This is a genomic window from Cupriavidus sp. 96C5-1 (genome assembly GCF_057798855.1).
Map to the genome: position 1 here is coordinate 1 of NZ_JBYOJU010000022.1, position 56,553 is coordinate 56,553.

The 56,553-nt window shown below is 67.4% G+C and carries 52 protein-coding genes; 33 read left to right on the top strand and 19 right to left on the bottom strand.

All coding sequences use genetic code 11. The features are described 5' to 3' along the window. The coding region (locus AC3FOF_RS22605; protein WP_488727849.1) for an NADP-dependent malic enzyme at positions 1-2,306 on the bottom strand (2,306 nt) is incomplete at its 3' end. 343 nt (positions 2,307-2,649) lie between these two features. Between AC3FOF_RS22605 and thiL the strand changes: the two genes are divergently transcribed. From thiL to AC3FOF_RS22620, 3 genes are all read left to right on the top strand, one after another. After that, positions 2,650-3,630: a thiamine-phosphate kinase gene (thiL, locus tag AC3FOF_RS22610; protein WP_276267615.1), complete on the top strand. Its 981-nt coding sequence runs from the start codon at positions 2,650-2,652 to the stop codon at positions 3,628-3,630. 106 nt (positions 3,631-3,736) lie between these two features. Next, positions 3,737-4,303 carry a phosphatidylglycerophosphatase A family protein gene (locus AC3FOF_RS22615; RefSeq protein WP_017226477.1) on the top strand — a complete coding sequence of 189 codons (567 nt, stop codon included), beginning with the start codon at positions 3,737-3,739 and terminating at the stop codon, positions 4,301-4,303. A 38-nt stretch (positions 4,304-4,341) separates the two neighbouring features. Further along, the gene (locus tag AC3FOF_RS22620) at positions 4,342-4,839 is read left to right on the top strand and encodes a CinA family protein (protein WP_017226478.1); all 498 of its coding nucleotides are present in this window, start codon (positions 4,342-4,344) and stop codon (positions 4,837-4,839) included. Between the two features lie 139 nt (positions 4,840-4,978). On the opposite strand, the gene pyrF is transcribed toward AC3FOF_RS22620, so the two are convergent. Further along, the gene (pyrF, locus tag AC3FOF_RS22625; RefSeq protein ID WP_017226479.1) at positions 4,979-5,797 is read right to left on the bottom strand and encodes an orotidine-5'-phosphate decarboxylase; all 819 of its coding nucleotides are present in this window, start codon (positions 5,795-5,797) and stop codon (positions 4,979-4,981) included. A gap of 823 nt (positions 5,798-6,620) precedes the next feature. Between pyrF and corA the strand changes: the two genes are divergently transcribed. Further along, a complete protein-coding gene (gene corA, locus AC3FOF_RS22630; protein WP_017226480.1) occupies positions 6,621-7,583 on the top strand; it encodes a magnesium/cobalt transporter CorA in 963 nt (320 codons plus the stop codon). A 28-nt stretch (positions 7,584-7,611) separates the two neighbouring features. On the opposite strand, the gene mtgA is transcribed toward corA, so the two are convergent. The 8 genes from mtgA to mpl form a co-directional block, all read right to left on the bottom strand. Then, positions 7,612-8,313 (bottom strand): monofunctional biosynthetic peptidoglycan transglycosylase, encoded by a 702-nt coding sequence (gene mtgA / locus AC3FOF_RS22635; protein WP_035811016.1) that lies wholly within the window; start codon positions 8,311-8,313, stop codon positions 7,612-7,614. A gap of 92 nt (positions 8,314-8,405) precedes the next feature. Beyond that, positions 8,406-9,287, bottom strand: a complete 882-nt coding sequence (gene aroE, locus AC3FOF_RS22640) for a shikimate dehydrogenase (protein ID WP_488727850.1) — start codon at positions 9,285-9,287, stop codon at positions 8,406-8,408. 17 nt (positions 9,288-9,304) lie between these two features. Further along, positions 9,305-10,174 (bottom strand): energy transducer TonB, encoded by an 870-nt coding sequence (locus AC3FOF_RS22645; RefSeq protein ID WP_276265101.1) that lies wholly within the window; start codon positions 10,172-10,174, stop codon positions 9,305-9,307. A gap of 160 nt (positions 10,175-10,334) precedes the next feature. Further along, positions 10,335-12,467, bottom strand: coding sequence for an RNB domain-containing ribonuclease (locus tag AC3FOF_RS22650; protein ID WP_276265095.1), 2,133 nt, complete (start codon positions 12,465-12,467; stop codon positions 10,335-10,337). A gap of 181 nt (positions 12,468-12,648) precedes the next feature. Further along, positions 12,649-13,389: a 3-oxoacyl-ACP reductase FabG gene (gene fabG / locus AC3FOF_RS22655; RefSeq protein ID WP_488727851.1), complete on the bottom strand. Its 741-nt coding sequence runs from the start codon at positions 13,387-13,389 to the stop codon at positions 12,649-12,651. A gap of 58 nt (positions 13,390-13,447) precedes the next feature. Then, on the bottom strand, positions 13,448-14,104 hold the full coding sequence (locus AC3FOF_RS22660) for a chorismate--pyruvate lyase family protein (protein ID WP_276265097.1): 657 nt from the start codon (positions 14,102-14,104) through the stop codon (positions 13,448-13,450). A gap of 7 nt (positions 14,105-14,111) precedes the next feature. Further along, positions 14,112-14,705 carry a YqiA/YcfP family alpha/beta fold hydrolase gene (locus AC3FOF_RS22665; protein WP_017230010.1) on the bottom strand — a complete coding sequence of 198 codons (594 nt, stop codon included), beginning with the start codon at positions 14,703-14,705 and terminating at the stop codon, positions 14,112-14,114. Positions 14,706-14,715: 10 nt separating this feature from the next. Then, the gene (mpl, locus tag AC3FOF_RS22670) at positions 14,716-16,107 is read right to left on the bottom strand and encodes a UDP-N-acetylmuramate:L-alanyl-gamma-D-glutamyl-meso-diaminopimelate ligase (protein WP_488727852.1); all 1,392 of its coding nucleotides are present in this window, start codon (positions 16,105-16,107) and stop codon (positions 14,716-14,718) included. A gap of 287 nt (positions 16,108-16,394) precedes the next feature. On the opposite strand from mpl, the gene AC3FOF_RS22675 reads away from it, so the two are divergent. The 10 genes from AC3FOF_RS22675 to AC3FOF_RS22720 all read left to right on the top strand — a co-directional run bounded on the left by AC3FOF_RS22675 (position 16,395) and on the right by AC3FOF_RS22720 (position 25,330). Beyond that, complete coding sequence (locus tag AC3FOF_RS22675; RefSeq protein ID WP_017230011.1) at positions 16,395-17,108, top strand: hypothetical protein; 714 nt, start codon at positions 16,395-16,397, stop codon at positions 17,106-17,108. A gap of 137 nt (positions 17,109-17,245) precedes the next feature. Continuing rightward, entirely contained in the window at positions 17,246-17,794 is a 549-nt protein-coding gene (locus AC3FOF_RS22680) for a TlpA family protein disulfide reductase (protein ID WP_035816452.1), read from the top strand. Positions 17,795-18,000: 206 nt separating this feature from the next. Then, complete coding sequence (gene aroQ, locus AC3FOF_RS22685) at positions 18,001-18,495, top strand: type II 3-dehydroquinate dehydratase (RefSeq protein WP_017230013.1); 495 nt, start codon at positions 18,001-18,003, stop codon at positions 18,493-18,495. Positions 18,496-18,663: 168 nt separating this feature from the next. Continuing rightward, the gene (gene accB / locus AC3FOF_RS22690) at positions 18,664-19,122 is read left to right on the top strand and encodes an acetyl-CoA carboxylase biotin carboxyl carrier protein (RefSeq protein WP_276266311.1); all 459 of its coding nucleotides are present in this window, start codon (positions 18,664-18,666) and stop codon (positions 19,120-19,122) included. Positions 19,123-19,304: 182 nt separating this feature from the next. Next, positions 19,305-20,672 (top strand): acetyl-CoA carboxylase biotin carboxylase subunit, encoded by a 1,368-nt coding sequence (gene accC / locus AC3FOF_RS22695; RefSeq protein ID WP_017226128.1) that lies wholly within the window; start codon positions 19,305-19,307, stop codon positions 20,670-20,672. 41 nt (positions 20,673-20,713) lie between these two features. Next, positions 20,714-21,628, top strand: coding sequence for a 50S ribosomal protein L11 methyltransferase (gene prmA / locus AC3FOF_RS22700; RefSeq protein ID WP_276266312.1), 915 nt, complete (start codon positions 20,714-20,716; stop codon positions 21,626-21,628). Positions 21,629-21,637: 9 nt separating this feature from the next. Next, on the top strand, positions 21,638-23,179 hold the full coding sequence (locus tag AC3FOF_RS22705; RefSeq protein ID WP_488727853.1) for a DUF3426 domain-containing protein: 1,542 nt from the start codon (positions 21,638-21,640) through the stop codon (positions 23,177-23,179). 69 nt (positions 23,180-23,248) lie between these two features. Then, positions 23,249-23,749 carry a thiol peroxidase gene (gene tpx, locus AC3FOF_RS22710; RefSeq protein ID WP_017227421.1) on the top strand — a complete coding sequence of 167 codons (501 nt, stop codon included), beginning with the start codon at positions 23,249-23,251 and terminating at the stop codon, positions 23,747-23,749. Positions 23,750-23,880: 131 nt separating this feature from the next. Further along, complete coding sequence (locus AC3FOF_RS22715) at positions 23,881-24,828, top strand: carbohydrate kinase family protein (RefSeq protein ID WP_017227420.1); 948 nt, start codon at positions 23,881-23,883, stop codon at positions 24,826-24,828. A 34-nt stretch (positions 24,829-24,862) separates the two neighbouring features. After that, positions 24,863-25,330, top strand: coding sequence for an outer membrane lipoprotein (locus tag AC3FOF_RS22720; RefSeq protein ID WP_017227419.1), 468 nt, complete (start codon positions 24,863-24,865; stop codon positions 25,328-25,330). Between the two features lie 263 nt (positions 25,331-25,593). Here AC3FOF_RS22720 and AC3FOF_RS22725 read toward each other — a convergent pair whose 3' ends face one another. Continuing rightward, on the bottom strand, positions 25,594-25,911 hold the full coding sequence (locus AC3FOF_RS22725; protein WP_017227418.1) for a DUF167 domain-containing protein: 318 nt from the start codon (positions 25,909-25,911) through the stop codon (positions 25,594-25,596). Positions 25,912-26,083: 172 nt separating this feature from the next. Continuing rightward, positions 26,084-26,674: a histone H1-like DNA-binding protein gene (locus tag AC3FOF_RS22730; RefSeq protein ID WP_017227417.1), complete on the bottom strand. Its 591-nt coding sequence runs from the start codon at positions 26,672-26,674 to the stop codon at positions 26,084-26,086. Between the two features lie 1,861 nt (positions 26,675-28,535). On the opposite strand from AC3FOF_RS22730, the gene AC3FOF_RS22735 reads away from it, so the two are divergent. From AC3FOF_RS22735 to AC3FOF_RS22765, 7 genes are all read left to right on the top strand, one after another. Continuing rightward, the gene (locus AC3FOF_RS22735) at positions 28,536-28,976 is read left to right on the top strand and encodes a DUF2147 domain-containing protein (RefSeq protein ID WP_430869591.1); all 441 of its coding nucleotides are present in this window, start codon (positions 28,536-28,538) and stop codon (positions 28,974-28,976) included. A 384-nt stretch (positions 28,977-29,360) separates the two neighbouring features. Beyond that, entirely contained in the window at positions 29,361-30,686 is a 1,326-nt protein-coding gene (locus tag AC3FOF_RS22740) for an MFS transporter (RefSeq protein ID WP_488727854.1), read from the top strand. A gap of 23 nt (positions 30,687-30,709) precedes the next feature. Next, positions 30,710-31,942, top strand: coding sequence for a metal-dependent hydrolase family protein (locus tag AC3FOF_RS22745; protein ID WP_488727855.1), 1,233 nt, complete (start codon positions 30,710-30,712; stop codon positions 31,940-31,942). An 82-nt stretch (positions 31,943-32,024) separates the two neighbouring features. Beyond that, positions 32,025-32,927, top strand: coding sequence for a LysR substrate-binding domain-containing protein (locus AC3FOF_RS22750; RefSeq protein WP_488727856.1), 903 nt, complete (start codon positions 32,025-32,027; stop codon positions 32,925-32,927). Positions 32,928-33,058: 131 nt separating this feature from the next. Next, complete coding sequence (locus tag AC3FOF_RS22755) at positions 33,059-34,039, top strand: Bug family tripartite tricarboxylate transporter substrate binding protein (protein WP_488727857.1); 981 nt, start codon at positions 33,059-33,061, stop codon at positions 34,037-34,039. Between the two features lie 349 nt (positions 34,040-34,388). Beyond that, positions 34,389-36,629, top strand: coding sequence for a TonB-dependent receptor (locus AC3FOF_RS22760; protein ID WP_488727858.1), 2,241 nt, complete (start codon positions 34,389-34,391; stop codon positions 36,627-36,629). 90 nt (positions 36,630-36,719) lie between these two features. Continuing rightward, positions 36,720-37,406 carry a Fe2+-dependent dioxygenase gene (locus AC3FOF_RS22765; RefSeq protein WP_488727859.1) on the top strand — a complete coding sequence of 229 codons (687 nt, stop codon included), beginning with the start codon at positions 36,720-36,722 and terminating at the stop codon, positions 37,404-37,406. Positions 37,407-37,536: 130 nt separating this feature from the next. Here AC3FOF_RS22765 and AC3FOF_RS22770 read toward each other — a convergent pair whose 3' ends face one another. Beyond that, the gene (locus AC3FOF_RS22770; RefSeq protein WP_276267270.1) at positions 37,537-38,415 is read right to left on the bottom strand and encodes a LysR family transcriptional regulator; all 879 of its coding nucleotides are present in this window, start codon (positions 38,413-38,415) and stop codon (positions 37,537-37,539) included. 146 nt (positions 38,416-38,561) lie between these two features. On the opposite strand from AC3FOF_RS22770, the gene AC3FOF_RS22775 reads away from it, so the two are divergent. From AC3FOF_RS22775 to AC3FOF_RS22790, 4 genes are all read left to right on the top strand, one after another. Beyond that, on the top strand, positions 38,562-38,954 hold the full coding sequence (locus tag AC3FOF_RS22775; protein ID WP_276267269.1) for a tautomerase family protein: 393 nt from the start codon (positions 38,562-38,564) through the stop codon (positions 38,952-38,954). A gap of 169 nt (positions 38,955-39,123) precedes the next feature. Further along, positions 39,124-40,515 carry a GntP family permease gene (locus AC3FOF_RS22780; protein WP_276267268.1) on the top strand — a complete coding sequence of 464 codons (1,392 nt, stop codon included), beginning with the start codon at positions 39,124-39,126 and terminating at the stop codon, positions 40,513-40,515. Between the two features lie 130 nt (positions 40,516-40,645). Further along, positions 40,646-41,479, top strand: a complete 834-nt coding sequence (locus tag AC3FOF_RS22785) for an aldo/keto reductase (RefSeq protein ID WP_017230970.1) — start codon at positions 40,646-40,648, stop codon at positions 41,477-41,479. 73 nt (positions 41,480-41,552) lie between these two features. Beyond that, positions 41,553-42,968, top strand: a complete 1,416-nt coding sequence (locus AC3FOF_RS22790; protein WP_488727860.1) for an FAD-containing oxidoreductase — start codon at positions 41,553-41,555, stop codon at positions 42,966-42,968. A gap of 34 nt (positions 42,969-43,002) precedes the next feature. On the opposite strand, the gene AC3FOF_RS22795 is transcribed toward AC3FOF_RS22790, so the two are convergent. Continuing rightward, entirely contained in the window at positions 43,003-43,251 is a 249-nt protein-coding gene (locus tag AC3FOF_RS22795; RefSeq protein ID WP_017228751.1) for a DUF6388 family protein, read from the bottom strand. A 120-nt stretch (positions 43,252-43,371) separates the two neighbouring features. Continuing rightward, positions 43,372-43,770: a hypothetical protein gene (locus AC3FOF_RS22800; RefSeq protein WP_276267266.1), complete on the bottom strand. Its 399-nt coding sequence runs from the start codon at positions 43,768-43,770 to the stop codon at positions 43,372-43,374. 330 nt (positions 43,771-44,100) lie between these two features. On the opposite strand from AC3FOF_RS22800, the gene AC3FOF_RS22805 reads away from it, so the two are divergent. Next, a complete protein-coding gene (locus AC3FOF_RS22805; protein ID WP_488727861.1) occupies positions 44,101-44,679 on the top strand; it encodes a BPSL1445 family SYLF domain-containing lipoprotein in 579 nt (192 codons plus the stop codon). 181 nt (positions 44,680-44,860) lie between these two features. After that, on the top strand, positions 44,861-45,760 hold the full coding sequence (locus tag AC3FOF_RS22810) for a recombination-associated protein RdgC (RefSeq protein ID WP_276267265.1): 900 nt from the start codon (positions 44,861-44,863) through the stop codon (positions 45,758-45,760). Positions 45,761-46,077: 317 nt separating this feature from the next. On the opposite strand, the gene AC3FOF_RS22815 is transcribed toward AC3FOF_RS22810, so the two are convergent. After that, complete coding sequence (locus AC3FOF_RS22815; protein WP_276265124.1) at positions 46,078-46,935, bottom strand: IclR family transcriptional regulator; 858 nt, start codon at positions 46,933-46,935, stop codon at positions 46,078-46,080. Between the two features lie 200 nt (positions 46,936-47,135). Between AC3FOF_RS22815 and AC3FOF_RS22820 the strand changes: the two genes are divergently transcribed. Together AC3FOF_RS22820 and AC3FOF_RS22825 are read left to right on the top strand one after the other, a co-directional pair. Continuing rightward, positions 47,136-48,119, top strand: a complete 984-nt coding sequence (locus AC3FOF_RS22820) for a Bug family tripartite tricarboxylate transporter substrate binding protein (protein ID WP_488727862.1) — start codon at positions 47,136-47,138, stop codon at positions 48,117-48,119. Positions 48,120-48,181: 62 nt separating this feature from the next. Continuing rightward, on the top strand, positions 48,182-50,530 hold the full coding sequence (locus AC3FOF_RS22825; RefSeq protein ID WP_488727863.1) for a cytochrome P450/oxidoreductase: 2,349 nt from the start codon (positions 48,182-48,184) through the stop codon (positions 50,528-50,530). Between the two features lie 37 nt (positions 50,531-50,567). Here the strand turns inward: AC3FOF_RS22825 and AC3FOF_RS22830 are convergent, their stop codons facing one another. Both AC3FOF_RS22830 and AC3FOF_RS22835 read right to left on the bottom strand, forming a co-directional pair. Then, the gene (locus AC3FOF_RS22830; protein WP_488727864.1) at positions 50,568-51,305 is read right to left on the bottom strand and encodes a tetratricopeptide repeat protein; all 738 of its coding nucleotides are present in this window, start codon (positions 51,303-51,305) and stop codon (positions 50,568-50,570) included. A 240-nt stretch (positions 51,306-51,545) separates the two neighbouring features. Further along, the gene (locus AC3FOF_RS22835) at positions 51,546-52,172 is read right to left on the bottom strand and encodes a glutathione S-transferase family protein (protein WP_017228759.1); all 627 of its coding nucleotides are present in this window, start codon (positions 52,170-52,172) and stop codon (positions 51,546-51,548) included. Between the two features lie 224 nt (positions 52,173-52,396). Between AC3FOF_RS22835 and AC3FOF_RS22840 the strand changes: the two genes are divergently transcribed. Next, on the top strand, positions 52,397-53,224 hold the full coding sequence (locus AC3FOF_RS22840) for an AraC family transcriptional regulator (protein WP_488727865.1): 828 nt from the start codon (positions 52,397-52,399) through the stop codon (positions 53,222-53,224). A 21-nt stretch (positions 53,225-53,245) separates the two neighbouring features. Here AC3FOF_RS22840 and AC3FOF_RS22845 read toward each other — a convergent pair whose 3' ends face one another. Then, positions 53,246-54,184: a LysR family transcriptional regulator gene (locus AC3FOF_RS22845; RefSeq protein WP_488727866.1), complete on the bottom strand. Its 939-nt coding sequence runs from the start codon at positions 54,182-54,184 to the stop codon at positions 53,246-53,248. Between the two features lie 124 nt (positions 54,185-54,308). Here AC3FOF_RS22845 and AC3FOF_RS22850 point away from each other — a divergent pair, with 124 nt between their 5' ends. From AC3FOF_RS22850 to AC3FOF_RS22860, 3 genes are all read left to right on the top strand, one after another. Then, positions 54,309-55,232, top strand: coding sequence for a DMT family transporter (locus AC3FOF_RS22850; RefSeq protein WP_276265130.1), 924 nt, complete (start codon positions 54,309-54,311; stop codon positions 55,230-55,232). Between the two features lie 135 nt (positions 55,233-55,367). After that, entirely contained in the window at positions 55,368-55,736 is a 369-nt protein-coding gene (locus tag AC3FOF_RS22855; RefSeq protein WP_276265131.1) for a VOC family protein, read from the top strand. 507 nt (positions 55,737-56,243) lie between these two features. Then, entirely contained in the window at positions 56,244-56,519 is a 276-nt protein-coding gene (locus tag AC3FOF_RS22860) for a hypothetical protein (protein WP_488727867.1), read from the top strand. Positions 56,520-56,553: the final 34 nt, after the last annotated feature.

Below are 56,553 nucleotides of genomic sequence, written 5' to 3' on the forward strand. Positions count from 1 at the left end.
TCCACCACCACCAGCGACGTCATATTGACGATGCGGCGCACCGTGGCCGACGGCGTCAGGATGTGGACCGGCGCCTTGACGCCCAGCAGGATCGGGCCGATCGCCACATTGTTGCCCGCCGCGACCTTGAGCAGGTTGTAGGCAATGTTGGCGGCGTCGATATTCGGGCACACCAGCAGGTTGGCCTCGCCCTTGAGCGCGCCATCCGGCACGAGCTGGTCGCGCAGCTTCGGGTCGAGCGCGCAATCGCCGTGCATCTCGCCATCCACCTCGAGTTCCGGCGCGCGTTCGCGCAGGATCGCCAGCGTTTCGCGCATCTTCTGCGCCGACGGCGCTTCCGACGAACCGAAGTTCGAGTGCGACACCAGCGCCACCTTGGGCTCGATGCCGAAGCGCTTGAGCTCTTCGGCGGCCATCAGGGTGATCTCGGCCAGCTGGCAGGCGGTCGGGTCCACGTTGACGTGGGTGTCGACCAGGAAGATCTGGCGGCCCGGCAGGACCAGCCCGTTCATCGCGGCGTAGACCTCGTTGGTGCCGCCCAGGATCTGGTCGATATAGCGCAGGTGCGCGGCGGTGTTGCTGACCGTGCCGCAGATCATGCCGTCGGCCTCGCCCTTCTTGACCAGCATGGCGCCGATCAGCGTGGTGCGGCGGCGCATTTCCAGCTTGGCGTACTGCTGGGTGACGCCCTGGCGGGCCATCATCTTGAAGTAGGCCTCGGAATAGTCGCGGAAACGCGCGTCGTGCTCCGGGTTGACCACGGTGAAGTCGATGCCGCCGCGCAGGCGCAGGCCAAAGCGTTCGATGCGGTGGGCGATCACGGCCGGCCGGCCGATCAGGATCGGGTTGGCCAGCTTCTCGTCGACGATCACCTGCACCGCGCGCAGCACGCGCTCTTCCTCGCCCTCGGCGAAGACGATGCGCTTCTTCTCCATGTCGACCTGGCGGGCGGCCGCGTAGATCGGCTTCATCAGCGTGCCGGAGTGGTACACGAACTGCTGCAGCTGCAGGCGGTACGCGTCCATGTCCTTGATCGGGCGCGCGGCCACGCCGGACTTCATGGCGGCCTCGGCCACCGCCGGCGCGATCTTGACGATCAGGCGCGGATCGAAGGGCTTGGGAATCAGGTACTCGGGACCGAAGGACAGGTCCTGGATGCCGTAGGCGGTGGCGACGATGTCGCTCTGCTCCTGGCGCGCCAGTTCGGCGATGGCATGCGCCGCCGCGACTTCCATCTCACGCGTGATGGTGGTGGCGCCCACGTCGAGCGCGCCGCGGAAGATGAAGGGAAAGCACAGGACGTTGTTGACCTGGTTCGGGTAGTCGGTGCGGCCGGTGGCGATCACCGCGTCGGGACGCACTTCCTTGACCAGTTCCGGCAGGATTTCCGGGTTGGGATTGGCCAGTGCCAGCACCAGCGGCTTGTCGGCCATGCGCTGGACCATGTCCTGCTTGAGCACGCCGGCGGCAGACAGGCCCAGGAAGATGTCGGCGCCGTCGATCACCTCGGCCAGCTTGCGCTTGTCGGTCTTCTGCGCGAAACGGGCCTTTTCCGGGTCCATCAGCTCGGTACGGCCTTCGTAGACCACGCCGGCCAGGTCCGTCACCCAGATGTTCTCGAGCTTCATGCCGAGGTCGAGCAGCAGGTCCAGGCAGGCCAGTGCCGCGGCGCCCGCGCCGGAAGCCACCAGCTTGACCTTGCCGATGTCCTTACCCACCACGGTCAGGCCGTTGACCACGGCCGCGCCGACCACGATGGCGGTGCCATGCTGGTCATCGTGGAAGACGGGAATCTTCATGCGCTCGCGCAGCTTGCGCTCGACGTAGAAGCACTCGGGCGCCTTGATGTCTTCGAGGTTGATGCCGCCGAAGGTAGGCTCGAGCGCGGCAATGATCTCCACCAGCTTCTCGGGGTCCTTCTCATCGAGTTCGATGTCGAACACGTCGATGCCGGCGAACTTCTTGAACAGGCCCGCCTTGCCCTCCATCACCGGCTTGGAAGCCGCCGGGCCGATATCGCCCAGGCCCAGCACCGCGGTACCGTTGGTGATCACGCCAACCAGGTTGCCCCGCGCGGTGTAGCGGAAGGAATTGGCCGGATCGGCCACGATTTCCTCGCACGCGGCGGCCACGCCCGGCGAGTAGGCCAGCGCCAGGTCGCGCTGGTTGGACAACGGCTTGGTCGGCGTGACCGAGATCTTGCCCGGGGTCGGAAACTCGTGATATTCCAGGGCAGCTTTGCGCAGCGCCTCACGCTGCTGCTGCTTCAGGTCGTCTTGGGGCGTGGGCTGCTGAGGACTGGTCATCGGCGCATCTTCCGGTCGGTGGAGCCGTTATCGACGTTATCTGGAAACGAAATGGCGGGCCGGCTCCACATACCCGCAGTCTCTTCCTTTGGAACCTCGCATTTTATATTGTGAAATATTATTTCACAATAAGCGTTTTGCGCGAGGCACCTTTGCGTTTCGGTACAATATGCCGTAAGCCGCCAGCGCTGACCAGCAGGGCGAAACCCGCCCCGGCGGGGTGCGGACCGGATGCAATCCAGGGCCGGCACGCTGCCGCCCGCCTAACGCCGGATTGCCGCCGCACGCCAGCCGGGCGACGGCATTACACAGGCCCCGCGCAATCTCCCCGCCCCAATCCTCCATGCCCGCATCCTCCAGCGCCCAGCTCTCCGAATTCGACCTGATCCGCCGCTTCTTTACCCGGCCCGCACACAAGGCCGTGCTTGGCGTGGGCGACGACTGCGCGCTGATCGAAGGGCGGCCCGGCCACCACCTGGCCATCAGCACCGACATGCTGGTAAGCGGGCGTCACTTCTTCCCGGACGTAGCACCGCGCGCGCTGGGCCACAAGGCCCTGGCCGTGAACCTGTCCGACCTGGCTGCCATGGGTGCCGAGCCGCGCGCCTTCACGCTGGCGCTGGCTTTGCCCGAGGCGGAACCCGGCTGGCTGGCCGAACTGGCCGCCGGCATGCTGGCGCTGGCCGATGCCCACGGCTGCGAGCTGATCGGCGGCGACACCACGCGCGGCCCGCTCACGCTGAGCCTGACAGTATTTGGCGACGTGCCCGCGCGCATGGCCCTGCGCCGGGATGCCGCGCGCGCCGGGGACGATATCTGGATCTCCGGCACGCTCGGCGATGCCCGCCTGGCGCTGGGCGACTGCCGCGGCGAATGGCTGCTGCCCGAGCCCGATTTCAGCCAGGTGCGCCCGCGCATGGATACGCCGACGCCGCGCGTCGCGCTTGGCATGGCGTTGCGCGGCGTGGCGCATGCGGCACTCGATATCTCCGACGGCCTGGTCGGCGATCTCGGCCATATCCTGGAACGCTCGCAGGTGGGTGCCCTGCTCGACGTCGACGCACTGCCGCGCTCGGAGGTCATGGCCAGCCAGCCCGAAGCGCGCCAGCTGGAGTGCACGCTGGCCGGCGGCGACGACTACGAACTCTGCTTCACGGCGCCCGCCGGCAGCCGCGATACCGTCGCCGCCATCGGCGCGCGGCTTCGGCTGCCGCTGACGCGCGTCGGCGCCATCACACCCGAACCAGGCCTGCGCCTGGTCAATCGGGAAGGCAATCCCTGCGCTTACACAGGCAGCGGCTTCGACCACTTTGCCTCCCCCTGACAAGCCGGCGCCCGCCGTGTCATGATGCAGCCATGCGGGACGCCAGATCCCGTCCGGGCAAGCCGCCCGGGATAATCCCATCCAAAACCAGACGAGCCAACCCTTGATGTCCGCCAACCCGCCCGGGCCTTCCACGCACGATCCCGTCCTGACCTTGGAAGCCGGCCAGACCGCCAAGGTCCTGCGCCCGACTGCGCGCTTCATGCTGTCGCACCCCGCTCACCTGATCGCGCTTGGCTTCGGCTCCGGCCTGTCGCCGGCCGGCCCCGGCACGGTCGGCACGCTGTACGCCTGGCTGTCCTACCTGGTGATCTCGATGTGGGTGCAGCCGGAGACCTGGCTGTGGATCATCGTGGGAGGCTTCCTGCTGGGGCTGTGGGCCTGCGCCCGCACCGCGCGCGACATGGGCGTGCACGACCACGGCAGCATGGTGTGGGACGAGATCGTGGCCTTCTGGCTGGTCATGGCCTTCGTCATGCCGACCGGTTTCTGGGGCCAGCTGGCCGCCTTCCTGTGGTTCCGCCTGTTCGACATCGCCAAGCCGGCGCCGATCGGGCATCTCGACCGCACGCTCAAGGGCCCCGGCCTGCGTGGCGGCTTCGGCGTGATGTTCGACGACATCATGGCCGCCTTCTACACGCTGCTGGTGTTCGCCCTGTGGCGTTCGCTGTGATCCGCCCCTCCCCCAACCCTACCATCTGAACCGCCATCATGTCCGTCAGCCGCTTGCTCGACCAACTCGCCATCCAGGTCGGAATCTCCCTGAACGAGAAGTCGCTGTTGCTCGCCACGGCGGAATCCTGCACCGGCGGCCTGGTGGCCGCGGCCGTTACGGATGTGTCAGGTTCGTCGGGCTGGTTCGAGCGTGGCTTCGTGACCTATTCGAACGAGGCCAAGTCGACCATGCTGGGGGTACCGGCCAAGCTGATCCGCGATCACGGCGCGGTCAGCGAGGAAGTGGCGCGCGCCATGGCCGAAGGTGCCCTGCTCAACAGCCGCGCCCAGGTGGCGCTGTCGATCACCGGCGTGGCTGGCCCGAACGGCGGCACGCCGGAAAAGCCGGTCGGCATGGTGTGCTTCGGCTGGAGCAACCGCATCACCACCAAGGTGGAAACGCAGCGATTCCGCGGCGATCGCCAGCAGATCCGCCGCCAGGCCGCCGAGCACGCCATCCGCGGCCTGCTCGAACTGGTCCGCAACGAGGCCTGAGAGGCCGCTGCGGAATGATTCTGGCGTCGTTGCGCGGCCTTGCCGTACCCGCTGTACCGTCTGCGGCCGCGCGCCTGGCCAGAACCGCTTCGCTGCATTCTGAAACAGCCGCCAAGACAGGCGCGGGCAGCGTGGGGCTTCAGCCCTGGCGGAAGCGGTTGATGGTTTCGCGCGTCTGCAGCGCGACATTGCGCGCGGCGGCGGCGAAATCCTTCTCGCGGCTGGCATAGAGGATGGCGCGCGAGGAGTTGATCATCATGCCGGTGCCAGCCGCGGTGCGCCCGGCCTTTACCGTCGCTTCGATATCGCCCCCCTGAGCGCCGATGCCCGGGATCAGCAGGGGCATGTCACCCACGATCTCGCGCACCTTGGCGATCTCCGCCGGGAAGGTCGCCCCCACCACCAGCGCCATCTGCCCGTTGGTATTCCAGCGCGCGGCGGCGGCTTCGGCCACCACCTGATACACCGGCTTGCCGTCCACCGGCAGGAACTGCACGTCCGAGCCGCCGGGGTTGGAGGTGCGGCACAGCACGATCACGCCGCGATCGGGATAGGCGAGATAGGGCTCCATCGAATCGAGACCCATATACGGATTGACCGTGACCGCGTCGGCCCGGTAGCGCTCGAAGGCTTCGATGGCGTACTGCTGGGCAGTCGAGCCGATATCGCCGCGCTTGGCGTCCAGGATCACGGGAATCCCGGGATGGGCGTCGTGGATGTAGGAGATCAGCTGTTCGAGCTGGTCTTCGGCGCGCTGCGCCGCGAAATAGGCGATCTGCGGCTTGAAGGCACAGACCAGGTCGGCGGTGGCGTCGACGATCTCGCGGCAGAAGGAGAAGATCGCTCCGCCCGCGCCCGTCATGGACAAGGGCAGCTTGCCCGGATCGGGATCGAGTCCGACGCACAGGAGGGAATCGTTGCGCTGCCAGGCTGCAGCCAGCTGCTCGGTGAAGGTCATGGGATGCTCGCTAATCTGGATCGGCCGCGCCGGCTGCGCGCCTGGCCCGTCAAGCCGGGCCGGCGCTCCCCGCGGCAACAGTGGTTCATGCGATTTTACCTTCTGCGTGCGTTGTTCTGCCGTTCTCGGTCGATACAAAGAGCGGCGCCGCACATAGCCGAGCGTCCCGCCATGGCTCTTGACGGTTGCAGCCTGGGGCGGCTCGCCTTTCTCGCCCTCGCCCGGGGCATTGGCTGGTCCATCATCAGGCTTGGCGTGGCGCGCTTTCCTGCCATGGGATTTCGCTTGCTCCATATGCCCAGGAGCCCGGCGCCACTCCGCCTTCAGGCCCTGCAATCCAACACGCCCACTCACCCAAATTTCACTTAACAAGCCCCCCTCGTTGGGCTACACTCGCGCCCATCATAATCCCGGAGAAACTACGTGGGCAGTAGCATCGGGTGTTCGTGTTGCCGCAGCCGGACTGCGATCGCACCGAATACCATGTCACTGCGGGCTGCGTAACGACGACTGCCGGAGCCGGCCTGTCCCGCTCCCCTGCCTCGTCGGACTCGCCCGCAGCACATACTGCGGGTGAGTGTTCTTCCGAGTCCCTGCCGGCCGCAACCAGTGCGCGCCGCATCGTCCCGGATTTTCCCTCCCCCGGCTCGCCAGCCATGAACGGCAAACGCCATCGCCTTGCGCGCCCTCGCGGGTACGCAGCGCGATCACGCTTGCCAGCGGCCCTGCCCCTCGCTCCCCCGCGCGAAGGACGGGCTCGCCCCATGTCCGGCCATGCCAAGCCTGCGCGTTTCTTCGCCAAACGCAACAAGGAAGCCCTGGGATGATCAACCTGTTCGTCCTGCAGAAAGGCCGGCTCGCACAGGAGCAGGTCGACGATCGCAATGAACTTCTGCAGCACAAGCCGATCTGGATCGATGTCATCAGCCCCGATGACGAAGAACTCGCCTGGATCAAGGAAGCCTACGGCGTAGCCCTGCCCGAACTCGAAGACCTGGGCGATCTCGAAGCCTCGGCCCGCTATTTCGAGGGCGAGGACGAGAACATCCATATCCGCACCGACTTCCTCCTCGACGAGGAAGACATCTCGCGCAACGTGCGCGTGGCGTTCGTGCTGACCCGCGACGTGCTGTTCTCCATCCACGACGAAGACCTGCCGGTGTTCCGGCTGGTGCGCCTGCGCGCGCGCATGCGCCCGGGCTCGGTGCGCAATGCCAAGGACGTGCTGATGGACCTGTACGCCACCGATGCCGAATATTCGGCGGATTCCATCGAGGAAGTCTACGAGCGGCTGGAGGAAGCCAGCAGGCGCGTGCTTGCGGAGAACGTGACCGATGCCGCCGCCGCCGACGTGCTGGAAACCATCGCACGGGAGGAAGACCTGAACGGCCGCATCCGCCGCAACGTGATGGATACGCGCCGCGCGGTCTCCTTCCTGATGCGCAGCCAGCTGCTGTCGGCCGAGCAACAGGACGAGGCCCGCCAGATCCTGCGCGATATCGATTCGATCGAGAACCACACCGCCTTCCTGTTCGACAAGATCAACTTCCTGATGGATGCCACCGTCGGCTTCATCAACATCAACCAGAACAAGATCATCAAGCTGTTCTCGGTGGTGTCGGTGGCGCTGATGCCGCCCACGCTGATCGCCAGCGTCTACGGCATGAACTTCAAGGTCATGCCGGAGCTGGACTGGGCCGCGGGCTACCCGTGGGCCATCGCGCTGATGGCGGTATCGGCGGCGGTTCCGCTGGTGTATTTCCGCAGGAAGGGCTGGCTGGGCTGAGCCCTGGCGGGCGCCGCAGGGCGCCTGCTCAATCCGGCAGCGTGGCCGCGCCCATGCGGCGCGCGATGATGTTGGCCTTGACCTTGAAGTTCACGCGCACGTTGGCGCAATACTGCTTCTTGTCGAAGCACTTCGGCGCCGGCAGCGCCGCGGCCAGGCGCGCGGCCTGGCCCACGCTGAGCCTGGCGGCGCTGGTCTTGAAGTAATGCTGGGCGGCGGCCTCGACGCCGAACACGCCCTCGCCCCACTCCACCGAATTCAGATAGATCTCGAAGATGCGCTGCTTGTCCAGCCAGAACTCGAGCATCCAGGTGATGGCCAGCTCCTGGCCCTTGCGCAGGTAGTGCTGCTCGGACGAGAGGAAGAGGTTCTTGGCCAGCTGCTGCGTGATGGTGGAGCCGCCGCGCACGATATGGCCGCGCTTCTTGTTGCGCTCCCAGGCATCGAGCATGGCGTCGAGCTCGTAGCCAGGATGGTTGACGAAGTCGGCGTCCTCGCTGGCGATCACCGCGCGCTTGAGATTGCGCGAGATATCGTCATAGCCGACCCAGCGGTGGTCCACCTGGCAGCTCCAGAAATTGAAGCCGCACAGGCGCCAGCGCTCCGCCCGCATGAATGTGCTGGAGGACGGGTTCACGTATTGCCAGGCAGCGATCTGCAGGAAGAAATAGAGCTGCATCGCCAGCATGCCGGCAATCAGCGTGCCGGCCAGGTAAGCCAGCCAGCGCAGCGGATTGAGGCTGCCGCCGCGCGTGGCCGAACCCTGGCGGGCGGTGCGCTTGCGCTCTGCCATGACGGTGTCCGCGACCCGGTTTGCTGCGCTTAGCCTGCGGCCTTGGCCGACAGTTCTGCGCGCAACTCGGCCAGCACCGGCGCGGTGGCGGGCCGCACGCCGCGCCAGTTGTAGAAGGCTTCGGCGGCCTGCTCGACCAGCATGCCCAGGCCATCGGCGGTGCGTGCCCCGCACTGGGCGGCAAACTTCAGGAATACGGTGGGCTCGGCGCCGTACATCATGTCGTAGGCCAGCACGTCCTTGCCCAACAGTTCCGCCGGCACCGGCGGGAGCTCGCCTTGCAGGCTGCTGCTGGTGGCGTTGATGACCACATCGCAGGCGTCTTCATCGGTCAGGCCCGCCAACGCGTCGAAGCCGCCGCCCCACAGCTCCACGCCGTACTCGTCGGCCTGCTGCGCCACGTTTTCCAGGATGTCGCTGGCGCGCTGGGGCGTGCGGTTGGCCACCACGATGCGCTCGGGCCGGCAGGCGATCAGCGGCAGCATGGCGCCCATGGCGGCGCCGCCCGCGCCCAGCAGCAGGATGCGCTTGCCTTCGAGCAAGGTATCGAGGTTGACTTCGATGTCGCGCGTGAGGCCGATGCCGTCGGTGTTGTCGCCGTGAATCAGGCCATCCTCGATCCACATGGTGTTGACCGCGCCGGCGCTCTCGGCGCGCGGCGTGAGGCGGTCGGCGAGGTCATAGGCTTCGAGCTTGAACGGCACGGTCACGTTCAGGCCATGGCCGCCGCCCTCGAAGAAGGCACGCACGGTGGCCGCGAATCCATCCAGCGGCGCCAGCAGGCGCTCGTACTCGACGGCCTCGCCGGTCTGCCGCGCGAAGGCGGCATGGATGGCGGGCGAGCGGCTGTGCGCGACGGGATTGCCAACCACGACATAGCGGTCGGCCTGGGGCTGGGGCTGGGATTGCATCGTTTCTGTAGTAGACATCATCGGGCCTGTAGGCGGGTTTCGAGGCCGCTGCGGGAAAACTTGAAGGTGGAGATCACTTCGAGAATATCCTGGCGGGCCTGCATCTGCGGTGTGAACGTGCCGAACGGCGCCGCCGCCCGCACGATCGCGACGGCCTGGCGGTCCAGTGCGGGATCACCCGAGCTCTTGACCACATCGATGGCGTCGATGTTGTAGCCGTCGCGGTTATAGCCGAGCTTGCCCTGCCGGTTGACGTTGATCACCAGGATCAGCTGGCCGTACAGCGGTTTGCCGCTGCGCTGGGGGAAATCAAGGGTGCCGCGCGCCTCGATCCTGTGGCGCAGGCGGTCATAGTATTGCGCGTACTCGACTTCCTGGGCGCTGGTGGCGGTGAGCTGGTAGCGCTTTGGGCGCTTGGCGTACTGCTCGATATTGCGGCCGATCTCGGCCTCGAGCTTGGCCATCTCATCGAGCGAGGTGCGCTCGTCCTGTCCGCGCAGCGGGTCGTCGGTGTGTTGCTGGCCCGGTTTGACCGGCTGGCTGCGCACGGCCGGCGCGGCTTCGCGCGCCTGCGTCATCAGGCGCTGCTGCTCCTGCTCCATCAGCTCCACGCGGCGCTGCATCTGGCGTACCAGGTCGCCGTCCTTGGTCGCGGTCTGGGCCGGCAGCGGCGTGGTCGCGCGCTGCTGGTCCTGTTCGCCGCCGCCGTCCAGGTTGGCCTGGGCCAGCACGGTGGGGTTGCGCGGACGCTGCGCCGACTTGGAGTTGACCAGCACCACATCGAGCGCGGCATCGGTGCGCTTGATCTCGAAGGCATCCGGCGCCACCACCCGCACGGTCAGAAGCAAGGCATGCGCCAGCACCGAGACGGCCAGCGCCCTGGCCATCGTGCTGCTGGCGTTCCACCACTGGCGGGGAGAAAAGGCGGCTTTCACGGTGGCGGGGCGTTGGCTTGGGAGCAGCGATGTGGCGTGACCGGGGCCGGGGTCGGACCGACCCCGGATCAGACTGCGATTGTAAGGGAGCGCCTCGCTTTTTCCGAGGACCTCAGCCCGCGCCGGCAACGCCGGTGTCGCGCGCGTCCGACGAAGCGGCGGTTGCGGCACCGTCGGCGCCCGCGGCATCGTCGGCAACGGCTTGCGCCGGCGCCTCCTGTGCGCCCGCGCCTTCCGCAGCCATCTCGGCAGCCTCTTCCGCGGCGGCTTCGGCGGCGGCTTCGGCCGACACCTCGCTGGCTTCGTCGTCGCTTTCCAGCTCCTCTGACGGCAGTTCGCCTTCGCCGGCGAACACCTCCAGGACCCGGCACGACACTTCGAGCGAAATCTCGTCGGTAGCGCCGATTTCCAGCAGCACCTGGGTGCCGCGCTGGGCCTGGGCCAGCTCGGGCACGCGCGTGACCAGCGGGATCTCGGCAAAACGCACCGCGCCCTCCTTGAGCACCGAGGCCATCAGGCGCTCGCGCTTCTCCTGGCCCAGCCAGCGCAGGCACCAGTAGCGCTCCATGGTCGACTGGTGGTCGGCATAAGCGGCGTATGTGCCTTCGAAGTCGGCCACGGCGGCCAGCAGGTCGGCATCCTTGGGCTTGAACGGCGCCACCAGCTTGGCGGTAACGCCATGCTGGGCCACCGCCAGGATCTGCCACTGGTTGACCAGGTCGACATAGCGGCGCAGCGGCGAGGTGCTCCACGCGTATTGCGCCACGCCCAGCCCCTCGTGCGGGGCCGGATAGGTCTGCATGCGGGTGCGGTGCATGCCCCAGGCCTTCTGCGTACGGTAGATGCCCGGCACGCCGTTGTCGGCAAGCAGCTTGCCCCAGGTGCTGTTGGCCAGGATCATCAGCTCCGCGACGATCTTGTCCAGCGGGGAACCGCGCCGGCGCTGCTCGATGCGCACGCGCTCACCGCCGTCGGGCAGCTCGTCGAGGTAGAAGCTGTAGTCCGCGCGATTGTGCGACTCGGGCCGCAGCCCGCTCGCCAGGCGCGCCTTCTGGCGCTCGTCGTACAGCCAGCCGGAGAAATGCCACAAGCGGGTCAGCGCATCGCGGAACGGGTAGTCGCCGGTGCCGGCGGCAAGCGCGGCCTCGGTCACCACATCCTCCAGCAGATTGTGGCGCAGGTTGGCGGCGATCATCACCAGTTCGGCACGGGTCTCGCTGCTGACAATGGCTTGCTGGTCCGGATCGTAGACCACGTACAGCGACAACGCCGGGCATTCGCGCCCTTCCTGCAGCGTGTAGCGTTCCACCACGGCATCGGGCAGCATGGTGATCTTGTCGCCGGGGAAGTACACCGTCGACAGGCGCTGGCGCGCCACGGCGTCGAGTGGCTCGCCGCGGCGGATGCCAAGGCCGGGCGCGGCAATGTGGATGCCGACGCGGATCTTGCCACCGTCGAGCGGCGTCACCGACAGCGCATCGTCGATCTCGGTGGTGGTGACGTCGTCGATCGAGAACGCTTGCACATCCGCGCGCGGCAGGTCGCCGGCGGGTTCCGGCACGGCCACGTCGGGAAAGCCGGTGCCCTTGGGGAAGCATTCGGAGAGGAACTTGGCCTCGTGCAGCGCGCGCGGGCTGGCAATGCCGCCCACCGCCACCATCAGCCGCATCGGCGACATGCCGAGCGCGGTGCAGGCGGCATCCATCGCCTTGTATTCGAGGCTGTTCTTGTCGGGCTTGAACAGCAGTTGCAGCGCCTTGCCGCGGAACGCGTCGGGCAGGGTCAGGGCCTTGAGCTGGGTTTCGTATTCGGCCTGCACCAGCGCCTGCTGCTTCTTGCGCTCGAGCGCGGCCAGAGCCGCCTTGAGCTGGTCTTCCGGCGCGCGCTGGTAATGTCCCCGCCCCTTGCGGCGGAAATAGACCGGATTGCCGTGCAGCGCCTGCGCCAGCGCGGCTTGCTGCACCACGCTCGCACCGGCGCCGTAGTACTCGGCCGCCAGATCGGTGAACACGAATTCGTCATCCGACGCGCATTCCCACAGGAAATCCAGGTCGATCTCGCCCACCAGCCCGGTGGTCTCGCGCACCAGCTCGATCGCCGACGGCTGCGCAAACTGCAACAGCACGTCGCGCGCCTTGACCTTGGTGCGCTTGCCCGCGGGCAACTCCACCTGATAGGACTCGCCCTGCTGGGTCAGCACGGTGCCGGCGCGAATCTCGCCGCCTTCTTCGAACAGCAACTGCATGGATCGGTACTTTCAGAAATGCCGAGAGCCGCTCTTGGACAACAAGCGCCCTGGCGCTATGTGACGCCTGTGGGAACGGCCCGGCGAGAGAAATGGTGCAAGGCCGCCTTCAGGCGAGGCGACGACCGGACCTGAGATGATACCGCACCGCGCCGGACGCAAGCCGGCACGGGACAAGGTGTTACAGCGACATGCCGCCGCTGGCCTCGATCGCCACGCCGTTGACATAGCTGGCGTCGTCGCTGGCCAGGAAGGTGTAGATGCTGGCAATCTCGGCCGGTTCGGCCAGCCGGCGCAGCCAGCAGGACGACTTCATGCCCTCCAGCACCTTCTCCGGCACCGTCTGCAGGATTTCCGTGGCGACGAAGCCCGGGCAGACTGCATTGACGCGCACGCCCTTGGGGCCCAGTTCGCGCGCCCATGTCTTGGTGAAGCCGATCACGCCGAACTTGCTGGCCGCGTAGTTGGTCTGGCCGAAGTTGCCATAGAGGCCGACCACGCTGGATGCATTAAGAATCACACCGCTGCCCTGCTCGGTCATGATCGATGCGACCGCCTGCGCGCAGTTGAAGACGCCCTTGAGGTTGACATCGATCACGGCGTCGAACTGGGCCTCGCTCATCTTGGCCAGGCGTGCATCCTTGGTGATCCCGGCGTTGTTGACGAGGATGTCGATACGGCCGTGCTTGGCGAGCGTGGCCGCCACCATGGTGTCGACCTCGTCGCGACGCGTCACGTCGACCTTGAACGCGGCCACGGTGGCACCCGTCGCGGCGAGGGTATCGGCGGCGGCACGCACACGCGCTTCCTGCACATCGCAAAGCACAACCAGCGCGCCTTCGGCGGCAAAGCGCTGTGCGGTGGCAAAACCGATACCGGCTGCAGCGCCGGTAATGATGGCAACACGTCCCTGCAATTTCATGATGGTCGTCTCTTCTTCTTGGCTAGCGGTCTGGGTATGTTCTTGCTTTTGCTTCGTATTACTCGATTTCTGCTGGCTTTTCGCCGCTTCCCGGCCACCCCGGCTGCGCGGAACCATCGCGGCCGGGCGCTTGAGGGCTCTCCGGCGCGGAGCGCTCCTGCAGGTCGGGCAGGAACACCTCCGTCACCAGCATGACGCCCTCGCCGCGCCGGAATATCGAGCGGCGCGCCGGCAAGGCCTGGGATGGCGGCAATGCGCGCATGGCGGGCACGGCCTGCTGCAAACGCAGCCGCAGCGGGTGATGCGGCTGCAAGCGCGCAAAGGCAAAAGGCTCGCGCCGCACGCGGGGATCGACGAACAGCGCGCCGCCCAGGGGGCGCTCCCCCAGGCCACGCAGGAACGGCCAGTCGCGCCGTGCGTGGTGGGGCTTCACCACCGTATGGGCGAACACCGCCGGCACCTCGTCGCAGACCAAGAGCACCTCGCGGGCCAGCGCCCGGTGGCGCGCAACCAACCCCAGCGCCTGCCATTCGTCGGCCAGGGCAAGCTCCATGCGCTGCGCGAGGCAGCGCACGCGGAACCGGCTGGACGCCGCCACCAGGCGTGCCGTCAGCGAACCCTCCCCGACCACCCACCGCCGCAGGTTGGCGCTGATGGCGGGATCCTCGGGTAGATGGAAATGCCAGCCGCAACGGCGCATTTGCGCCTCGTTCATGCCGCGCTCATGCCTGCGGCTCCGGTCCATAGCCGCAGAAAGCGAGGACTTCGTCGACGTAGTCGGCAAATTCGCTGATGCCGTGGTCGCTGCCCTCGATCACGCGCGTGTGCGCGCCGGGGAACGCCGCCAGCATCTCGCGGTAATCCAGCACTTCGTCGCCGGTGGCGGCCATCAGGAAATAGCGTTCCGGCCGGGTGATCGCCTCGACCCGCAACGCCAGCAGTTCGTCCAGGTGATGCCGCTCCACCCGCACCGAGCCGCCGCCGTGCCAGAGCGGCTGGTCGCCGAGGTAGTGCTCCAGGTCGGTCCAGGGATGCACTGCGGGGTTGAGCAGCACGGCGCGGCAGCCGTGGCGCTCCGCCAGCCAGCGGGCATAGAAGCCACCCAGCGACGAGCCGACGATGGTGAGCGGCTGCGCGCCACCCGCCTGGGATGCCGCAATGGCCGCTTCGGCCTGGGCAATGGCCGCCGCCGGCGATACGGTCAGGACGGGGCAGGCGTAATGGCGCCCGACGCCCCATTCGCGCATGCGCTGCTGGACCAGACGCGCCTTGAACGACTGCGGCGAAGAGCGGAAACCGTGCAGATATAACAGCATGCGCCCGCGCTCAGCCCGCTGCGCGGGCGCCAAAGGCATCCAGCAGCTTCTGGTGGACGCCGCCGAAGCCGCCGTTGCTCATCACCAGCACGTGATCGCCCGGGCGCGCCGCGGCACGCACCGCCTGCACCAGCGCCGGAAGATCGCTGAAAGCGGCGGCCCGCTCGCCCAGCGGCGCCAGCGACTCGGCCAGGTCCCAGCCCAGCGCATCCTTGCCACCGGCCGCGCCGTAGCCGAACACCAGGTCGGCTGCCTCCAGGCTGGCCGGCAACTGCGCCTTCATCACGCCCAGCTTCATGGTGTTCGAGCGCGGCTCGAGCACTGCCAGGATACGTGCCGCGCCCACCCGCTTGCGCAGGCCCAGGAGCGTGGTCTGGATCGCGGTGGGATGGTGGGCGAAGTCGTCATAGACGGTGATGCCGTCCACCACGCCGCGCACTTCCATGCGGCGCTTCACGTTGGCGAAGCGCGACAGGGACTCGATCGCCTGGGCCGGAGGCACGCCCACATGCCGGGCCGCCGCGATCGCCGCCAATGCGTTCATCCGGTTGTGCGTGCCCTGCAAGGCCCAGTTGACCCGGCCTTGCAGCGCGTCCTTGAACCAGATATCGAAACTGTCCTGGGTGTTGCCGCCGGCGCCGGTGTCGGCGGGCTCGCCGGCACGCCAGTCGCCCACGCCGAACTGCTCGGTCTCGCTCCAGCAGCCCCGCTCCAGCACGCGCGCCAGGCTGGCTTCGAGGCCGTTGACGATCAGCCGGCCCTGTTCTGGCACGGTGCGCACCAGATGATGGAACTGCGTCTCGATCGCGGCAAGATCCGGGAAGATGTCGGCATGATCGTATTCCAGGTTATTCAGGATGGCCGTGCGCGGACGGTAGTGGACGAACTTGCTGCGCTTGTCGAAAAACGCGGTGTCGTACTCGTCGGCCTCGATCACGAAGAAGTCGGATTCGGTCACCCGTGCCGACACGCCGAAATTCTGCGGCACGCCACCCACCAGGAAGCCCGGCTGATAACCGGCATCCTCCAGGATCCAGGCCAGCATGGAGGTCGTCGTGGTCTTGCCATGGGTGCCCGCCACCGCCAGCGTCCATTTGCCGCGCAGCACATGCTCGCCCAGCCACTGCGGGCCGGAGACATAAGGCAGGTTGCGGTTGAGAATGGCCTCCATCAGCGGATTGCCGCGCGAAACCACGTTGCCGATCACGAACAGGTCCGGCGCCAGCGCCAGCTGGTTCGGATCGAAACCCTCGATCAGCTCGATGCCCTGCGCCTCGAGCTGGGTGCTCATGGGCGGGTAGACATTGGCATCGCAACCGGTGACACGGTGGCCCGCCTGCTTGGCCAGGACAGCGAGGCCGCCCATGAATGTGCCGCAGATACCGAGGATGTGAATATGCATGGGAGTGGATTGGGCGGGCCAGGCGGCCGGGCCTTCTTTGCTTCGGGTGGGGAAGAATTGTACCTGAGGGGGTAGGGCGGGATTTGCTGCCGGTGATGGGGAGCCAGGCGCCCTGCCGGAAGCCCTGGACCGGGCAACAGCGTCACTGCAACGTCAAATTCAGCTGCTTAACTACAACACCACGCATTGCCAGGCACTCGTCACCGGAATCAAAACCGGCCCGCCCACTCTAAAAACCAGACCCCGCCCAGGCGCGCAGCCGCCAATCCCTCCGGTATCATCCCCCTATGTCCCGCCGCCCCACACTCGACCCCATCCGCCTGCGCGAGGAAATCGCCCAGGCCGCCGCCCGCATGATCGCGGAAGACGGCACCGACTACGCCACGGCCAAGCGCAAGGCCGCGCGCCAGTTGCTGGGCGACGTGCGCGTGACGGGTGACTGGCTTCCAGACAACGAGGCCGTGGAGGCCGAGGTCCGCGCCTACCAGGCGCTGTTCCATTCCGAGAGCCAGCCGCGCATCCTGGCATTGCTGCGCCAGCTTGCCGTGCTCGCCATGCGCGATCTGGCCGAGTTCCGCCCCTATCTGGCCGGCGCCGTGCTCAACGGCACCGCCACCGAGCATTCGGACGTCTACCTGCAGTGCTTCTGCGACAGCCCCAAGGATCTCACCCTGCACTTGCTGAACGCCGGGGTCGATTTCGACACGAGCGAGACCCGGCACTTTGCCGGCCGCGGCGAGGTCGAGACGCTCAGCTTCCTGTGGAAAGGCCAGTGGCCCGCCCGGCGCGAGGCACGGCTGCTGGCCGGCGAGATCCGCGCCGAACTTGGCCAGCCGGTGGGTATCCATATAGCACTGTATGATGCGGATGATGAACGCGGCGCGGTCAGGGCGGATGCCGGCGGCCGGGTTGCCCGCGCCGACCTGGGCGCGGTGCAGGCCCTGGCGGCGGCGGCCGACGCGATCGCGGCGGCTGCACCGGATACGCCCGAGGCAGCCTGAGCATTCCACGGCACTGCGCTTGCCCGGCCCGCATTTTGGCCGGAAAGCCGTGCAAGACGCCGCGAACCACCCGCAACTTCGTTTTTTAGCCCTTCCAGGCCAGCCTGCCTGCCATCAGCCGCCATCCTCCTGCTGACATGACCGCTTCCACTGCCACTCCCGTCCGCCGCAGCCGCCTCTGGCTGTGGCTAGCCGTTGCCGTCGTCGCCACTGTCGCCGGCGCCCTGGCTAGTCACTATGTGTTCTCGCCCAAGCCCGCATCCGACGCAGCCGTGGAAACATTCCTTCGCACCCAGTTGCCGGATCCGGCAGGGTCCACCATCGATCTGGGCCAGTTCCGCGGCAAGACGGTGGTGGTGAACTTCTGGGCGCCTTGGTGCGGCCCCTGCGTGGAGGAAATGCCCGACCTGGCCGCCCTGCACAAGGAATACTCGGGGCGGAAGGTGGAATTTGTCGGCATCGGCATCGATTCAGCCACTAATATCCAGCAGTTCGTCAAAAAAGTACCCGTGAACTATCCGCTGGCGGTGGCGGGTTTTGCTGGCACGGAACTGTCGAGAAATTTTGGCAATGCGGCCGGTGGACTGCCCTATACGGTGATCATTGCACCGGATGGCACCGTCAGCTATCGCAAGATGGGCAGGGTTTCCCCCGAGGAGTTGCGCACCGCGCTGCCTCGCGGCTAGATATAAAATTGTTGATCCGAGTCGATTTTCGCCTAACCTTAACCGATCTTCAGGCAACTCAGCTGGATTGCAGCCCAAGCCAACAAAAGTGCGGAGTCAGCCCCGAAACCCCGCTGGTTTCGGCGCGGCTTATGTCTGGGCCGCTAGACAAATCACTCTAAGCTACGGTAATCTCCGCGCAATTTCGTTGAAATGGTCGAGTCGCCGTGACCGATACGCCTCCCGAACGCCGCTCTGCCCGCTACCGCAAGGTGCTGGTCCTGCACGGTCCCAACCTGAATCTGCTGGGCACCCGCGAACCGGAAACCTATGGGCACACGAAACTGGCCGATATCGACCTGGCCCTTGCGCAAAGCGCGAGGCAGGCCGGCATCGCCCTGGCTACGTTCCAGTCCAACCATGAGGGCGCACTGGTTGATCGTATTCATGCAGCGCGCGACGAGGGGGTCGACTTCATCATCATCAATCCGGCTGCCTACACGCATACCAGCGTGGCGTTGCGCGATGCCCTGGCCGGCGTGGCGATACCGTTCGTCGAGGTTCATTTGTCGAACGTGCATCGGCGCGAGGACTTCCGTCATCACTCCTTTTTCTCCGATGTGGCGGTCGGGGTGATCTGCGGCTTGGGCTGGCGAGGCTATTTGCTGGCACTGGACTATGCCCTCGGGCAGGAGCAGGAGCAGGCGCCGCAAACGGCCTGATCCCGCCCATTTGCTCTCATCAACAACCAACAACGCGCCCCGGCGCCTGCCCTCGCTGTCCGCTGTCCCTGGCGGCAAACGAAGGGGGTACGCCGGACGCATGAGTTTTCCCCGGACGCAGCCGCCAGCGCGGCGGCCGCCGGACAACCCGATTCAGGAGGATAGAAGATGGACCTGCGCAAGCTGAAGACGCTGATCGACCTGGTGGCCGAGTCCGGCATCTCCGAGCTGGAAGTCACCGAGGGTGAAGGCAAGGTACGCATCGTCAAGGCACCGCCGCAGGTGGTCGCCGCGCCGATGGCCATGCAGCCGATGCAGGCACTGCCTCCGGCCGCCGCGCCGGTCGCGATGCCCGCCGCCGGTGCCGAGCCGGCCGCGCCGCAACTGCCGGCTGGCCATGTCGTGACCTCGCCGATGGTCGGCACCTTCTATCGCGCACCGTCGCCGGGCGCCGCCGCCTTCGTCAACGTGGGCGACACCGTCAAGGAAGGCCAGACCGTCTGCATCATCGAAGCGATGAAGCTGCTCAACGAGATCGAATCCGACAAGGCCGGCGTGATCAAGGAAATCCTGGTCGAGAACGGCCAGGCGGTCGAATACGGCCAGCCCCTCTTCATCATCGGCTGATACTGATCGGCATGCCGCGCCGCCCGCAGCCTGCGCCGGATTACCCGGCCAGCCGCGCCGGCGACGGCCAACCGGACGTTTCTCGTCCCGGTGCCAGCTCCCCCGCCCGCACTCCGGCAGCCTCGCCGGGGGCGCCACGATCCGCCGCGGTGGGACCGCCCTTCTCCTCGCAGAGAGTGACTATGTTTGAAAAAATTCTGATCGCGAACCGCGGTGAAATCGCCCTTCGCATCCAGCGCGCCTGCCGCGAACTCGGCATCAAGACAGTGGTGGTGTATTCGGAAGCCGACAAGGAAGCCAAATACGTCAAGCTGGCCGACGAAGCCGTCTGTATCGGCCCGGCACCGTCGCCGCTGTCCTACCTCAACATGCCGGCCATCATTTCGGCCGCCGAGGTGACCGACTCGCAAGCGATCCATCCAGGCTACGGCTTCCTGTCGGAAAACGCCGACTTCGCCGAACGCGTGGAAAAATCCGGCTTCGTCTTCATCGGCCCGACCTCCGAGAGCATTCGCCTGATGGGCGACAAGGTCTCGGCCAAGCAGGCCATGATCAAGTCCGGCGTGCCGTGCGTGCCGGGCTCCGAAGGTGCCCTGCCTGAAGACCCGAAGGAAATCCTGGCCATCGCGCGCACCGTGGGCTATCCGGTCATCATCAAGGCAGCAGGCGGCGGCGGTGGCCGCGGCATGCGCGTGGTGCACACCGAGGCCGCCCTGGTCAACGCGGTCAACATGACGCGCGAGGAAGCCGGCCGTGCCTTCGGCAACCCGGAGGTCTACATGGAGAAATTCCTGGAGAACCCCCGGCACGTCGAGATCCAGATCCTGGCCGACCAGCACCGCCAGGCAATCTGGCTGGGCGAGCGCGACTGCTCGATGCAGCGCCGCCACCAGAAGGTGATCGAGGAAGCGCCCGCACCGCACATCCCGCGCCGCCTGATCGAGCGTATCGGCGATCGCTGCGCCGAAGCGTGCAAGAAGATCGGCTACCGTGGCGCCGGCACCTTCGAGTTCCTGTACGAGAACAACGAGTTCTACTTCATCGAGATGAACACGCGCGTGCAGGTCGAGCATCCGGTCACCGAGATGATCACCGGCATCGACATCGTCCAGGAACAGATCCGCATCGCCTTCGGCGAGAAGCTGCGCTGGCGCCAGAAGGACGTGCAGCTGCGCGGCCACGCCATCGAATGCCGTATCAACGCCGAGGACCCGTTCAAGTTCACGCCGTCGCCCGGCCGCATCACCGCGTGGCACATGCCCGGCGGTCCCGGCGTGCGGGTCGACTCGCACGCGTATGATGGCTACTTCGTGCCGCCCAACTATGATTCGATGATCGGCAAGATCATCACCTACGGCGCGACCCGCGAGCAGGCCATCGCCCGCATGCGGATCGCGCTGTCGGAAATGGTGGTGGACGGCATCCAGACCAACGTACCGCTGCACCGCGAGCTGATGCTCGATGCCAACTTCGTCGAAGGCGGCACCAGCATTCACTATCTCGAGCACCGCCTGGCCCAGAAGACCGTGGCCAAGGGCGGCAAGCTCTGAAGCCGGCGCGGCCAGCAATCACGGACCGACAAGGATCACCTGTGGCATTTCAGGAATGTGTGATCGAAATCGCACAAGACCAGGCAGAAGCCTGGTCCGACGCACTGTTTGACCTCGGCGCGTTGTCGGTCTCGGTGGAAGACGCCGATGCCGATACGCCCGACGAGCAGCCGCTGTTCGGCGAGCCCGGCCTGGAGCCGACCCGCCTCGCATGGAACCGCTCGCGCGTGGTGGCGCTGTTCGACGACAGCGCCGATCCCGTGCTGGTGGTGGCCGCGGCCGCCAATGCGCTGGGTGTCGACCCGGTGCCGGCGTACCAGTTGCGCCCGGTCGAGGACCAGGACTGGGTGCGCCTGACGCAATCCCAGTTCGCGCCGATCCGCATCGGCGAGCGCATCTGGGTGGTGCCATCGTGGCACGAGGCGCCGGAGCCCGACGCGGTGGTGCTGGAGCTGGACCCGGGCCTTGCCTTCGGTACCGGCAGCCATCCGACCACGCGGCTGTGCATGCAGTGGCTGGAACAGAACATCAAGGCGGGCGAATCGGTGCTCGACTACGGCTGCGGCTCGGGCATCCTCGCCATCGTCGCGCGCAAGCTCGGCGCCGGCGACACGCTCGGCATCGATATCGACCCCAACGCGGTGGAAGCCTCGCGCTATAACGCCGAGCGCAATCACGTGGAGGCCACGTTCGCGCTGCCGGAAACCGTGTCCGAATCCAGCTACGACCTCGTTGTCGCCAATATCCTCTCCAACCCGCTGAAGCTGATGGCGGCCATGCTGAGCGCGCGGGTCCGCCCGGGCGGGCGGCTGGTGCTGTCGGGCGTGCTGGAGCGGCAGGCCGATGAAGTGGCCGCCGCCTATGCGCCCTGGCTGCCCCTGTCGGTCTGGCGCAGCGAGGAAGGCTGGGTGTGCCTGCACGGCACCCGCGGTGAAGGCCCCGGCACCCAGCACTGAGCCCAGCCGATGGCCGCAGCCAAGCTCGTCACGCGTTGCCCGGCCTGCCGCACGGCGTTCCGGCTGGTAGCGGATCAGTTGCGGCTGCGCCAGGGCCTGGTCCGCTGCGGCCAGTGCGACACCGTCTTCGACGCACGCGAACACCTGATCGAATTGCCGGCGCCGGCCGGCGGCCCCGAGCCCGCCGCGCAGGCGGCAGCGAGCACGGCTGCCCCTGCCGCGCCGGACGAGAGACCGCAACGGGAAGGCGTCGGCGAGACCATCCAGGCCGATACGCCGGCAGTCCCTCGCGCCCCATCCCGCGCCGAGACACCCCTGCCTGAAGCGCACGGCAAGCATGCCGCCGACGCCCCTCCTGCCGCGCAGGAAACCACGCAGGACGAGGCGCAAGAGCCCGACGACGCCCGCCCGGCCATCCCCGCTTTCGACCCTGGCTACGACCCCGGCTACGATGTACCCGCGCTCGATGCGCCCACCGTGATGCTGTACCAGACGCAGGCGGAGGCGGATCAGGCTGCACAGGCCGCCGGGCATCCGGCGGAGCCGGAGGACTACGCCGCCCATGGTGGCGAGGATGAGCCATCCGCGGTGTTCGTGCCCGGCATCGTGGACGCGGAGGACGAGGGCACTGATGGCACCGTCGAAGCTGCGGCGGCTGGCGCAGCGGATACCCCTGCCGGCAGCCATGCCGCGCCCGCCGCTCCGGAGACAGTCTCCTGGCCGCGCCTGGACCTCAACACCCTTGCCGGCGATCCGCTGGCGGGCAGCGACACCACGCACACGGCCGGCATGGCGGACGCGGCGGAGCTGGCCGAGCCGGGCAATGCCGCGAACGCATCCGAGACTGCCACTACAGGCCGTGCCCCGGCTGGCGCCGAAGCGGCGGCCGTTCCCAGCGCGAGCGGCTACCTGCGCGCCGAGGCGCAGGACGATTTCCCCGACATTCCCGCCGCCATCGCGCACGAGCAGGCCTCACACCCGTGGACACGCACCGGCACCCCCGCGGCGGCGCCGGTGTTTGCCCCCGACTTCCTGCGCCACGCGCGCGAGCGCGATCCCGGGCCCGCCAGGCGCCGGCGCGTGCTGCTGCGGCTGGCGATCGGATTGCTGGCGATTGCGGCGCTGGCGCAAGGCACCTACCTGGCACGCAGCCAGCTGGCCGGCCGCCTCCCCGTGCTGCGCCCCGCCTTCGAGGCGATCTGCGCGCCGCTCCGATGCGATGTCGCGCCGTGGCGCGACATCGACGCCCTGCGTATCGAAAGCTCCCAACTGCAGAAGCAGGATGAGGATTCCGATGCCTACCTGCTTGCCGTCACCCTGCGCAACCAGGGCCGGGCGACGGTGGCGCTGCCGGCCATCGAGCTGGTCATGACCGACCTGCAGGACCAGTTGCTGTTGCGCCGCGTGCTGCAACCTGCCGATTATCTGGAGGCGGATCAGCAGGCCTTTGCCATCCACGGCCTGCGGGCGGGCACGGAGCTCCCGCTTCGGGTACGATTCCGTTCGCAGCAGGCGGCGGCAAACTACCGCGTGCTGATCTTCTACCCCTGAATTTCACACGGGTTCGCCGCTCATCCCGGGCGCCCCCGATTCGCGAACCCGCATCTCACAGGAGCACATATGAGCAACGTCACCCTCGGCGGCAACGCCATCGAAGTCGGCGGCAAGTTTCCGCAAGCCGGCGACAAGGCCCCCGCATTCTCGCTGGTCGGCAAGGATCTGAAGGACGTCACGCTGGCCGATTTCGCCGGCAAGCGCAAGGTGCTCAATATCGTCCCGAGCCTGGACACCCCGGTTTGCCAGGCTTCGGCACGCAAGTTCAATGAAGCCGCCAGCGGCCTCGCCAACACCGTGGTGCTGACCATCTCGGCCGACCTGCCGTTCGCCATGGGCCGCTTCTGCACCGCCGAAGGCCTGGCCAATGTGGTGCCGCTGTCGCTGATGCGCGGCGCCGACTTCAAGGGCAACTACGGCGTGGACGTCAAGACCGGGCCGCTCGCCGGCGTGACCGCGCGCGCCGTGGTGGTGCTCGACGAGAACGACACCGTGAAATACAGCGAACTGGTTTCGGAGATCAAGAACGAGCCCGACTACGATGCCGCTCTGGCCGCATTGAAGTAAGCGCGCCACCAGCCAGGTGCGGCCACCCGGTCCCACGGGTGGCCGTTTTCATTCAGAGGGCGCCGGCCCTGAGCGCCGCGCCCGGGCCAATCGGCCCAGTCGCACAGCATTGCAAGATTCTTGGAGAGAGCATGTCCAGCCTGATCTGTGGCTCCGTCGCCTACGACACCATCATGACGTTCGAAGGGCGCTTCCGCGAACATATCCTGCCCGACCAGATCCACATGCTGAACGTGTCCTTCCTGGTCCCGGCCATGCGCCGCGAGTATGGCGGCTGCGCCGGCAACATCGCCTACACCCTCAAGCTGCTGGGCGGCGAGCCGGTGGTCATGGCGACCGTGGGCGCCGATGCCGAGCCCTACCTGCAATACCTGCGCGCGCTCGGCATCAGCACCGAGCATATCCGCACCCTGCCCGACACCTATACCGCGCAGGCCATGATCACCACCGACCTGGACAATAACCAGATCACCGCCTTCCACCCCGGCGCGATGAACCAGTCGCAGCTGTCGCATGTGCAGGACGCACTTGGCGGCGACAAGGCACCCGGCCTGGGCATCGTCGCCCCCGACAGCCGCGAAGGCATGCTGCACCACGCCCGCCAGTTCGCCGACGCCGGCGTGCCTTTCATCTTCGATCTTGGTCAGGCGATGCCGTTGTTCAACGGCGACGATCTGCGCCAGTTCGTTGAACTCGCCAGCTACGTGACGGTCAATGACTACGAAGCGCAGATCCTGTTGTCGCGTACCGGCTGGACCAGCGAGGAAGTTGCCGCGCAGGTGCGCGCCTTCATCGTGACCCATGGCGAACGTGGCGCCAGCGTCTTTGCCGGCGGCCAGCAGTACAATATCGCCGCCGTGAAGCCGGATCGGATCGTCGACCCCACCGGCTGCGGCGATGCGTTCCGTGGCGGCCTGCTGTACGGTATCGAGCAAGGCTTCGACTGGGAAACCACCGGCCGGCTTGCCAGCCTGATGGGCTCCATCAAGATCGCGCACCAGGGTCCGCAGAACCACAAGCCGTCGCGCGACGAAATCGGTCAACGCTTCCAGTCGGCTTTTGGCTACCGCTACGAATAATACGTTCTGAATACCTTTTGACGGGATTGATCCTATGCATACCCTGATCCGCACCAGCGCCCTCGCGCTTGCCGCGGCCGCCACCCTGGTGGCCGGCTGCGCCGCCCAGTCGAATTCCGCCAGCATCTATACGCCCGGCCAGGCGCAACGCGAGCAGACCTTGCGCTTCGGCGTGGTCGAGACCGTGCGCGAGGTGCTGATCCAGGGCGAGCAGACCGGTGCCGGCACCATCGCCGGTGGCGCCATCGGCGGCATCGCCGCCGGCAGCACCATCGGCAACGGCGGCGGTTCGGTGGCGGCGGGGGTACTCGGCGCGGTGCTGGGCGGCATCGCCGGCAGCATGGCCGAGAACAAGATCAGCCAGCGGCGCGGCCTGGAAATCACTGTCAGGCTCGACAACGGCGACATGCGCGCCATCGTGCAGGATGCCGACGAGGCCTTCCGCCCGGGCGAACGCGTGCGCCTGCTGTCGTCCGGCGGCACGACCCGGGTCACGCACTAGGCCAAGCGGGCCAACGCGGTTCGCGCCGCGGCAGCATCCCGCCAGAGCGCCGCCTCCTTCACGGGGGCGGCGTTTTTTTCTGGCAATCCCGGCAGCGCGCGGAGCTGTGCCTGAGCCCACCCTGACGGCTCCTGCAGCACCCTGGAACCGTCTCAGCCGCATCCACGCCGCAGAGGCAAGCCTCGCCCTGCGTGCCTGCCCGAGAGGCCATCTGAGGGCCATCTGAGGGGCCGCCGCCCCCCTCCGAAGGCGCGCCAGCCTGCTCAGCCTCCGGTTGCCAATAACGCCGCCGCCACCGCATCGGGATCGCGTCCCGCTGCTGCCAGCACCAGGGTCTTGCGCCGGGAAGTCTGGCCGCTCTTCAGGCTGACCGAACGGCGCGGCAGGCCCAGCGCGGCAGCGAGCCACTGGCACAGGGCCTCGTTGGCCTTGCCGTCCACGGGCGGCGCCGCCAGCCGGACCTTCAGCACGCCGTCATACTCGCCCGCCGCCGCAGTGACCTTGGCGCCCGGCTGCACGTGCACCATCACCACGATCTCATCCTGCTGCGTGCCCTTGCCCCTGCGGCACCATGCTGCCATCTGTCTCTCCCAGGCTTGCCGAATGTCCATGCGTCCATGAAAAAACCCGCCGGGCTTTCACCGTCGGCGGGTTGGCAAGACTGGCGTCTTGCGGACCGGATACGCCGTATCCGGTCAGTGCGACACGCGATGCGTGCCTTGGCGATTCCCAGCGAAAGCCGTCAACGGCACCTTACGGACGGGTGCCCGTCGGGAAGGGCCATGCCGCAGCCGGGTTCAGCGCGGTCTTGGCAGCTGCAGCGGGTGCAACGGCAGGAGCAGCGGCAGGCTTGGCAGCAGGCGCAGCCTTCTTGGCGGCAGCCTTCTTGGCCGGAGCCTTCTTGGCAGCAGCGGCCTTCTTCGCCGGTGCGGCCTTCTTGGCAGCGGCGGCCTTCTTCGCCGGTGCAGCCTTCTTGGCCGGTGCGGCCTTCTTGGCGGCAACCTTCTTGGCCGGTGCTGCGGCCTTCTTCGCTACAACCTTCTTGGCTGCGGCTTTCTTGGCCGGTGCTGCGGCCTTCTTCGCTACGACCTTCTTGGCCGCGGCCTTCTTCGCCGGAGCCGCTGCCTTCTTGGCCGGTGCTGCAGCCTTCTTCGCTACAACCTTCTTGGCGGCGACCTTCTTCACTGCAGCCTTCTTGGCCGGCGCAGCTTTCTTGGCCGGTGCTGCCTTCTTGGCGGCGACCTTCTTCACTGCGGCCTTCTTGGCCGGAGCGGCGGCCTTCTTGGCGGCCGGCTTGGCAGCGGCCTTCTTAGCCGCCGGTTTCTTCTTTGCAGTCGTTGCCATGGATAACTCCTTCACTAGAGAGTGAATATCGAATGACCTAAGTTGGCGACCCGACCGACCCGAGGCGCGATACAACCGTGCGACCCCAGTCGAGCGAGCGATTCATCGGCGCACGGCACCGTTGTGGCCGCACGCTAATGAATTCGGTGGCAGGGGCACCGCGGCGCGCGGTGCGAATGTGGCCAAGCGGAGCCCGCAGCCGGGCTTCTGACGCTTGCCGCGCCCTGGAATATTCGATCTGCCCGCGCCATCCGCCGGATCGGCGCGCGGCATGAAAAGAAGAGATATCGGCCGGCATTTCAGCGATGCGGGCAAAGCCACGCGCACCACGTACGGCATTCGTTTGGGGGTAGTTCGCCCATCCCGTTACTGGGCCAAAGGAGACTGCACGCGTTTTAGAAAACCAGTACGGCTTGGTCTGCGTCAAAGTTCTAGTGCTCCTGAGCTACCTGATTCATTGCATTGAAGCTGGGGTGCTCATCGTTCGGCATCACGTCCAACCTCATCGTTCCATCTTGCTGTCTTGCTTGCCACGCAGCCATGCAATGAAGTGAGACTCTTGTCAAGGCGAATCATAATTCGTTTGTTGGGCGATGTTAAGAAAAAAGTGCAAAAAAACTTGCGCGCAAGCATGACAGCGTCTTCATCGCCGTGATCGCACTCCACTCCCCTCGTCCTTGCATGCGCGCGATGCGCTCTCATCGTGTCCCTCGCTCGCTCGGATCGCTGCGCGCGGGCACGCCAGCAGTAAAAAAATACGCAGCGCGCGAGCACGAAGCGACGGGTCGGCATGCGCGATTCTCTTCGCGCAAGCCGCGCTGCCCGCATGTGTCCGGCACGCTTCGCCAGCGTCCTCCACATCGCTTCCGGAAAACCGGAAACCCGCATGCGCAAAGGCTTTGCGGGCAGGCAGAAATTTCCGTCTAGCGAGCGCGAGCACGCGTTGCGCCTTCGTCCTCGCACGCTGCGCCCGGCTGCAAGCGGCGGCCGCCGATGCAGCGGCAGCGATGCCGTGAAGGTCTGCGTCGACGTCGCTACGCAAAGCGCGGCGAGACGAGCAGCGAAGCACGAGACATGCGCTCACGCACTACGCGAACAGTGATGCGCCGGCGCAACGCTTTGCGCATCGTCACCGCGGCATGCGTGCTCTGGCGACGCGCTTGCACTGCCTCGCGGTGCTTTGCGCAGCGACGACGACGCGAGGCGTCCGATGGCAAGCCTTCACTGCGGCCCGACGTTGGTGGCGCGCCGTCGGCCCGAGTGCCACGCGACCGAATGCACGCAGCGGGCGATGCGCTTCGGCAAGTGCTATCCGCCGGTCCGGCTCGCGCATCGCGAAGGCAACGACGCTCCGCCGCGCGACGACCGGCCGACCGACCAAGCGCTCGCTCGCAGCACGATGGCGACGCCGGGCGCCAGTCCGATACGGGCTCGACACTGGTCTCCCCATACGCCACGAAGCGCGGCAGTCGCGGTGCCCCCTTCGCCCGACCTCAGACCGGCAACGCCGCACGCACCGGCACGCTGGCGGCGCCACTTGAAACGAACGCCTAGAGGATTGCTTCGGGCCACCGCCGGTGGACAAATTGCTGCATGACAAAATACGCCTTTGGCCAGCAGCCACGCCGGTTTCCGGTGCGCAACGGACGCAGCTTTGGTGCGTACGCAAACATCACCTGCCGATTGCGGCGCGAGCCCATCGCCAGTAGATTGGCGTACCCGCGCTACCGGCCGGCCGAACCTGCAGAGCGATCGGCCATCACGCGGCGCCGCCATGGCACTGCGCTCAAGCGCGCACCAACTTGAAGAGGAGATTCCGATGCACTTTACTGCCCCCCGCTCCGTCGCACGCACCGCCAGCATGGCGGTACGCATCACGGTGCTCGCCGGCGCGCTGCTGGGTAGCACCGCGGCGCTGGCCCAGGCCACGCCGAGCGGCGCATGGAAGACCATCGACGACACCACCGGCAAGCCCCGCGGCCTGGTGGAGATCAGCGAGCGCAATGGCGTCTACAGCGGCAAGCTCGTCAAGAGCTTCGTCGAAAGCGACGGCAAGCCCAAGGTGTGCGAGAAGTGCACCGACTCGCGCCGCGACCAGCCGATCATGGGCATGACCATCATCACCGGGCTGCGCAAGACCGGCGACAACGAATGGAGCGGCGGCGAGATCCTCGACCCGGAAAGCGGCAAGGTCTACAAGACCAAGATGTCGCTGGCGGAGGACGGCAACAGGCTCAACGTGCGCGGCTACATCGGCATCAGCCTGCTGGGACGCACCCAGACCTGGGAGCGCGAACGCTAGGCTGCCAGCGCGAACGGTGCCGGTGCCGGCACCGGCACCATCATTTGGGCACGTCAGCCCATGACCACCTGGCTGCCCCTGCGCCTCTTCCCCCACTGCCTGTCCTGGCGCAGCGCACCCTTGCCGCTACCGGCAGCCCCTCGCCGCAGCATCATCCCCGCCACCGCCGCCTTCCTGTCCGGCCAGGCACCTGACCCGCCGGCTGCCATGCGCTGCTCGCATGACGCCATGCGCAGAATTCGTTTTCGGCCCGGCGGCGCTCCTTCTAACATCGGCCTTACCTGCCGTGCGCCGCGCTCTCCCCCGGCCGCGCCGGGCGGCGCTGCCACGCCGACCCGGCATCAATGTGGCCAGCGCACCGGACCCGCCAACCAGGAGGAAGCCATGCCAGCAAGCGCCCGCCCAGAAGCGCCACCGATCGTCAGCGGCTCGCAACGCCGCCGCGCCATCGTCGCCACCGTGATCGGCAACGGTCTCGAGTGGTTCGATTTCACCGTCTACAGCTTCTTCGCGGTCATCATCGCGAAGCGCTTCTTTCCCACCGGCGACGACCTGTCCTCGCTCCTGCTGGCGGTTGCCACCTTCGGCGTGGGATTCTTCATGCGGCCGGTCGGCGGCATCATCCTCGGGGTATACGCCGACCGCGTGGGTCGCAGGGCGGCACTGTCGCTGACCATCCTGCTGATGGCGCTGGGCACCACCATGATCGGCCTTGCGCCCACCTACGAACAGATCGGCCTATTCGCACCGCTGCTGATCGTGGTGGCGCGCCTGCTGCAGGGATTCTCCGCCGGCGGCGAGATGGGCGGGGCCACCGCCTTCCTGACCGAATACGCGCCCGTCGAGCGGCGCGCCTACTACTCGAGCTGGATCCAGGCCAGCATCGGCGTGGCAGTGCTGCTGGGCGCCGCGGTCGGTACCTTCGTGACCTCGGCACTGAGTGCGGAGGCCCTCGATAGCTGGGGATGGCGCCTGCCCTTCCTGCTGGGCATCGTGATCGGGCCGGTGGGCTACTACATCCGCCATCACCTCGACGAGACACCGGCTTTCCGCGAAGCGGCCGAGAAGTCCGACTCGCCGCTGGCCGAAGTGCTGCGCGACTATCCGCGCCAGACCGCGGCCAGCTTCTCGATGGTGATCCTGTGGACGGTCTGCACCTATGTGCTGCTGTTCTATATGCCGACCTACTCGGTCAAAGTGCTCCATGTGCCGCAGTCGACCGGCTTTATCGCCGGCATGGTGGGCGGCCTGGCCATCATGGTGTGTTCACCGCTGGTCGGGCAGCTGGCCGACCGCATCGGCCGCCGCGTGCTGCTCTCGGGCTCGGCACTGCTGATCCTGCTGCTGGCCTACCCCATGTTCGTCTATATCAACCGGATGCCGGGCCTGGCCTCGCTGGTGAGCTTCCAGCTGGTGTTCGGCGTGCTGATCGCCACCTACACCGGCCCCATCCTGGCAGCGTTCTCCGAACTGTTCCCCGCCAAGGTGCTGTCGACCGGCTTGTCGGTCGCCTACAACCTGGCGGTCACCATCTTCGGCGGCTTCGCCTCCTTCATCATCACCTGGCTGATCGCCAGCACGGGCAGCACCATGGCGCCCGCAATCTATGTGATGTTCGCCGCCGCCATCAGCCTGGCCGGCACGCGCCTGGTGCGCGAGCCGGCCTACCTGCAATCCACGCGAGCCATCCGAGCCACCCAACCCGTCTAGTCCCGGCCTTTGCCGTCTCCCGCATGAAACAGATCCTCCTCAAGGGCGGCAACGTCCTAGATCCCGCCCACGGCAGTGTCCTGCAACGCCACGATGTCCTGATCGAGGGCGACCGCATCGTCGAGGTGTCCGCCACACCGGTCCACGCACCCGCCGCGCAACGGTTCGACATGACCGGCAAGACCGTGATGCCCGGACTGATCGACTGCCATGTGCACGTGCTGGCGTCGCTTGCCAATCTCGGCCTGAATGCGGTGCAGCCCAATGTCCTGGTGGCGTTCCGCGCCATGCCGATCCTGAAGGCCATGCTCGAGCGCGGCTTCACCACCGTGCGCGATGCGGGCGGCGCCGACTGGGGCCTGTCGCAGGCGATCGAATCCGGCCTGGTGCCGGGGCCGCGCATTTTCCCGTCCGGCAAGGCGCTGTCGCAGACCGGCGGGCACGGCGACTTCCGTCCGCGCGCCGACGTATTGGAGCCATGCTCGTGCGCCTTCCGCGCCGGCGCCATCGCCCGTGTGGCCGATGGCGTCGAGGCGGTGCGCCTGGCAGTGCGCGAAGAGATCCAGAAGGGAGCCAGCCAGATCAAGATCATGGCGTCCGGCGGCGTGGCCTCGCCCACCGACCCGATCGGCAATACGCAGTACAGCGAGGACGAGATCCGCGCCATCGTCGCCGAGGCCGAGGCGGCCCAGACTTATGTCATGGCGCACGCCTACACGGGCCGCGCCATCGCGCGCGCGGTGCGTTGCGGCGTGCGCACCATCGAGCACGGCAACCTGGTCGACCGCGCAGCCGCCCGCGTGATGCGCGAGCATGGCGCCTTCGTGGTGCCCACCCTTGTCACCTACGAGTCGCTCGCCCGCGACGGCGCGCGCCTGGGCCTGCCGGCCGAGTCGGTAGCCAAGATCGGGACGGTGCGCCAGGCCGGGCGCGACTCGCTTGCCATCTATGCCGAGGCCGGCGTGCCGATGGGCTTCGGTTCCGACCTGCTGGGCGAGATGCACCAGGATCAGTCGGACGAGTTCCGCATTCGCGCCGAACTGCTGGGCAACCTGGAAGCGATCCGCAGCGCGACTTCGATCGCTGCTGCCATCCTGCAGCGCGAGGGCGAACTCGGGACAGTTCGCGCCGGCGCGCTGGCCGACCTGATCGCCGTGGATGGCAATCCGCTGGCGGACATCGGCCTGCTCGGCGGCCAGGGCAGGCACCTGGCGATGGTGATGCAGGCAGGACGCCTGCATCGTCAGCCGGCCTGAGTCATCAGGTAGCCGGACGAAGCCGGCAGGATAGGCCAACGCCCGCGGACTATCATGGTGGCTAAACCGTCCCCCCGCCGCCATGCGCATCTCGCCCCTTCCTCCCCTGCCCTGCCTGGTCGCATTCGAGTCCGCCATGCGGCATGGCAGCTTCACCCGCGCCGCCAGCGAGCTCCACCTGACGCAGAGCGCCATCAGCCGGCAGGTTGCGCAGCTCGAGCACTTCCTCGGCAAGAAGCTCTTCATCCGCGAGCCGCGCGCACTGCGCCTGACCGTGAGCGGCCAGGCCTATGCCGAGGAAGTGCAGCGCCTGCTCGCGGCATGCGCCGAGGCGACCGAGGACGTGATGAAGCGCAAGGGTCATGGCGAGCTGACGGTGGCGTGCTCTTCCGGCGTGGCGGTGCTCTGGCTCACGCCCAGGCTGCCGGCATTCCGCGCCGCGCATCCCGACGTTCACCTGCGCCTGCTCGTCAACGATAGCCTGGCTTCGTTGGCGCCGGCCGAGTTCGACGTGGGCATGTACTACCTGCGCGAGGGCCCGCCCCCGGGACTGGCCTCGCGCCGCCTGTACGACGAAGAGGTCTTCCCGGTCTGCGCGCCGCACTACCTGGACGGGCGGCAGCTCGCGCCGGCCGAGCTCGCTGGCGAGACCTTGCTGACGCTGGAGGACGGGCAGCGCCAGTGGATGTCGTGGCAGACCTGGCTGGCCCGGAACGGCGTGGCCGACGCGCGCGCGCCCCGCAAGCTGGTGGCCAACCAGTACCCCATCCTGCTGCAACTCGCGATGGAAGGCCAGGGCATCGCCCTGGGGTGGCGCCACATGATCGACCGCTGCCTGCGCGAGCGGCTCCTGGTGCGCGCCAGCGAAGCGAGCGCGACGCTGGGCGGCGGCTACTACGCAGTGTGGCCCCAGGCCCGCGCGGAGGGCGCGGCGGCGCGGCTGTTCCGCAACTGGCTCGCACAGCAGAGCACGGCAGAGCAGTGAGCGCCGGCGAAGGCCGCACCGTCGCGGGTTCAGCGAATTGACAGCTTGGCTGGTTATCATCGGTCGCTCGCCGTAGCGGCGGTCCGATCTGATCTGCCGCCCGGCGCCCAAAACAGCCAATGGAGACAACCATGCGTATTCCCGCCACCAGCCGCGCGCTGGCCCTCGCCGTTCCCGCCCTGTTCGCCGCCTTCGCCATGCCCGCGTACGCCGCGGATGCCTGGCCGGCACACATGATCAAGTTCGTCGTGCCGTTCACCGCCGGCGGCGCCAACGACCTGGTGGCGCGCGCCGCCGCCGATGCGGTCGGCAAGCGGCTCGGCCAGACCGTGGTGATCGAGAACCGTCCCGGGGCGGGCGGCGTGATCGGCGCGGACTACGTGGCCAAGAGCAAGCCGGATGGCTACACCTTCCTGATCGGGGCGGTGGGCACGGTCACCAACGGCCTGATCCGCAGCAAGATGCCCTATGCGCCCGACGACCTGGTGCCGGTTTCGCTGATCGCGGTGAGCCCGTCGGTGATCGTGGTATCGCCTTCTTTGCCCGTGAACAACCTGAAGGAACTGGTCGAGTACTCCAGAAAGCAAGGCACGGCTGGCGCCAACTTCGCAACCGCCGGCAGCGGCAGCACGCCGCACTTCGTCGAAGAGATGCTCAAGGAAAAAGGCGCGGTGATGACCGTGGTGCCATACAAGAGCGGCTCGGAAAGCATCACCGCGGTGATCGGCAACCAGGTCACGGCCACCTCGGAGGCAAGCGTGGTGGTGCTGCCCAATATCAAGGCCGGCAAGCTCAAGGCGCTGGGCGCCACCTGGGACAAGCGCATGAGCGCGGCGCCCAACATCCCGACCACCGCCGAGCAGGGCATGCCCGAAGTGCGCATCGGCCACTGGGCCGGCGTCTTCGCGCCCAAGGGCACGGACCCGGCCATCCTCAAGAAGATGAACGCCGAGATGAGCGCCGCGATGCAGACGCAGGAAACACGCGAGCGCCTGATCCCCAACGGCATCGAGCCTGCGGGCGGGTCGCAGGAGAGTTTTATCGCCTTCATCAAGTCGGAGCGCGAGCGCCTCGGCCGCCTCGCCAAGAACGCCAATATGACGGCGGATTAAGAATATTTCCGGCCGCTCCGCGATGCGGAGCGGCCAATGTATCCTCCAGGCCCGCCATGTACGGGCCTGTTTCATTTCATAAACATGCCTCTTGATGCGCTTTATGCAAACAAAGTGCACCATGAAGTTCATATACCTGCCTCAATGTTTTTAATCAAAAACATTCAAGCCGATTTGCAATTGTCTGTGAAAAAAAGACAACGTGAATTGCAATGCTAATCATTCGCATTTATATTCCGGCTCGCCCAACATAATCGCTTACCGCCGTTGGCCGAACCACGCATGGCACGCCTGTCTCGACACTGCCGGCCGGTTCGTTGCCGCGGCCGCACCGGAACCGAGAAACGACATGAACCGCCGCACGCCGATCGCGACTGCCCTTTTCGCGCTGTTCGCCACTCCCGTTGTCGCCGTGGCCCAGACGGCCCCTGCCGCCGCTCCAGCCAGCCGGGGTGCGACGACGCTGCAGGAAGTGGTGGTGCAAGGCGGCAGCGCCCGCGACGACTACAACGCAGTGAAGAACTCGGTCAGCAAGCTGCCCGAGGATTTGCACGACATTGCGCAATCGGTGACGGTGGTCAACAAGGCGCTCATCGACGCGCAGGGCGGTACCTCGCTGGCGGATGCGCTGCGCAATGTGCCGGGCATCACCATCGGTGCGGCCGAGGGCGGCCAGATCGGCAACAACATCAACCTCAACGGGTTCTCCGCGCGTACCGATATCTACCTTGACGGCTTCCGCGACCGCGGCCAGTACTATCGCGACACCTTCGCGCTGGATTCGGTGGAAGTGCTGATGGGGCCCTCGTCGATGCTGTTCGGACGCGGATCCACGGGCGGCGTGATCAACCAGGTCAGCAAGAAGCCCTCGCTCAAGGCCGCCACCGAGGTATCGGGCTCGGTCACCACCAATGGCATGGTGCGCGCCACCGCCGACTACAACACGCCCACCGGCGAAACGTCAGCCTTCCGCATCGCCGCGATGGCGCAGGACGGCGCGCCCACCACGCGCGACCAGATGACGGTGCAGGATTTCGGCCTCGCGCCATCCTGGCGCCTGGGCATCGGCACCCCGACGGAGATCACGCTGTCGGCGCTGGTGCAGCATAACGAAGACATGGCGGACTACGGCTTCCCGGCGATCAACGGGCATCCGGTCAACGTCAACCGCAAGACGTCCTACGGCTACAACGACGACCGCACCATCCAGGACGTGGCCGCGCTCAACGCCACCGTCGATCACAAGTTCTCCCCCAACCTGCGGCTGCGCAACCAGACCCAGTTCAACTACGTCAACACCAACGCGCGCGAAACCGCGCCGAACGCCGTGGGCACGGTCAGCATCAAGGGCTTCACCCCGCTGACCACCACCACGCTGCCGCTGGACGCGCTGTCGGTACGCCTGCAAAGCCATGATCGTCATATCCGCGACTACTCGATCTTCAACCAGACCGAGCTGACCGCCAAGTTCGACACCGGCCCGGTCAAGCACACCGTGCTGGTTGGCGCCGAGATCGGCCACGACGGCTATGACAACCAGAACTACTACCGCAACGGCAGCTGCAACGGCGTGGCACTGAATGCCGCAGCGACCGCCACCGCGGCGGCCGGCACCAGCGGCTACGTGGCCTGCGAGCCGCTCGTGGCGCCGACCTACAGCAACTCGCCGACGAATGCGCCGAGCGTGGCTGGCAACCGGCAGGGCGCCTCGGCCAATACCTTGGCGGCCTACATCAACGACTCGGTGGAGCTCAGCAAGCAATGGAAGCTGGTGGGCGGCGTGCGCTACGACCGGTACATCGCCAGCATCACCAATTCGGTCAATTCGACCAACACCCTGGGCAACACCAGCCTGGCCAGTGCCGACCAGACCGTCAACTTCACCAGCGTGCGCCTGGGTGGCATCTGGCAGCCGACGGAGGCACAGTCCTACTACGTGTCGTATGGCACGTCGTTCAATCCGTCGCTGGAGCAGATGGTTGCCACCGTGGGCCAGCAGAACCTGGCCCCGGAGAAGAACAAGTCCTACGAAGTGGGCGGCAAGTGGGACCTGATGGGCGGCGACCTGTCGCTGACCTCGGCAGCGTTCCAGATCACCAAGGACAACGCGCGCAGCCAGATCGACGCGACCACCTACGCGCTCACCGGCCAGATCCGCGTGCGCGGTTTCCGCGCCGGCGCCACCGGGCACATCACCAACAAGTGGCAGGTGTTCGCGGGCTATACCTTCCTGGACGCCGAGATCGTCAACGGTATTGCCGCCGGCACCCAGGGCATGACGCCGGTCAACACGCCAAAGCACACCGCCACGGCATGGACCAGCTACCGCGTACTGCCGGACTGGGAAGTCGGTGGCGGCGCCTTCTATATGTCGCAGCGCTATGCCAACAACACGGATACCGTGCAGGTAGGCGGCTACGTGCGCTGGGACGGCATGATCGCCTACCACCAGCCCAGGTACGATGTGCGCCTGAACCTGTTCAACCTGCTCGACAAGAAGTATTTCGATGCGCTGATCCCGTCGGACGGCGGCCGCTCCGTGCCCGGCACCGGCCGCACTGCGATGCTGTCCTTCGTCTACCGCATGTAAGCTGAGATAAAGTGGCATGACGCCATGTCACGCCACACGGCGGCGCCGGACACCTGCCGTGCGCCGCCGCCAAACCCTGCCGAGATTGCCATGCTTGTCTGCATTCCCAAGGTCCTCAACGCGGAGCAGCTCGCCACCGTGCGCCAGCGCCTCGACCAGGCCGGCGACGCCTGGGTGAACGGCCGCGTCTCGGCCGGCTACTCCGGCGCTCCGGTCAAGTTCAACCAGCAGATCGACGAGCGCGCCGAAGTGGCGCTGCAGTGCCAGCACCTGATCCTCGGCGTGCTGGAGCGCAATCCGCTGTTCATCAGCGCCGCGCTGCCCAATATCGTCTATCCGCCGATGTTCAACCGCTACAGCGAAGGCATGACCTTCGGCGCCCATGTGGACGGCAGCGTACGCATCCATCCGCACAATGGCCGCAAGCTGCGCACCGACGTCTCCGCCACGCTCTTCCTCAGCGACCCCGCCAGCTACGACGGCGGCGAGCTGCAGGTGGAAGACACCTATGGCACCCACAGCGTCAAGCTGGAAGCCGGCGACATGGTGGTCTATCCCGCCACCAGCCTGCACCAGGTCACGCCGATCACGCGCGGCACGCGGGTGGCGAGCTTCTTCTGGATCCAGAGCCTGGTGCGCGACGATGCGCAGCGCGCGCTGTTGTTCGAACTGGACAGCGCCATCCAGAAACTCAACCAGACCGGCGCCGACGAAGGCGCCCGGCGCTCGCTGGTGGGTTGCTATCACAACCTCCTGAGGCAGTGGACCGACACCTGAAACGGGTCGATCCGCCAGCCGCAACCCGGCATGGCGCCGGCGCCATGCCGCTCTTGCATCCGGTGGCGCAACGGCCATCGCGCTGCGCCGCGCGCCTGGCAGGTTGAGGTTGGCGACGTTCACGCGCATTTCAGGCGAATTGCTCCGCCAGCGCCGCCCTGACCTTGCCAACCAGCGGCGCCTCCCCGGCCCGGGCGGGCAGCAGGAAAAACTCCGCCGGCGGCAGGACCGGCAGCTTCAGCCTGGCCGTCGCCTGGGCGTCGAGCCGTGCCACGCCGTGCCCGATCGCGGACTCGTTCAGGCAGGAAATGCCCAGTCCGGCGGCCAGCGCGAGCTGCAGGCCGGCCACGCCGGACGCGGAATGCGCGATCACATGGTCCAGGCGCCGGCGCCGCAGCATCTGCACCACGTACTGATGCAGCGAGCAGGTGTCGGGCAGCAGCACCAGCGGCAGGGGCACGCCGACCTCCCCGGCCTCGCCTTCGCCCGCCACCCATGCCAGCGCCTCGCGGCGCAGTACCGTGCCGCGCGCGCCCTTCCGGCCCGCGCGGGAGCCCGGCAGCCGCATCGACAAGCCGATATCGAAGGCATCGGTCAGCGCCCCGGCATCGATCATGCCGCTCTTCATCACGGTCACGTGCAGCCGCAGATAGGGATAGTGCTCGCGCAGCCGGCGCAGCATGCCGGCGATCTCGCCGGGCCGGAAGTAGTCCGTCACCGCCAGCCGCAGCTCGCCGTCCAGCGTATGGCCGCGCAGATCCTGCAGCGCCAGCTCGGAAAGGGCAAGGATGCGCCGCGCGTATTCGAGCAGCCGCAGGCCCGCCGGCGTTGGCGCCGCGCCCTGCTTGCCGCGGGTGAGCAGCGGCACGCCCGCGCGCTCCTCCAGCTTGCGCAACTGCTCGCTGACCGAGGACTGCGACAGAAACAGCCTGGGCGCGGCGGCCGACAGGCTGCCGGCATCCGTCACGGTGACGAACGTACGCAACTGATCCAGTTCGAAGCCGCGCATGGCTGCCTCCTTCATGTTTCGGTATTGACGATGGATAGTATCGTTAATTCCCGTTTTTCCGATGGAAGGCAAACTCCTAGAATGGTTTCACCAACCCGCGGCAACACCCGATACGCAACCCGCAACCCCGACTCAAGGAGCCAGCCATGCCCCACATCAACCTGCAGATCTCCGGCAAACCCGATGCCTCGCTGACCCGCCGCAGCGCCGCCGCCGTGGCGGAGCTGACCCAGCGCATCCTCGGCAAGCGCCCCGAGGTGATCGCCGTTGCCGTGCAATACGTCGACCGCGACGCCTGGATCATCGGCGGCGAATCGCTCTCGGAGCAGGACCGCAACGCCTTCCATCTCGACATCAGCGTGACCGACGAGACCAACACCAAGGCCGAGAAGGCGCAGTTCCTGCGGGAGACGTTCGACACCCTCGCCGCGTTGATCGGCAAGGTCCACCCGGTTTCGTACATCCACATCGTCGACGCGCGCGCGGCCACCTACGGCTACGCGGGCCTGACCCAGGAGTACCGCTACCACCACAGCTGAGCAGCGGGACCGGGGAAGGCCGGGCGGTGCGAGCCCGCCGTGCCCCGGAGAGGCCAATCTTTGCGGCAGGACATTCCGCATTGCAACAAAATGTGTCAAAGTCGGCACCCTGGTCTGTCGCGTGCGGCGCCACGAGCACCGCGCGCGCGGAAGTCAAAAAGGAGAACCGATGTCCTTCCTCATAGTCCTGGCCGCGCTGGCCTTCCTGATGTTTGCCGCCTACCGTGGCTACAGCGTCATCCTGTTTGCGCCCATCGCCGCGCTCGGCGCGGTGCTGCTGACCGAGCCCGCCGCCGTGGCGCCGGTCTTTTCGGGCATCTTCATGGAGAAGATGGTCGGGTTCGTCAAACTGTATTTCCCGGTCTTCCTGCTCGGCGCCGTGTTCGGCAAGGTGATCGAGCTGTCGGGCTTCTCTGAGTCCATCGTGGCCGCGGCCATCCGCTATATCGGCCGCTCGCGCGCCAACGCGGTGATCGTCGCGGTATGCGCGCTGCTGACCTACGGCGGCGTGTCGCTGTTCGTGGTGGTGTTCGCGGTCTACCCCTTCGCCGCGGAGCTTTACCGCCAGAGCAATATTCCCAAGCGGCTGATGCCGGGCGCCATCGCGCTGGGCGCGTTTTCCTTCACCATGGATTCGCTGCCGGGCACGCCGCAGATCCAGAACATCATCCCCACCACCTTCTTCAAGACCACCTCATGGGCCGCGCCGGTGCTGGGCGTGCTCGGCTCGCTGTTCATCATCGCGGTCGGCCTGTCTTACCTGGAGTGGCGCCGGCGCGGCGCCGCGGCACGCGGCGAGGGCTACGGCACGGACCTGCGCAACGAACCCGAGCGCAGCCACGGCGGGCATCTGCCGCACCCGGCGCTGGCGCTGCTGCCGCTGGTGGTGGTGGGCGTGGCCAATTTCGCGCTCACGCGCATGATTCCGCAGTGGTATGGCAGCAGCTACAGCGTGCCCCTGCCCGGGCTGGCCAAGCCCGTGGAAACGCAGATCGCCACCGTGACCGCGATCTGGGCGGTGGAGGCGGCGCTGCTGCTGGGCATCCTGGTGGTGCTGGCGACCGCCTTTGGCGCGGTGCGCGAGCGCTTTGCCGAGGGCAGCAAGAGCGCGATCGGCGGCGCGCTGCTGGCCGCCATGAATACGGCCTCCGAGTACGGCTTCGGCGGCGTGATCGCCGCCCTGCCGGGCTTCCTGGTGGTCAGCGATGCGCTCAAGAGCATCCCCAACCCGCTGGTCAACGCCGCCGTCTCGGTCAGCACGCTGGCCGGTATCACCGGTTCGGCCTCGGGCGGCATGAGCATTGCGCTGGCCGCCATGTCGGACACCTTCATCCAGGGCGCCCAGGCCGCCGGCATCCCGCTCGATGTGCTGCACCGGGTAGTGTCGATGGCCAGCGGCGGCATGGACACGCTGCCGCACAACGGCGCCGTGATCACCCTGCTGGCGGTGACGGGGCTGACGCACCGGGAATCCTATCGCGACATCTTCGCCGTCACCTTGATCAAGACGCTGGCGGTATTCTTCGTGATCTCTGTCTACTACGCTTCCGGCCTGGTATGACCGGCGCGGACGGCGTAGCACTCCTTGTGCATCGCGCCGTCCTTACCTAGTGTGGGTGGGTAAGCGGGCGGTGCATGCGCGCACGCCAAGGCACATGCCAGCCGCCCCGCCTCCTCCACTGGAATCCCGCATGAAGACTGTAAGTCTGCCCGGCGGCCATGCCGTTCCCGCGCTCGGCATGGGCACCTGGAATATGGGCGAGAAGCCGGCCGCGCGCGCGGAGGAACTCGCCACGCTGCGGCTTGGACTGGATCTCGGCCTGGGCCTGATCGATACGGCCGAGATGTATGGCGAAGGCCGCGCCGAGGAACTGGTGGGGGAAGCCATCGCCGGGCGGCGCGACGAAGTCTTCCTGGTCAGCAAGGTCTATCCGCACAATGCCGGGCGCAGCGGCGCGGTGGCCGCCTGCGAGCGCAGCCTGCGCCGGCTTGGCACCGACCGCATCGACCTGTACCTGCTGCACTGGCGCGGCGGCGTGCCGCTGGCCGAGACCGTGGAAGCCTTCATGGCGCTGCAGAAAGCCGGCAAGATCCGCCACTTCGGCGTCAGCAATCTCGACCTCGGCGACATGCAGGAACTGATGCGCGTGAAGGGCGGCGAACGGGTCGCCGTGAACCAGGTGCTCTACAACCTCACGCGCCGCGGCATCGAATGGGACCTGTTGCCCTGGCTGCGCCAGCACCGCGTGCCGCTGATGGCGTACTCGCCGATCGAGCAGGCCACGCTGCTGCGCAATCCCCGCCTGACGCGATTTGCCGCGGAACATGGCATCGGTCCGGCCCAGGCCGCGCTGGCCTGGCTGCTGGCCCAGGAGGAGGTCATCGCGATCCCCAAGACCAGCCACCGCGAACGGCTGCGCGAGAACCACGGCGCGCTGGCGCTGCGCTTGTCGCCGCAGCAGCTGGCCGCGCTGGACGCCGCTTTCCCGCCACCGCGAGGCCCGCGCCCGCTGGAGATGTTGTGATGTGCCGGCGCCGCCGCCGTATCACGGCCAGCGCCGTAGCGCCCCGTTCATGCCAGCCGCAGGAGCCCCCGCCATGACCATCGACTACGACGCCATCATCATCGGCACCGGCCAGGCCGGCCCTCCGCTGGCGGCGCGCCTGGCCGCCGCCGGCCAGAAGGTGGCCGTGATCGAGCGCCAGGCGTTCGGCGGCACCTGCGTCAACAATGGCTGCATTCCCACCAAGACCATGGTGGCGAGCGCCTACGCTGCCCAGCTGGCGCGGCGCGGCGCCGAGTTCGGCGTGGTGTCCGCCGGCCCTGTGACTGTCGACATGGCGCGCGTCAAGGCGCGCAAGGACGGCGTGGTGGGAAAGTCCAGGCACGGCGTGGAAACCTGGATGCGCGCGCTGGACCACGGCACGGTGTATCTCGGCCACGCCCGCTTCGAGGGGCCGGACACCGTGCGCGTGAACGACACCCTACTGCGGGCCGGCAGGATCTTCATCAATGTGGGCGGGCGCGCCGCCGCGCCGCCGATGCCCGGGCTGGACCGGGTGGACTACCTGACCAATGCCGGCATGATGGGCCTCGACCGGCTGCCGCGGCACCTGCTGGTGGTCGGCGGCAGCTATGTCGGGCTGGAGTTCGGGCAGATGTTCCGCCGCTTCGGCAGCGAGGTCACCATCGTGCAGCGCGGCCCGCGCCTGATCGAGCGGGAGGACCCCGACGTATCGGACGCCGTGCGCGACATCCTCGCCGCCGAAGGCATCGGCCTGCGCCTGAACGCCGAGTGCATCGCACTGGAGCAGCGCGGTGGCGATGTCGTGGTGAAGATGGATTGCGCGCAGGGCGCGCCCGAGGTCGCCGGCTCGCACGTGCTGCTGGCGGTGGGCCGCCGCCCCAATACCGACGATCTCGGCCTCGACCGCGCCGGCGTGACGCTGGACGCCCGCGGCTATATCCAGGTCGATGAGCAACTGCGCACCAATGTGCCCGGCATCTGGGCGCTGGGCGACTGCAACGGCCGTGGCGCCTTCACCCATACCGCCTACAACGACTTCGAGATCGTCGCCGCCAACCTGCTGGATGCGGCGCAGGGCGGGCCCGCCCGCACCGTCGGCGACCGTATCCCGGCCTACGCGCTGTACACCGATCCGCCGCTCGGACGGGTGGGCATGACCGAGCGCGAGGCCCGGCAATCCGGGCGCGGGGTGCTGGCGGGCATGCGCCCGATGACCCGGGTGGGCCGCGCGGTGGAAAAAGGAGAAACGCAGGGCTTCATGAAGATCCTGGTCGATGCCGGCAGCCGCGAGATCCTCGGCGCGGCGGTGCTGGGCGTGGGCGGCGACGAGGTGATCCACGGCATCCTCGACACCATGTATGCGCGCGCGCCGTACACGGTGCTGCAGCGCGCCATGCATATCCATCCCACCGTATCCGAACTGATACCGACCATGCTGGGCGAACTGCACGCGCTGGAACCGGCACAGCCCGCATCACCCGGCTGATCCGGGATCCCTGCCGCCCGGCGTGCCCTGGCGCTCAGCGCCGCGGCGCCGGCGCCGCGCGCTCGCCCAGGTACACCAGCAGCAGTTCGTCGGCGGTGATGCGGCGCAGCCTGGCCTCGCGGCCGATGGCGCGCTCCAGTTCGGAGCGCTGGAAGGCTTCCACGCTCATGCCGGCGGCACGCGCATGGCGTTCGGTGATGGCCTTGAGCAGCGATACCACTTCGGGGTTATCGGCCAGGAAGCGCTCGTGGGCAAGTTGCAGGCGTTCGGGGGAAAGCGTCATCGGGAAGGAAACCGCAATAGGATGGGGAGCGTGGGTGGGATCCGGCGGCCGCGCCGGCGACCCCGCATTACACCACAGCAGCGCAGGCACGCCTCGCTGCCGCGATGCCATGCCCCACGCCTAGTGCAACCTGGCGTTGTAGCGCTCGCGCTCGACGTAGCGAAGCAGGTAGTTGCGGGTCTTGGCTTCGGTATCCCGGCTCACGCGGTCGGCGGCCTGGCGCGCGCTGTCGCGGCCATGCGAGGACACCATCTGGGCATCGAGGTATTGGCGAAAAGCGGTGCGCATGGCATCCAGCCGCGGCTGGCACGCCTTGAGCGCCGTGCCCACCAGGTCCTGCGGCGAGGCGGCGCCAGCCACGCCGGCATCGGTCTGGTCCTTGGCGCAAGTGCTGTAGTCGGCGCGCAGCGATTGCCACTGCGCGTTGGCGTCGCTGGCGGCTTGCGGGTCGGCGGGCGTATGCGAGGCACACGCGGCGGCCAGAAGCGTCGCGGGGATGAGGGCGAGAACGAATTTCATGACCGATGGACCGGTCGCGCTCGGCTGGGTTCCGCGCCGATACAAAACCGGCACGGCTGTCGCGCGCACGCCACGCCTTTGTAGGACGGGTCCGCACCAAAATGCAGTCGCCGTCCTACAGCTTTTGGACAGCAGCCTTAGTATATTTCTACAGAAACGGGAGACGCGTCTTCGCGGCATTCCAGCAAAGCCCGAAGCCAGGCTTGCGAAGCGATTTCACATTTCTAAAAGTGCCGATTACGCCTATCCTTGATCAATAGGGGCGTGAAGGACGCTCCGGAGCATAGACGCAGTATGCTGAGATTGAGGTAAACAATCAGGAGAGTGAGTATGGAACGCAGATCGTTTCTGACGGTAGGGGCTGGGCTGGTACTGGCATCTTCGGCCCTGCTGGGCGCCTGCACCACCACACCCGAAGCACCCACGGACAAGTCGGCCAAGCGCCGCGAAATCGACGGCGGTGTGGACGGCGCGCTCAACAAGCTGTACGACACGGCCAAGGGCTCGCGCGAACTCGCCAACCGTGCGCGCGGCATCCTGGTCTTCCCCAACACCATCTCGGCCGGCTTCGTGGTGGGCGGCGAGTACGGCGACGGCGCGCTGCGCGCGGGCAGCGCCAACCGCGGCTATTACCGCATCATCTCGGGCTCGGTCGGCTGGCAGATCGGCGCGCAGTCCAAAGCCATCATCCTGATGTTCATGACGCAGGATGCGCTCGACAAGTTCGTCGCCAGCCAGGGCTGGACGGCCGGCGTGGACGCCACCGTGGCGGTAGCCAAGGTCGGCGCGAACGGCACGCTGGACACCAATACGGCCCAGCAGCCCGTGGTCGGCTTCGTGGTCACCAATGCGGGCCTGATGGCCGGCCTGTCCCTGGAAGGCTCGAAGATCAGCAAGCTCGACCTCTGAGACAGCGCGGGGCGCCGGCCTGGCGCCGACGCGCAGATGGGGCCGGTTTGCGCGGGCAATCCGGCCCCGCTTGTTTTCCGCACATCGCCGCGCAGCCACCCGGCCGCCGCCGCTTGTTCACGCATTGTTACCGCATGCGACACGCTAACCGGCTAGAATCCGTCCCTTTGGCCGAATTCCCATGTGGTTCAAGAATCTCCAGCTGCACCGTCTGTCCGCACCGTGGTCCCTCGCCGCCGACGAGGTTGAAGCCTGCCTGGCGCGCCACGCCTTCTTCCCTGGCACCAGCCTCGAGATGCAAACCCAGGGCTGGGCCTCGCCGCGTGAAAACGGCGCCCTGGTGCACCAGGTCGGCAAGCAGATGCTGCTGACCATGCGCACCGAGAAAAAACTGCTGCCCTCCACCGTGGTCAACCAGGTGACCAAGGCACGCGCCGCCGAACTGGAAGAGCAGCAGGGCTTCAAGCCGGGCCGCAAGCAGATGCGCGAGCTCAAGGAGCAGATCACCGAGGAACTGCTGCCGCGCGCCTTCAGCATCCGCCGCGACACCCGCGTATGGATCGACCCGGTCAACGGCTGGCTGGCCATCGATGCCGCCGCCCCCGCCAAGGCCGACGAAGTGCGCGGCCTGCTGTTCAAGGCCATCGACCCGCTGCCGCTGGTCAACCTGCAGGTCAACCAGTCCCCGGTCGCCGCCATGACCGACTGGCTGGCCACCGATACCGCGCCGGCCGGCTTCACCGTCGACCAGGAAATGGAACTGCAGTCGAGCGCCGAGAGCAAGGCCACGGTGCGCTATGTGCGCCATCCGCTGGACGCGGAAGACCTGCGCCGCCATATCGCCGCCGGCAAGCGCTGCACGCGCCTGGCCATGACCTGGAACGACCGCGTGTCCTTCGTGCTCACCGAGTCGCTGACGATCAAGCGGGTGGCCCCGCTGGACGTGATCAAGGAACAGGCAGGCGCCAGCGCCCGCGACGAGGACGAACGCTTCGACGGCGACTTCACCATGATGGCCGGCGAACTGGCCAGCATGCTGACGGACCTGACCGAAGCGCTGGGCGGCGAACGCAAGGCTTGAGACGGGCACGCCAAGCGAAGCCGGCAGGAGGCGCCGAAGCCGCCTGAAGTGCCGGACGGCTGCGCGCCCTCTCCCTTCATGGAGAGAGGACCGGAGAGAAGGGCGGCTCAGCCAGGAGCCACTGGAAGCGAAGCCTGCGGTTTTGTCCAGCGTGCGACGCCATTGGAAACGCCCGCCCTCTCCCCCGCCCACCAGCAGAAGCGGGGCGAACGCCACCGCATGGCAACAGCCAAAGCCCCCCGGGCGCGGCACTCGCACGGCCGTCCGGTGCGCCAACACCCGCAAACCCTGAGCACCCCCGCGATTCGCCCCGGTGTTCAGGGCTTTTGCATGCCGCCCTGCCCGGCCGCCGCTGCATAGCCCAGCAACGCACTTGCCGCCTGCGCCTCCCGGCGCACCGCGATGGCGATCGGCCCGTCCACCGCCGCATCGAAACCGCCCGTCGCGCCCAATGCCGTGATCACCCCGCCGATGCGCCCCGTGTAGTCGTACAACGGCGCCGCCACCGCGCTGATGCCCTTCAGGTTGGTGTCCCGCACCGCCGAGCACCCCGCTGCCTGCACTTCGCGGCGCAGCACGCCGATCGGGTCGGCGGCATCCAGTTCCGCGCGCAGCTCGGCGGGCGCCGCCGCGAGCTCCGCCTCCGCCATCGCGCGCACGGCCGGCTCGTCCAGCATGCCCAGGAACATGCGCCCGGTGGCCGACCACAGCAGGGGCATCACCGACCCCACCCGCACATTCACCGTCACCGGCAGCCCGGGCTCCTCGAAGCGCACGATGGTCGGCCCCTTGTTGCCCATCACGGCCACGAAGCAGGTCACGCCCAGGCTCTCGCGCAAGCGGATCAGCGAGGGCTCCGCCACGCGGATGGGATCGACCTGCCGCATTGCCGCCAGTCCGATCAGCATGGCTTCCGGGCCGAGGAAATACTGCTGCGAACTGGCTTCCTGCGCCACCAGGCCCTCGTCGACCAGGCTTGCCAGGTAGCGGTGCACCTTGGCCGGGCTTTCGCCGACATGGGCCGCCAGTGCGGTCAGGGCGGCGCGCCCGCCGAGCCGGGCCAGGCCCTTGAGCACGGCCATGCCGGTCTGGGCCGACTGCACGCGCTGCCGGCGCTCGTGCGCGGGCGGTCCGGCAGGCAGATCTGCGCGGGTGGGATCGGGTGATGTCTTCATGGGCGGAGATTCTAGTGCGGCGGCAGCCGCCCCGTCAGGCCGGCGGCCTGGAGGCGCTGCCGCGCCCACGTTAACCCGCATCGCCAAATTACGCAATGCGTATATCATTTACGCATAACAGCGTCCGAGAGCCATGTACTCCCGGCCTGCACGAGCAAGACCAAAAACCAAAAACTATAAAACCGGAAACAGGAGACAAGATGATCGCAATCCGTAGATTCATGGCCGTGGGGCTGAGCCTGGCGGCCCTCCCCTGGCTGGCGGCGACGGCAGCCGCCGAGCCCGCCTTCCCGTCCAAGCCGGTCCGCTGGGTGGTGCCATACGCGGCGGGTGGCGGCTCGGACTTCCTGGCGCGATCGATCGGCCAGGCGCTCTCGGCCCGGCTGGGCCAGCCGGTCGTGGTGGACAACAAGCCCGGCGGCAATACCGCCATTGCCGCAGCCGAAACCGCGCGTGCCCCAGCCGACGGCTATACGGTGCTGTCGGCGGACAACGGCACGCTGGTGTTCAACCCGGCGCTGTACAAGACCCTTTCCTACAACCCGGCCAAGGACCTGGCGCCGGTCACGCTGCTGGGCCGCTTCCCGATGATCCTGGTGGTGGGCCCGGGCATGAACGTCAGCAATGTGCAGGAGTTCATCGCCAGGGCGAAAGCCAGGCCGGGCGGCATCGACTACGCCTCCGCCGGTGCCGGCAGCCCGCACCATCTCGCGATGGAATTGCTCAAGGTGGAAGCCGGACTGAACATGGTCCATGCGCCCTACCGCGGCGCGGCGCCCGCGCTGGCCGACGTGGCCGGCGGGCAGATCCCGGCCATGATGGTCGACCTCGCCGCCGGCGCGGGTTTCATCAAGGGCGGCAAGGTCAAGGCGCTGGCCGTGGCCAACCCCACCCGCCTGCCGCAATTGCCGGACGTGCCGACCTTCGCCGAGGCGGGCTACAAGAACGTGGAGGCCGCGGCGCTGGTGGGCATGGTGGTACCGGCGGGCACGCCGCCCGACATCGTCGCCACGCTGAACAGGCAGGTCGTGGCCGCCATCAGGGAGCCGGCCGTCAACAAGCGGCTGGTGGACTTCGGCGTGGAACCGGTGGGCAATACCCCGGCGCAATACGCCGACCTGCTGCGCAGCGAGACCACGCGCTGGCACAAGCTGATCCGCGACCTGAAGATCACGCTCGACTGATCGCCCGCCCCCGTGGCATCCCGTACCAGCCAACCGTACAACGCATACCGGAGCAAGCAGACATGGCCAGCGCCACCCCAGATCCACAAGCCTCGGGATGTCCCGTCGACCACCGCCTGCCGGCGGCGCAGCGCACGCCCACCGGTTGCCCGGTCAGCCGGGACGCGGCCGGTTTCGATCCTTTCGAGGATGGCTACCAGCAGGATCCGCCCGAATACGTGCGCTGGGCGCGCGAGCGGGAGCCGGTCTTCTACAGCCCGAAACTCGGCTACTGGGTGGCGACGCGCTACGACGATATCAAGGCCATCTTCCGCGACAACCTGACCTTCAGTCCGTCCATCGCGCTCGAGAAGATCACCCCGACCGGCCCCGAGGCCAACGCCGTGCTTGCCTCCTACGGCTATGCGATGAACCGCACGCTGGTCAACGAGGACGAGCCCGCGCACATGCCGCGCCGCCGCGTGCTGATGGCGCCCTTCACGCCGGAAGAACTCAGGCACCACGAACCCATGGTGCGCCAGCTCGCGCGCACCTACGTCGACCGCTTTATCGACGACGGCCGCGCCGACCTGGTCGACCAGATGCTGTGGGAAGTGCCCCTGACCGTGGCGCTGCATTTCCTCGGCGTGCCCGAGGAAGACATGGACCTGCTGCGCAAGTATTCCATCGCGCATACCGTCAATACCTGGGGCCGGCCGAAGCCGGAAGAACAGGTGGAAGTCGCGCACGCCGTGGGCAACTTCTGGCAGCTGGCGGGCAAGATACTCGACAAGATGCGGCAGGACCCGTCCGGCCCGGGCTGGATGCGCTACGGCATCCGCAAACAGAAGGAACACCCGGACATCGTCACCGATTCCTATCTGCATTCGATGATGATGGCCGGCATCGTCGCCGCGCACGAAACCACCGCCAATGCGACGGCCAATGCCGTCAAGCTGCTGCTGCAGCATCCGCTCGCGTGGCGGGAGATCTGCGAGGATCCCGGCCTGATCCCGAACGCGGTCGAGGAATGCCTGCGCCATAACGGCTCCGTGGCGGCCTGGCGGCGCCTTGCCACGCGCGACGTGCAGGTCGGCGGCGTGGACATTCCGGCCGGCTCGAAGCTGCTGATCGTCACCTCGTCGGCCAATCACGATGAAGGCCACTTCGCCGACGCCGATCTGTTCGATATCCGCCGCGAGAACGCCAGCGACCAGCTCACCTTCGGCTACGGCTCCCACCAGTGCATGGGCAAGAACCTGGCGCGCATGGAAATGCAGATCTTCCTGGAGGAACTCACGCGCCGCCTGCCGCATATGCGCCTGGCGGAGCAACGGTTCAGCTACCTGCCCAACACCTCCTTCCGCGGTCCCGAGCACGTGTGGGTGGAGTGGGACCCGGAACGCAACCCCGAGCGCAGCGATCCGGCTCGGCTGGACGCGCAGGTGCCGGTGCGTATCGGCGAGCCCTCCGGGCATGCGCTCAGCCGGCCGGTGGCAGTGCAAAGCGTGACGCGCGCGGCCGACGGCGTCGTCCGGCTGCGGCTGGTCTCGCCCGATGGCCGCGCGCTGCCGCGCTGGGCGCCCGGCTCGCATATCGACATCGAATGCGGCAACACGGGCCTGTCGCGGCAATACTCGCTGTGCGGAGATCCGGCCGACACCGGCGCGCTGGAAATCGCCGTACTGAAGGAAGCGCAGGGCCGGGGCGGTTCCGCCTGGATCCACGACGCCGTGAAGGCCGGCGATGTGCTGAAGATCCGCGGCCCGCGCAATCACTTCCGGCTGGACGAAAGCGCGGGCAAGCTGATCCTGATCGCCGGCGGCATCGGCATTACGCCTGTCAGCGCCATGGCACGCCGGGCGAAGGCGCTCGGCATCGACTACGCCCTGCACTACAGCGGACGTTCGCGTTCGTCCATGGCGCTGCTCGACGAACTCGCCGCGCTGCACGGCGAGCGCCTGCATGTCTACGCGAAGGACGAGGGACGCCGCAATGATTTACAAGCCCTGCTCGGCCAGCCCGAGCCGGACACGCAGGTCTATGCCTGCGGCCCGGCGCGCATGCTCTCGGCGCTGCAGGACTGCTGCGCCGGATGGCCCGGCGACGCACTGCGCATCGAGCATTTCGAATCGGCGCTGGGCACGCTCGATCCCGCCACGGAAGACGCCTTCGAGGTCGAACTGAAGGATTCCGGCATCGTCGTCACGGTGGCGGCGGACCAGACCCTGCTGGCCGCGCTGCGCGCCGCCAATATCGATATGCAGAGCGATTGCGAGGAGGGCCTGTGCGGTTCCTGCGAAGTACGCGTGCTGGCCGGCGAAGTCGATCATCGCGACGTGGTGCTCACACGCGCGGAGCGCGAAGCCCATACGAAGATGATGGCCTGCTGCTCGCGCGCCAGGTGCAGGCGGCTCGTGCTGGAACTCTGAACGGCGGCGCCGTGCGCGCCGCCGCCGCATGGATGGCTTATTTCACGCGCAGGCGCTTGAGCGCTTCCAGCGCGTATTCGCTATCCTGCTCGGCCGCCAGGCGATACCATCGCACCGCTTCCCTGGTGTCCTTCTTCACGCCCAGGCCGATCTCAAAGAGCCGGCCGAGCCGGTACTGCGCATCGTCATCGCCCTGGTCGGCAGCCAGCCGGTACCAGCGCGCGGCCTCCTTGCCATCGCGGCGGGTCCCTTCGCCGAATTCGCACATATAACCGGCGTTGAACTGTGCCATGGCGTAGCCCTGCTCGCCCGACTTCACCAGCAACTGGAAGGCGCTCTTGTGGTCCTGCGCCACGCCTTCGCCATTGTAGTAAGCCATGCCGAGGTTGTATTGCCCTTCCGGCATGCCCTGGTCGGCCGCCTTGCGGTACCACGAAGCGGCCTTGGCGGGATCCGCTTCGACCAGTTCGCCCGTGGCATACAGCGTGCCCAGGTGGTTCTGGGAACGCGCCCAGCCCTGCGCGGCCGCCTTGCGATACCAGCGCAGCGCTTCCTGCTCGTCCTGCTGCACCCCGGCGCCGCTGGCGTACATGAAGGCGACCTTGTGCTGCGCGTCGGGGTTGCCCTGCTTGGCGAACGGCAGCAGTTCCTTGAAGGCGACCTGGTAGTTCTCGGCCTGGTAAGCGGCGACGCCTTGTTCGAACCCCGCCCAGGCGGTGGGAGCAGCAGCCAGGAGCAGCGCGCAGAACACGGCGCGCATGCAACGTTTGATCATGTTGAGCCTTTCGTCTTTCGTCAATGTGATGGCCATGCCGGAGCGGGTAGCGGCACCCGGATCCGGCACAGGAACGCAATGATACTTCCAGCGCACAAACCACCACAATCCATCGATGCCTTGAAAGACGCCGGGACCGACGGCCCGAAGACCTCGGGTCCTTGAGGACTTGAGGACTTGAGGACTTGAGGACTTGAAGACGCAAGGCACCGAGGCATCGGTGCCGCCTGGCCCGCTTTCTTAGCCGCCCTGCTCCGCCGCCAGCCGCGCGTCGATGGCCTGTGCCCGCGCCACCGCGGGGCGCGCGTTGATCCGCGCGGTATAGGCCTGCACCACCGGCGTCGCCTCGATCAGCTTGAACATGGTGATCCAGGTCAGCGCGGTGCCCCACAGCACGTCGGCGGCGGTAAAGGTGTCGCCGAGCAGGTAAGGCCCCTTTTCCAGTTGCCCCAGCAGCGTGCCGACGGTGGTATCGAAGTCGCCATAGGGGCACATGCTGCGCGGCGTCTCGCGCTGTTGCGAGTGGTCGATCAGGGCCGGCTCGAAGCACGAACCGTAGAAAGCCAGCCAGCGCAGGTAGGGCCCGCGCAGCGGATCGGTCAGCGCCGGCGCGAGCCCCGCCTGCGGGAACAGGTCGGCAAGGAAGATGAACACCGCTGGCTGCTCGGTCACCAGCGCGTCGCCATAGCGGATGGCCGGCACCTTGCCCATCGGGTTGATGGCCAGGTAGGCAGGCTCGCGCTGCTCGCCGGCCTTCATATTGAGCGGGTGCAGACGGTAGGGCACGCCCAGCTCCTCGAGCAGGACCAGCGTGCCGGTGGAACGCGTATTGGGCGAATGGAAAAGCGTGATTTCGGGCTGTGACATGGCTATGGCTCCTGGGGGAAAGGGGAAGGGGAAAGCAACCGGGCAGGCCGGCGCATGCGATGCGGGCGAGCCTGCGGGCGCGGCCGCTACAGGCTGGCGCCGGTGTAACGGGCCTCGGGCATGGTTGTCTCCGATAGAATCCGGTGGATTTGCCGAAGCCAACAGTTTTACACCCATCGCCTATGGCCAGATTGGAAAAACGCGACGCGCCGCAGACGGCATCCGTGCTTGCGCCTGTCACTGCCGAGCCCAAGGGCATCGTCGACCCGCTGGCCACCGGGCGGCGCATCCGGCTGGCCCGGTATCTGCCGTCCGAGGCGCTGGCGCCCTTCGTCGAGCATTACTGGATCGTCGAATGGAAGCTCGCGGGGCAGCCGGCCGAGATGCAGCGGGTATTGCCCTACCCCAACGCCAACCTGGTGTTCGAGCACGGCCAGACCGCCATCTTCGGCGTGGTGCGCGGCGCCTTCGACCGCAAGCTGGAAGGGGCGGGCCATGTCCTCGGGGTGCGCTTCCGCGTGGGCGGGCTGCGCCCGCTGCTGGACGAACCCTTGTCTGCCCTGACCGACACCGCGCGCCACGCGCACCCGCTGCTGGGCTGCGGGGAACGCCATGCCGAGGCGCAGGTGCTGGGTGCCGGCGACGACCAGGCCATGGTGCTCGCCGCCGAATCCCTGCTGTCCGGCGCCGGCAAGCTGCCCGCGCCCGACCCCACGGTGGACCTGCTGCAGGGCGTGATGGCGCATGCAGCCAGCGCCGACGGCCCCGCCAGCGTGGAAGCGCTGGCGCAATACGCGGGCATGGGCGTGCGGGCCTTGCAGCGGCTGTTCCAGGAGTATGTGGGGGTGTCGCCCAAATGGGTGCTGCGCCGCTACCGCCTGCAGGAAGCGGCATGGCGCCTGACGCGGGGCGAGCCGGTCGGACTGGCGCAGCTGGCCGCCGATCTCGGCTACTTCGACCAGGCCCACCTGACCAGGGACTTCACGCGCCTGGTAGGCGTGTCGCCAGGCGACTACCAGCGCTCGCAGCAGGCCCCCGCAAGCGATCGGTGACCCACCTGGCGCCGGCCCCTGTCAGTTGGAGCCGGGCTCGGCGCCCGGCTCCCGGATATGCTCGGCCAGGTAGTCGATCAACGCCCTGACCTTCGGCGGCAGGAAGCGGTTGGGCGGATAGAGCAGCCAGACCGAGCCCACGTAGGCCCGCGCCTGCAGCTCCCAGTCGGCCAGCACCGGCACCAGCCCGCCGCTGCGCAGCGCCGCAGCCGCGGCAAACTCCGGCAGGCTGGCGATGCCGAAGTCCTGCTGCGCCGCTTCAAGCCGCGCGCCGGCGTGGTTGGCGATATAGCGCCCTTTCACTTCCACCGTAAGCGTTTCGGCATCGCGGCGGAACCGCCAGCGGTTATCGTCCGTGGTTTCGCCGAGGTACAGGCAATCGTGGTGGGCGAGATCGCGCGGGTGGGCCGGCGTGCCGCGCGCGCGCAAATACGACGGCGCCGCGCACAGCACCCAGCGCACCGTGCGCAGCCGCCGGCCGGCAAGGCCCGGCGGCGGCTGCCCGGTCAGCCGGATCACCAGGTCGAGATCGCCGGCCAGGGGATCGACGTCGTGGTCCGTAAACAGCAGTTGCAGGTCGATCTCCGCGTAGGTGCGCAGGAAGCCCGGCACCAGCGGATGGATCACCGTCTTCGCGAACGCGGTCGGCGCACTCAGGCTGACCCGCCCCTGCGGCCGCGCGGCGAGGTGGCCTGCGGCGTCGACCGCCTCCGACGCGGCGCTCACCACATCGCGGCAGTACCGGTACACCTGCGCGCCGGATTCCGTCACGCGCACCTTGCGGGTGGAGCGCTCCAGCAGACGCGTCGCCAGGGCTTCCTCCAGCCGCCGGATCTGGCGGCTGACCGTGGACGGCGTGCTGCCGAGCTGGCGCGCGGCCACGGAGAAGTTGCCGGCATCGACGACTCTGGCAAACACGGCCATGTCGGGCAGCAGGGCGAAGAGTTCGGTCGGGTTCATGGCGGGATCGCGTGGGCGCGCTGGATTAATGCATCTGCGACATAAAAGCTTTGCATGACACCCCGATTATCACCGTCAATGCAAAGCCCGACAATGCGGAACCGCTATCCCCGAGTGCCGCGCCATGCCCAGACAAAAACGCCTGCTGCTGTTGTCCGACCTGATGCTGCTCGCGGTTGCCGTGGTCTGGGGCAGCAGCTACGGCGTGGTCAAGAGCGCGCTCGTGTTCTACCCCGTGCTGGGCTTGCTGGCGCTGCGCTTCGGCATCACCTTCGTCGTGCTGTCGCCCACGCTGGCCAGGCTGCGCCATGCCGACCGCGCCGCGCTGCGCGGCGTGCTGGGCACCGGCGTGCTGCTGCTGGGCATCTTCCTGTGCGAGACCTTCGGCGTACTGCTCACGCGCGCGGCCAACGCGGCCTTCCTGATCAGCCTGTGCGTGGTGCTGACGCCGCTGGTCGAATGGTTGCTGCTCCAGCGCAGGCCGGGCGCCATCGAATGGGCCGCGGTGGCCCTCTCGCTGCTGGGCGCGTGGCTGCTGGCGGGCGACGGCGAGTTCGTCCTCAATCCCGGCGACGGACTGATCCTGGCCGCGGCGGCGTTGCGGGCGCTGATGGTGTGCGTGACCAAGCGCGTGATGCGCGCGGCGCCCATGCCGGCCCTGACGGTGACGGCGGTGCAATCGGGCGTGGTGGCGCTCGGCAGCGCGGCCGCGGCGCTGGTGTTGGTGCCTGCGCAGTGGCAACCCATGCCGTCGCTCTCCGGCCACCTGGCATTCTGGGGCTGCGTGCTGTGGCTGGTCGTCGCCTGTACGCTGTTCGCATTCTTTGCGCAGAACTACGCCATCAAGCGCAGCCGCCCGACGCGCGTGGCCTTGCTGATGGGCAGCGAACCGGCGTTTGGCGCGCTGTTCGCGAGCTTGTGGCTGGGGGAAAGGATCCCGGCCACCGCGTGGGCCGGCGGTGGCCTGATCGTCGCGGCCTCGCTGCTGGCCACGGTGCGCTGGCGCAAGCCGGTGGCCATCGATGCGCCGCAAGGCTCGCAGGCGTAGCCGCTTTCGCTGCTGCCGTCTATCCTGCAAAGCAGCGTGGCGTGCAGAAAGGCGCAGCGCGTTGCCCCGTGGAGCCCAAGTGCCGCCTTCCAGCGTGCGCGCCGGCCCTTCAAGCCACATCCGGGAGCTTGCGACATGGCCATCCAACTCAACCACACCATCGTGTTTTCTCGCGACAAGCATGAGTCCGCGGCATTTTTCTGCGAGATCCTTGGACGCCCGGCGCCGGTGCCGTTCGGCCCCTTCCTGGCGGTGCGGATGGACAACGACGTCACCCTTGACTTCATGGACACGCAAGGAGAGGTCGCGCTGCAGCACTATGCCTTCCTGGTTGGCGACGCCGAGTTCGACGAGAGCTTCGAGCGCATCCGGGCACGCCAGCTCACCTACTGGGCCGACCCGTACCGGCGCCGCCCGGGCGAGGTCAACACGGATGACGGCGGCCGCAGGATCTACTTCGAGGATCCGAGCCTGCACTTCCTCGAGATATTCACGCGCGGGTGAGGCCTCGCCTTTGCAGCGGGCCGGTGCACGGCATCAACGAATTCAAGTATCAGGACACCAGGCTGCGCCGGCTTCCGGTGCCAGTGGGTCTGCCGGCGGCACGGCCCTCCGGCTACGTCAGGCGTCTCGGCCTGGAAAACGCGGACCGATCACTCGCCCCACGCTATACTCACCGCGTCGCCGCACCTTCGGCGACCGGGTTTAGCAGCCCGAATACGTAGGCGGACGACCGCCAAGCGGCGGTGTTTTTCGTCCGTCACGCCTTCGCACGTCCCTATGGGCGGGCCTTGGCGGGGGAGCCTTCGGGCTCGCCGGTGCCTACGTTCCGGTCTGCTAACCCTGTCTTGCGCCCGCCCACCCGATTAGCAGCGGGGGGCGACAGTCGATTCGCAAACGTAGGAGGCACACCCATGCCCCAGGTATCGCTCGCCCGTTCCGGGCAACCGGCACTCGCCAAGCTCCCCTTCACGCCACGGCAAACTTCCATCGTGCGAAGGAGGCCGCGCCATGTCTAAGCACGCCCGCTATGGCGTCACCGCTGAACGCAGCGGCTCGGCCATCTTCCTGACCACACGATTCCCCTACGAAAACCCAGCAAGCGTCGCCGCCGAAAAGGCCGCGCAGCTCCACGGCCTGCTGTTCATGATCAGCGACTATGCAGCCCTCAGCAGTACCTTCGGCGCGCTAGAGCCGGAGATACAGGGTGGCATCCTCTCGCTGGCTGCCGGGCTGGCGCACGAAACGCTGGTGTTGAGCGAGATGGCGGCTTTGCCCTGCAAGTAGACGGAAGACGGAGGGTGATATCGTCGCGGCGGCG

Coding starts and splice junctions, on each gene's coding strand:
- AC3FOF_RS22760 (WP_488727858.1), top strand. CDS start 34,389: ATGAACCGCCGCACGCCGATCGCGACTGCCCTTTTCGCGCTGTTCGCC.
- AC3FOF_RS22845 (WP_488727866.1), bottom strand. CDS start 54,184: ATGAACCCGACCGAACTCTTCGCCCTGCTGCCCGACATGGCCGTGTTT.
- AC3FOF_RS22765 (WP_488727859.1), top strand. CDS start 36,720: ATGCTTGTCTGCATTCCCAAGGTCCTCAACGCGGAGCAGCTCGCCACC.
- AC3FOF_RS22775 (WP_276267269.1), top strand. CDS start 38,562: ATGCCCCACATCAACCTGCAGATCTCCGGCAAACCCGATGCCTCGCTG.
- AC3FOF_RS22800 (WP_276267266.1), bottom strand. CDS start 43,770: ATGAAATTCGTTCTCGCCCTCATCCCCGCGACGCTTCTGGCCGCCGCG.
- AC3FOF_RS22680 (WP_035816452.1), top strand. CDS start 17,246: ATGACCGCTTCCACTGCCACTCCCGTCCGCCGCAGCCGCCTCTGGCTG.
- AC3FOF_RS22785 (WP_017230970.1), top strand. CDS start 40,646: ATGAAGACTGTAAGTCTGCCCGGCGGCCATGCCGTTCCCGCGCTCGGC.
- thiL (WP_276267615.1), top strand. CDS start 2,650: ATGCCCGCATCCTCCAGCGCCCAGCTCTCCGAATTCGACCTGATCCGC.
- AC3FOF_RS22835 (WP_017228759.1), bottom strand. CDS start 52,172: ATGTCACAGCCCGAAATCACGCTTTTCCATTCGCCCAATACGCGTTCC.
- corA (WP_017226480.1), top strand. CDS start 6,621: ATGATCAACCTGTTCGTCCTGCAGAAAGGCCGGCTCGCACAGGAGCAG.
- aroE (WP_488727850.1), bottom strand. CDS start 9,287: ATGCAATCCCAGCCCCAGCCCCAGGCCGACCGCTATGTCGTGGTTGGC.
- AC3FOF_RS22725 (WP_017227418.1), bottom strand. CDS start 25,911: ATGGCAGCATGGTGCCGCAGGGGCAAGGGCACGCAGCAGGATGAGATC.
- AC3FOF_RS22750 (WP_488727856.1), top strand. CDS start 32,025: ATGCGCATCTCGCCCCTTCCTCCCCTGCCCTGCCTGGTCGCATTCGAG.
- AC3FOF_RS22755 (WP_488727857.1), top strand. CDS start 33,059: ATGCGTATTCCCGCCACCAGCCGCGCGCTGGCCCTCGCCGTTCCCGCC.
- AC3FOF_RS22805 (WP_488727861.1), top strand. CDS start 44,101: ATGGAACGCAGATCGTTTCTGACGGTAGGGGCTGGGCTGGTACTGGCA.
- AC3FOF_RS22705 (WP_488727853.1), top strand. CDS start 21,638: ATGGCCGCAGCCAAGCTCGTCACGCGTTGCCCGGCCTGCCGCACGGCG.
- fabG (WP_488727851.1), bottom strand. CDS start 13,389: ATGAAATTGCAGGGACGTGTTGCCATCATTACCGGCGCTGCAGCCGGT.
- AC3FOF_RS22830 (WP_488727864.1), bottom strand. CDS start 51,305: ATGATCAAACGTTGCATGCGCGCCGTGTTCTGCGCGCTGCTCCTGGCT.
- AC3FOF_RS22650 (WP_276265095.1), bottom strand. CDS start 12,467: ATGCAGTTGCTGTTCGAAGAAGGCGGCGAGATTCGCGCCGGCACCGTG.
- AC3FOF_RS22825 (WP_488727863.1), top strand. CDS start 48,182: ATGGCCAGCGCCACCCCAGATCCACAAGCCTCGGGATGTCCCGTCGAC.
- AC3FOF_RS22795 (WP_017228751.1), bottom strand. CDS start 43,251: ATGACGCTTTCCCCCGAACGCCTGCAACTTGCCCACGAGCGCTTCCTG.
- AC3FOF_RS22850 (WP_276265130.1), top strand. CDS start 54,309: ATGCCCAGACAAAAACGCCTGCTGCTGTTGTCCGACCTGATGCTGCTC.
- AC3FOF_RS22780 (WP_276267268.1), top strand. CDS start 39,124: ATGTCCTTCCTCATAGTCCTGGCCGCGCTGGCCTTCCTGATGTTTGCC.
- AC3FOF_RS22715 (WP_017227420.1), top strand. CDS start 23,881: ATGTCCAGCCTGATCTGTGGCTCCGTCGCCTACGACACCATCATGACG.
- AC3FOF_RS22720 (WP_017227419.1), top strand. CDS start 24,863: ATGCATACCCTGATCCGCACCAGCGCCCTCGCGCTTGCCGCGGCCGCC.
- AC3FOF_RS22730 (WP_017227417.1), bottom strand. CDS start 26,674: ATGGCAACGACTGCAAAGAAGAAACCGGCGGCTAAGAAGGCCGCTGCC.
- AC3FOF_RS22645 (WP_276265101.1), bottom strand. CDS start 10,174: ATGGCCAGGGCGCTGGCCGTCTCGGTGCTGGCGCATGCCTTGCTTCTG.
- AC3FOF_RS22620 (WP_017226478.1), top strand. CDS start 4,342: ATGTCCGTCAGCCGCTTGCTCGACCAACTCGCCATCCAGGTCGGAATC.
- AC3FOF_RS22815 (WP_276265124.1), bottom strand. CDS start 46,935: ATGAAGACATCACCCGATCCCACCCGCGCAGATCTGCCTGCCGGACCG.
- AC3FOF_RS22675 (WP_017230011.1), top strand. CDS start 16,395: ATGTCCCGCCGCCCCACACTCGACCCCATCCGCCTGCGCGAGGAAATC.
- AC3FOF_RS22810 (WP_276267265.1), top strand. CDS start 44,861: ATGTGGTTCAAGAATCTCCAGCTGCACCGTCTGTCCGCACCGTGGTCC.
- tpx (WP_017227421.1), top strand. CDS start 23,249: ATGAGCAACGTCACCCTCGGCGGCAACGCCATCGAAGTCGGCGGCAAG.
- AC3FOF_RS22770 (WP_276267270.1), bottom strand. CDS start 38,415: ATGCGCGGCTTCGAACTGGATCAGTTGCGTACGTTCGTCACCGTGACG.
- pyrF (WP_017226479.1), bottom strand. CDS start 5,797: ATGACCTTCACCGAGCAGCTGGCTGCAGCCTGGCAGCGCAACGATTCC.
- AC3FOF_RS22665 (WP_017230010.1), bottom strand. CDS start 14,705: ATGCTGTTATATCTGCACGGTTTCCGCTCTTCGCCGCAGTCGTTCAAG.
- AC3FOF_RS22790 (WP_488727860.1), top strand. CDS start 41,553: ATGACCATCGACTACGACGCCATCATCATCGGCACCGGCCAGGCCGGC.
- accB (WP_276266311.1), top strand. CDS start 18,664: ATGGACCTGCGCAAGCTGAAGACGCTGATCGACCTGGTGGCCGAGTCC.
- mpl (WP_488727852.1), bottom strand. CDS start 16,107: ATGCATATTCACATCCTCGGTATCTGCGGCACATTCATGGGCGGCCTC.
- AC3FOF_RS22660 (WP_276265097.1), bottom strand. CDS start 14,104: ATGAACGAGGCGCAAATGCGCCGTTGCGGCTGGCATTTCCATCTACCC.
- AC3FOF_RS22615 (WP_017226477.1), top strand. CDS start 3,737: ATGTCCGCCAACCCGCCCGGGCCTTCCACGCACGATCCCGTCCTGACC.
- AC3FOF_RS22740 (WP_488727854.1), top strand. CDS start 29,361: ATGCCAGCAAGCGCCCGCCCAGAAGCGCCACCGATCGTCAGCGGCTCG.
- AC3FOF_RS22820 (WP_488727862.1), top strand. CDS start 47,136: ATGATCGCAATCCGTAGATTCATGGCCGTGGGGCTGAGCCTGGCGGCC.
- AC3FOF_RS22860 (WP_488727867.1), top strand. CDS start 56,244: ATGTCTAAGCACGCCCGCTATGGCGTCACCGCTGAACGCAGCGGCTCG.
- AC3FOF_RS22855 (WP_276265131.1), top strand. CDS start 55,368: ATGGCCATCCAACTCAACCACACCATCGTGTTTTCTCGCGACAAGCAT.
- AC3FOF_RS22745 (WP_488727855.1), top strand. CDS start 30,710: ATGAAACAGATCCTCCTCAAGGGCGGCAACGTCCTAGATCCCGCCCAC.
- accC (WP_017226128.1), top strand. CDS start 19,305: ATGTTTGAAAAAATTCTGATCGCGAACCGCGGTGAAATCGCCCTTCGC.
- AC3FOF_RS22735 (WP_430869591.1), top strand. CDS start 28,536: ATGGCGGTACGCATCACGGTGCTCGCCGGCGCGCTGCTGGGTAGCACC.